A 53,769-nucleotide genomic window follows, 5' to 3' on the forward strand; every position below is an offset into this window, starting at 1 on the left:
TCGGCTTCCTTGCGGGTTTCGAGGTTGCGCGCTTCGAGCTGGGCTTTCTGCGTTTCGAAGGAGGCGATGTTCTCTTTCGAAGCGGTCAGCGCCTTGCCCTGAAGCAGCAGGTAGTTGCGGGCATAGCCGGGCTTGACGTCGACGACATCGCCCATCTGGCCGAGCTTGGCCACGCGTTCCAGAAGAATGACTTGCATGGGACTCTCTCCTTACTTCACGACATAGGGGAGCAGGGCGAGGAAGCGGGCGCGCTTGATGGCGCGGGCCAGTTCACGCTGCTTCTTTGCCGAGACGGCAGTGATGCGCGAGGGGACGATCTTGCCACGCTCGGAAATGTAGCGCTGCAGGAGCTTGGTGTCCTTGTAGTCGATCTTGGGGGCATTGTCGCCCGAGAAGGGGCAGACTTTCCGACGACGGAAAAACGGTTTGGTAGCCATGGTTTAACTCCTCAGTCCCGGGATCAGTTGCGACGTTCGCGGCGGTCGCCGCGGTCACCACGGTCGCCGCGATCACCACGGTCGCCGCGCTCGTCACGCTTCTGCATCTGGACGGAGGGGCCTTCCTCGTGGTCGTCCACCTTGATGGTCAGCACGCGCATCACGTCGTCGTGCAGGCGCATCAGGCGCTCCATTTCCTGCACGGCCGTCGCGGGGGCGTCGGTCTTGAGGAAGGCATAGTGGCCCTTGCGGTTCTTGTTGATCTTGAACGCCATGGTCTTGACGCCCCAGTACTCGGATTCGACGACCTTGCCGCCGTTGTCCGACAGGACGGTGCCGAAATGTTCGACGAGACCTTCGGCCTGCGCGTTGGACAGGTCCTGACGCGAGATAAAGACATGCTCGTAAAGCGGCATGTGCACTCCATTTCTGTCATGGCGCATTTCAAAGGGCAGGGGCCTTGGCCTCTCGCACCCTGCCCACGAGAGACTGCGCGGGATGAATACGTCTTGCGAGAGGAAGGCCCCATATACACGGATAGGCGGGTTTCGCAAGGGTTCGCTGCGGCGCCGCAGCAATTCCCGGAAGGCGCCGCAATGCTGTCCACTTGTGCCGGGACACTGCGGGCACGACCGCCAGGACCCTGCAGGAGAGATCATGACCGCAACCGCACCCCAGACAGACCGGGCGCCCCGGGCCGAATCCCCCCGTGCCCCGAATTTTCTGGCGCGTGTCCTGCTGACGGTGCTGGGCGGCGCCCTGACGCTGGCGGCCTTCGGGCTTTGGCTTGTGCCGGTCTCGGGCGGGATGCCGATGCTGTTCCTGATGAAACTGGGCATCTCGCTGGTCATGCTGATTGCCGGGATGTGCTGCCTGGTCGTCACACGCGGACAGAGGGGCTGAGCGGGCCCCGGCCTCTCGCCGGGAAAGGACCGTTGCGCCCCTTGCGATGGGCTGTCTGCCCCGGTGCGCTCTGCGGCGTTCCCGGGCGGGCGCCCGAGCCGCCTTCCGTGCCGTGACGGGCGCAACGCGCGCAGGCGCGTGACCCCTCGTACCGCGCCCTGACGGGCGGCGCGCCGGGCGCGTTGCGCGCAGGGATCACGTGACCGTCCGACTCAGGCGGAGATTGCGGAAGCCTCGTCCGCCTTGTAAGGGCTTGTCTTCAACAAGATCGGCATCACGCAAGGAGAGGGTCATGAGCCGCGCATTCATCTTCCCGGGACAGGGGGCACAGGCCATCGGCATGGGCCGCGATCTGGCCGAGGCCTACCCCGCCGCGCGTGCGGTCTTTGACGAGGTCGACGAGGCATTGGGCGAAAGCCTCTCTGCCCTGATCTGGGAAGGCGACGCCGAGACCCTGACCCTGACGCAGAACGCGCAGCCCGCGCTGATGGCGACCTCGCTGGCGGCGATGCGCGCGCTCGAGGCCGAGGGCGTGACGATCGGGGCGGCTGCCTTCGTGGCGGGACACTCGCTGGGCGAATACTCGGCGCTGACGGCGGCGGGCAGCCTGACCCTGGCGGATGCGGCCCGGCTTCTGCGGCTGCGCGGCAAGGCCATGCAAGAGGCGGTGCCGGTGGGCGAGGGCGCCATGGCGGCGGTTCTGGGGCTCGACCTGGCGGCGGTGCGCAAACTGGTGGCCGAGGCCGCAGCGGGCGAGGTGCTTGCGGCGGCCAATGACAACGACCCGGCGCAGGTGGTGATTTCCGGCGCGAAGGCGGCGGTGGAACGCGCCGCGGCGCTGGCCAAGGAGGCCGGGGCCAAGCGGGCGCTGATGCTGCCGGTCAGCGCGCCCTTCCACTGTGCGCTGATGGCCCCGGCGGCCCGCGTCATGGCCGAAGCGCTGGACGACGTGCATATCTCGGCGCCCGCGGTGCCCCTGGTGGCCAATGTGACCGCCGACCGGGTGACGGACGAGGCGACGATCCGCTCACTGCTGGTCGAGCAGGTCTGCGGCGCGGTGCGCTGGCGCGAGTCGGTGGCCTTCATGGTCGGGCAGGGGGTGACCGAATTCTGGGAAATCGGCGCCGGCAAGGCGCTGTCGGGCATGGTGCGCCGCATCCACAAGGAGGCCTCGGTGCAGGCGGTGGGCACCGCCGCCGACGTGAGCGCCGCGGCCCGGAGCCTGACGGCATGACACAGGACAGCGGCCCCGCGGGGCCGTTTTCTTGGAAAGAAAACGGTGCGAATTCCGTGACGGAATTCGCACCGCGCGAATGGAGAGCGAAATGTTTGATCTGACAGGGAAGGCTGCGCTGATCACCGGCGCGTCCGGCGGCATCGGCGGAGAGATCGCCAAGGCGCTGCACGGTGCAGGAGCCACCGTGGGTCTGTCCGGAACCCGCACCGAGCCGCTGGAGGCGCTGGCCGCCGAGCTGGGTTCGCGGGCCCATGTGCTGCCCTGCAACCTTGGCGATGCCGAGGCGGTGACCGCGCTGCCCAAGCAGGCCGCCGAGGCCATGGGCGCCGTCGATATCCTGGTGAACAACGCCGGAATCACCCGCGACAACCTGTTCATGCGCATGTCCGAGGAGGAATGGGCGCAGGTGCTCGAGGTCAACCTCACCGCCTCGTTCCGGCTGTGCAAGGGGGTCCTGCGCGGCATGATGAAGGCGCGCTGGGGCCGGATCGTCAATATCACCTCGGTGGTTGGCACCACGGGCAATCCCGGGCAGGGCAATTATGCCGCTGCCAAGGCGGGGCTGGTGGGCATGTCGAAGTCGCTGGCCTACGAGGTGGCGACGCGCGGGGTCACGGTGAACGCCGTCGCGCCGGGCTTTGTCCGCACCGCGATGACCGACAAGCTCAACGACGAGCAGAAGGCGGCGATCCTGACGCAGATCCCCGCCGGGCGCATGGGCGAAGCGGAGGAGATCGCTGCCGCGGTTCTCTATCTTTCCAGCCCCGAAGCGGCCTATGTCACCGGTTCGACATTGCATGTGAACGGCGGCATGGCCATGGTGTAGACGGCACCGGAAAGCCGGGCAGGGGCCGCGCGGGAAAGCATTTGCCATCCCAGCAGCCTGTGCTATAGGCGCCCGAGGTTTACGGGCGGGGCCGCCATGCGCCGGCCCTGTCAGCCCCCGGCACGCCGGGAGATCGAGCCGCCCGGGAACGGGCAATGAAAGCCAAGCCGCGGGGCAGGGCGAACCGGACCGAAGGTCCGAATGAACTGTGAGGGAAAGACATGAGCGATATCGCAGATCGCGTGAAGAAGATTGTGGTCGAGCACCTGAGCGTCGAAGAAGAGAAGGTTACCGAGAACGCTTCGTTCATCGACGACCTCGGCGCCGACTCGCTCGACACCGTCGAGCTGGTCATGGCCTTCGAGGAAGAGTTCGGCATCGAGATCCCGGACGACGCGGCCGAGACCATCCAGACCTTCGGCGACGCGGTGAAGTTCATCTCGGAAGCCCAGTAAGCCCATCAGTCGGCTGAATGTTGAGGACGGCGCCCATCGGGCGCCGTTTCCTTTTGCGGGGTGGTGGCGGAACGCCCGCTGCGCGGCCCTGCGAGAGGCGCTGCCTCTCGCGCTCTCCGAGGTATTTCCGGACCGAAGAAGGGCAGGGCGCGGGCGGTTCCCCGGGCCCTGCAACGCAAAACGCCCCCGCAGGGTCATGCGGGGGCGTTTCCTCTGTCGGCGGCTGCGCGGCTGCGATCAGCCGTCGAAATCGACCTCTTCGATCAGCCGCAGCGCCTGGCCGCGCAGCTCTGCCAGGGTCATCAGGTTGGTCTCGTCAGCCTCGAAGCTGCCCCAGCCCTTCACCAGGTCGATGGCCTCGGAGCCGGGCGCGATCGGGTATTCGTAGTTCGCTTCGGCGTAGATCTCCTGTGCCTCGGGCGAGGACAGGAATTCCATCATCTTCAGCGCGTTCTCGCGGTTCGGCGCATTCGCCGTCATCGCCACACCCGAGATGTTCACATGGGTGCCGCCCTCTTCGAAGGTCGGGAACAGGACGTTGACGCTGTCGGCCCATGCCTTCTGCTCCTCGTCCTCCAGCATCTTGCCCATGTAGTAGGTGTTGCCGAGCGAGATATCGCATTCGCCGGCCCAGATCGCCTTGACCTGCGCGCGGTCGTTGCCCTGCGGTTTGCGGGCGAGGTTGGACTTCACGCCCTCCAGCCATGCCTTGGTGGCTTCTTCGCCGTGGTGGTGCAGAACCGCCGAGACCAGTGCGACATTGTAGGGATGCGTGCCCGAGCGGGTGCAGATGCGGCCCTGCCACTTCGGATCGGCGAGATCCTCGTAGGAGGTCACCTCGGCCGGGTCGACGCGCTCTTTCGAGGCATAGACGATGCGCGCGCGGGTGGTCAGGCCCCACCAGTGACCGTCGGGGTCGTGGTACTGCGCGGGCACGTTTTCGCTGAGGGTTTCGCTTTCGACCGACTGGGTCAGCCCGGCGTCGACCACGGCGAAGAGGCGCGAGATATCGACGGTAAAGACCAGGTCGGCCGGCGAGCGGCTGCCCTCGGCCTGAAGCCGCTCGACCATGCCGTCGTCGAGGTGGGCAACATTGACCGCGATGCCGGTCGCCTCGGTGAAGGCGTCGGTCAGCGGTGCCAGCAGCTCGGGCTGGCGGTAGGAGTACAGGTTGACCTCTCCTTCGGCCAGCGCCGGGGCGGCCAGGGCCGTCAGGGTAAGGGCGGTGGTAGCGCGCAGGAACATGGGATCTCCTCTCGTGTCCATGTGACTTCGCGCGCAATTAATCCGAGTAAAACACTCTGGTCAATGGCTGAGTAATTCTATCGGAAAAGGGGTGCCGCGCGGCCCGAAGATCAACTGTCCCTAGCGGCGCTTCTCCAGGGCCTTGGCGGCGTCCCAAAGCGCATCCATCTCTGCCAGGGAACTGTCCTTCGGATGCTTGCCTACGGCATTGAGGGCGTCTTCTATATATCTGAACCGGCGCGTGAATTTTGCGTTCGCGGCGCGCAGTGCGGCCTCGGGGTCGATCTTCAGGTGACGGGCGAGGTTGGCCATGACAAAGAGCAGGTCGCCGAATTCCTCGAAGCGCTCATCCGCATCCGGAGCCTGCCGCAGCTCGTCCATTTCCTCGCGCAGCTTGTCCATGACCTCGTCGGTGCCGGGCCAGTCAAAGCCCACCCGCGCGGCGCGATTCTGCAGCTTGACGGCGCGCAGCAGCGCCGGCAGCCCCAGCGCCACGCCGTCCAGCACGCCGGTCTCGGCCTTGCGGGCGCGCTCGGCGGCCTTGATCGTTTCCCAGTCGCGGGTCTGCTGCTCCGGGGACTTGTCGCGGCTTTCCTCGCCGAAGACATGCGGGTGCCGCGCCACCATCTTGTCGGACATGGTGTCGGCAACATCCGCGATGTCGAAGAGCCCCCGTTCCGCCGCCATCTGCGCGTGAAAGACCGACTGGAACAGCAGGTCGCCCAATTCGCCTTTCAACTCGTCCCAGGCCTGCCGGTCGATGGCGTCGGCGACCTCGTAGGCCTCCTCGATGGTATAGGGGGCGACAGAGGCGAAATCCTGCTCGATGTCCCAGGGACAGCCGGTCTCGGGATCGCGCAGGCGGCGCATGATCTCGACCAGACGGGGCAGGCCGCCCCTGGGGTCGTGAACCAGTCGATCGGATTCGGTCATGGACATGTCCTCCTGCTTGGCGGTGCCACGGTCCTCTCCGATCCCGCGAGCGGAGTCCAGCAAAGGACCGGCCCGGCCTGACGAAGGCTGGCACCGGAAAGACCGTTCGAGCGCCACTGCCCCTTTTTCTCTGGTCCAAAAATACCTCGGGGTTTGGGGCAGAGCCCCATCCGGGGGGCGTCATTGTCGCGCCATTGGTCCGAGAGACAATGGCGACGGGCCTTGCCCCCAAGAGCTAATGCGCGCCGAAGGCGCTCTGCCGGCTCGGGCAGAGCGTGCGCCGGGGCTTGCGCAGGGGCGCTTATCCGCAGAGGCTGTACGCGACAAAGGAGATCCCCATGGCCATCGTGAATTCCATTGCCGCCAGCGCCGAAGAGATGACCGGCTGGCGCCACCACCTGCACCGCAATCCGGAACTGGGTCTCGACTGCTTCAAGACCGCGGCCTTTGTCGTCGACAGGCTGACGGACTTCGGCATCACCGAGATCCATCAGGGCATCGCGCGCTCGGGAGTGGTGGCGATCATCGAGGGGCGCGAGCCGGGGCGGACCATCGGCCTGCGCGCCGACATGGACGCGCTGCCGATGGAGGATCTTTCGGGCACCGACCATGCCTCGACCGTGCCCGGACTGGCCCATACCTGCGGGCACGACGGCCATACCACGATGCTGCTGGGTGCTGCGAAATACCTGGCCGAGACGCGCAACTTCAAGGGTCGCGTGGCGCTGATCTTCCAGCCCGCCGAGGAAAACGAGGGCGGCGGGCGGATCATGGTCGAAGAGGGCATCATGGACCGTTTCGCCATCGAGGAGGTCTATGGCATCCACAATTCCCCGGGCCTGCCCGAGGGCACGCTGAACACCAACCCCGGCCCGCTGCTGGCGGGGGTGGACGAGTTCACCGTCACCATCACCGGCGTCGGCGGACACGGGGCGCAGCCCCATGCGACCCGCGATCCGGTCGTGGCCGCGGCCTCGACCGTCATGGCGCTGCAAACGATCCTGTCGCGCAACGTCGATGCGCTCGACCGGGTGATCCTGAGCGTGACGCAGATCCACACCGGCAGCGCCATGAACATCGTGCCCGAGAGCGCCGTCCTGAACGGGACGGTGCGGTATTACGACAAGGCCGCGCAGCAGGGGGTCAAGGCCCGCATGGCCGAGGTCGTCGAGTTCCAGGCCAAAAGCTTCGGCCAGAGTGCGGTGCTGGACTATGTCGAAGGCTATCCGCCGACGATCAACCATCCCGAACAGGCGGCCTTTGCCTGCGCGGTCGCGCGCGAGGTGCTGGGCGCCGACAAGGTGGATGCCGATACGCCGCCGATCATGCCGGGCGAGGATTTCGCCTATATGCTGCAGGCGCGCCCCGGCGCCTACCTGTTCCTCGGGCAGGGCGACACGCCGTCCTGCCATCATCCGCAATACGACTTCAACGACCGCATCGCGCCCATCGGCGCCAGCTTCTTCGCGCGGCTTGTCGAGAAGGCCCTGCCTTTGTAACGCTTGCGCCAGAGCACTGCCGGGCGGGGCCTTTTCCGGGCGCCGCCCGCCCACCCACCCCGGCACCCGGAAAAGGCCCCGCCCGCATGTCCCTCGAAGATGCCAAGCGCCAGATCGACCACGCCTTCACCCGCGACGACCTGAAGGGGCCGTCGTTCGAGAATGTCTTCGCCGGGGCCGCCTCTTTCCTCCGGCGCAGATACACCAAGGACCTGACCGGCGTGGATATCGCCGTGACCGGGCTGCCATTCGACCAGGCGGTGACCAACCGGCCCGGCACGCGGCTGGGGCCGCGGGCGATCCGCGAGGCCTCGCTGTTGCAGACCATGGACAAGCCCTATGGCTGGGACTTCGACGTGCTCTCGGACTTCGCCATCGCCGACTACGGCGACATGGCCTTCGACTATGCCATGCCCGCAGAGGTGCCGGCGCGGATCGAGGCGCATGTGCGCGGCATTCTCGACGCGGGCGCGGCCTGCGTGGCGCTGGGGGGCGATCACTCGGTGACGCTCGGGGCGCTGAGGGCTCATGCCGCGGTCCACGGGCCGCTTTCGGTGATCCAGTTCGATGCCCATACCGACACATGGGCGGACGACGACCCGGGCCGCGTGGATCACGGCACCTTCCTGTACACGGCGGCGAAAGAGGGCATCGTGGTGCCCGAACGGTCGGTTCAGATCGGCATCCGCACCGACAACCCCGATACCATGGGCTTTCATATCCTCGACGCGCGGGAGGTCCATGCCGCCGGGCCCGAGCGGATCGCCGAGCAGGTGCATCGGATCGTCGGGCGCGCCGCCTGCTACATCACCTTCGACATCGACGCGCTGGACCCGGCCTTCGCGCCCGGCACCGGCACGCCGGTCTGGGGCGGGCTGACCAGCCATCAGGCGGCGGTGATGCTGCGGCGTCTGGCGGGGGTGAACATGGTCGGCGGCGACGTGGTCGAGGTCTCGCCGCCCTTCGACACCAGTGGCGCCACGGCCATCGCGGCGGCCCATGTCGCGACCGAGCTGCTGAGCATCTGGGCCTCGACCCGGCGCTGAGGCAGCCGCCGCAGGCCCGGGGGTGCGCGGTGGCCTGCGCGGCGCGGATCGGCGAAATCCCGCCCGTCTGCCCGGGGTCCGGCGTCTCTGGCTCCGGCCCTTCCGGGATATGTCTTGAATAACCGGCTGATACCGCTCACCTCTCTGGGCATGCGCCTGCGGGGCGGGGCGGGACTCCCGCGCCCGCCTGCAACGGTGCCTTTCACAATCGCGGCGATTCGTGGCATTCCTGCCCCGGAACCGCAGTCAGCCAGACAGGATATTCCGTGCGCATGGTCTTCTTCCTCATCCTCGCGATCGTCCTCGGCGGCCTGGCCTGGATCCGGCTTGCGCCCTCGGACCCCGCGGTCTGGAACGTCGATCCGCAGGTGACGGCGGATCAGGATCTGTCCAACGGCGTGCGGCGCCGGATCCCGGGCGGGGCGGAGACGCTGCAGGCGCTGAACGCGATCATCCTTGCCACGCCGCGGACCGACGTGCTGGTGGGCACACCGGAGGATGCGCAGATCACCTATGTCACGCGGTCGAAGTGGATGGGCTTCCCCGACTACACGACCGTCAAGGCCGAGGATGGGGTCATCGAGCTTTATGCCCGGGCGCGCTTTGGCCAGTCGGACATGGGCGTGAACCACGAACGTGTCGAAAGCTGGCTGAAGGCCCTGCGCGCGCGCGAGGCTGCCGCCGAGGACGCTTGACGGCCCCGCGCCCATGCGCGATTGAACCTCATGATCCCGACAGACCGTTTGCAACAGATCAAGGAGCGCCTCGGATATGTCGAGGCGCGCATGTCCACAGGCGAGGGCGACATTGCCGCGCTGGGGCGTGAATACGCCGAGCTGAAGCCCGTGGTGGCGCAGATCTCCGAGTGGGAGCGCCTGCGGGAGGATATCGCCGAGGCCGAGGCGATGCTGGCCGACCCCGAGATGAAGGCGCTGGCCGAGGAAGAGCTGCCGCAGCTGCGCGCCCGTCTGCCCGAGGCCGAACACGCGGTGCAGCTGGCGCTTCTGCCGAAGGACGCCGCCGACGCGCGCCCCGCGATGCTGGAGATCCGGCCCGGCACCGGCGGCGACGAGGCGGCGCTGTTCGCGTCGGATCTGGCGCGGATGTACCAGCGCTACGCCGAGGCGCGCGGCTGGCGCTGGGAGGTCGTGGAAGAGCAGCTGTCGGAACTGGGCGGCGTGCGCGACCTTGTGGTGCGGATCGTCGGAGAGAACGTCTTTGCCCGTCTGAAGTTCGAAAGCGGGGTGCACCGGGTCCAGCGGGTGCCCGAGACCGAAAGCGGCGGGCGCATCCACACCTCTGCCGCCACCGTGGCCGTGCTGCCCGAGGCCGAAGAACTCGATATCCGCATCGACCCGAACGATATCCGCATCGACACCATGCGCTCCAGCGGCGCGGGCGGGCAGCATGTCAACACCACCGATTCCGCGGTGCGGATCACCCATATCCCCTCGGGGATCGTGGTGACCTCTTCCGAGAAGTCGCAGCACCGCAACCGCGAGATTGCCATGCAGGTGCTGCGCGCGCGTCTCTTCGACATGGAGCGGCAGAAGGCCGAGAGCGCGCGCTCTGCCGACCGCAAGGCGCAGGTCGGGTCCGGCGACCGGTCCGAGCGCATCCGCACCTATAACTTTCCGCAGGGGCGCATGACAGATCACCGCATCGGACTGACGCTCTACCGGCTGGAGCAGATCCTTCAGGGCGACCTCGACGAGATCGTCGATGCGCTGACGGCCGAACATCAGGCGGCACAGCTGGCGGAAATGCAGCTGTGACCCGGGCGGCGAAAATTTCTTCGAAGAAATTTGCCAAATTCCATGGATGGAATTTGCGCGGGGCAGGTGGCAATGCGGGGCTCTGACCTTCTGGCGCAGGGCACGGCGCGGCTGGCGGGCGAGGACATCCCCGATCCGGGCCGCGATGCCCGGCGGCTGCTGTCGCATGTGCTGAAGGTCCCGCCGGGACGCCTGACGCTGGTCCTTCCGGAACCGGTCGATCCCGAGCAGGAGCTTGTCTACCTGACCCTGATCGAGCGGCGCGCTGACCATGTGCCGGTCAGCCATCTGGTCGGACGGCGGATGTTCTACGGGCGCGACTTCCTCGTCACGCCCGAGGTTCTGGACCCGCGCCCCGAGACCGAGACGCTGATCGAGGTGGCACTGGCGCAACCCTTTTCCACGGTGCTGGACCTGGGCACCGGGTCGGGCTGCATCCTGCTGACGCTTTTGTCCGAGCGCGAGACGGCGGTGGGCATCGGCACGGACCTCAGCGCCGAGGCGCTGAACGTGGCCATGTGGAACCGCAACGCGCTGGGGCTGGAGTCGCGGGCCGCTCTGGAAGAGGGCAGCTGGTACGAGCCGCTGCGGGGCTCGACCGAGAGCTTCGACCTGATCGTGTCGAACCCGCCCTATATCGCGGTGAACGAGATGCCCTTCCTGACGCCGGAGGTGCGCGATCACGAGCCCCGGCTGGCCCTGACGGACGAGGCGGACGGGCTGACCGCCTATCACGCCATCCTCGAAGGCTATTCGTCCTGGCTGGCGCCGGGGGGCCGTCTGGTGGTCGAAATCGGCGCGGCGCAGGGCATGGCGGTGTCGCAGCTGTTTGCGCAGGCGGGCCTGCGCAAGGTGCGGGTGGTGCCCGATATCGACGGGCGCGATCGGGTTGTCACCGGGGTCGCGCCGCGCTGAGACCGTGCGCCGGGGCGAAAAAAAACTGTGGGAAACTGGCGATTTCCCGCGTTAAATCGCCGGTTTCAACGGTTTCGACACGGATTTGGGCTTGTCTGAGGCATGTCCGTGTGCATATTCACTGTCAGTCGGGCAGTCGATGGGCAACACGCCGATCCGGCCGACGCCAAGCCATACATCACGGTGACGGAACGAAATTTGGCGCCCCTGTGGCGCAGCCGCTCACCAAGCCGAAGAAAAAAGGCTGGATACCAGAAAACATGCGTTCATCCAAATCCCGCTCGCGGAACAAGAACAACCGTAACCGCAACTCACTGGGCAATGTCGTCAACCGCGTGTTCGACAGCAGCGGCCCCGAGGGCAAGGTGCGCGGTACGCCGCAGCAGATTATCGACAAGTACAACCAATTGGCCCGCGACGCCTCGCTGGGCAATGACAGGGTCGCGACCGAGAACTTCCAGCAGCATGCGGAGCATTACCTGCGCATGTTGAGCGAAGCACAGCGTGAGCAGGATCAGCGGCGCGAGCAGCAGGAGCGCGAGAACCGCGAGCGTCAGGCCCAGCGTGACCGCGATCGCAACCAGCGCGACCAGAACGACGGTGACCAGCGCCCGGACGAGGGTGATCAGCCCGAGGTCGGCACCAGCGCCCCCGAGGCGAAGGAAAAGGGCGAGCGCCAGCCTTCGCGCCGCCGCCAGCAACCCGCCGTGGACCCCTCGGATGCGCCGCAGCCGGACATCTTCGACATGGTTGGCGGGGACGACGACGGCTCTGGCCTTGTCGAAACGCCGGAGTCGCGGGCCGAGACCAAGCCCGCCGAAGAGACGAAGGACGAGGCGCCCAAGCCCGCGCCCAAGCCGCGCAAGCCGCGCGCCCCGCGCAAGCCGCGCCAGCCCAAGGCCGAGGCTTCGGAGGCGCCCGCCACCGAGACTCCGCAGAGCCCGGACGCCGCGGCAGAGTAACACCGCAGACCGAATCGAAAGGCGCCGCCCGGGAAACCGTGGCGGCGCTTTGCGTTCTGCGGAGCGGTCTATGGCGCTATTCGAAGGTCCGGGCGAGGGCGCAGAAGGCCTCCAGCGGGACGCGCTCGGCGCGCTCGGTGGGGGCGATGCCCGCCGTATGCAGCCGGTCCTCGATGTCGGGGGCGAGGCCCTTCAGCGCCGCCCGCAGCATCTTGCGCCGCTGGTTGAAGGCGGCGGCGACCACACGCTCCAGCAGCTTCGGCTGGGCGGGGAAGCGCGGCTCGGGCAGGGCGGTCAGGTGGACCACTGCCGAGGACACCTTCGGCGGCGGGGTAAAGGCGCCGGGCGGCAGGGTCAGCGCGATGCGCGGGGTCGCGCGCCACTGCGACAGGATCGCGAGGCGGCCATAGGCCTTCGACCCCGGCTCTGCGGTGATGCGCTCTGCCACCTCTTTCTGGAACATCAGCGTGAGCGAGGACCAGAAGGGCGGCCATTCGGGCGGCGTCAGCCAGCGGATCAAGAGTTCGGTGCCGACGTTGTAGGGCAGGTTGGCGCAGATCGCGATGGGCGGCGTCAGATGTGCCAGCGCGTCGACCTCGAGCGCGTCGCCCTCGATGACCTGAAGGCGGCCCGGGGCGGCCTCGGCGATCTCGGCCAGCGCGGGCAGGCAGCGCGGGTCTTTCTCGATGGCCAGCACGCGGCGCGCGCCTTCCGACAGCAGCCCGCGCGTCAGGCCGCCGGGGCCGGGGCCGACTTCCAGCACGTCCATGCCCGAGAGGTCGCCGGGAATGCGGGCGATGCGGGCGGTCAGGGTCAGATCCAAGAGGAAGTTCTGCCCCAGCGCCTTGCGCGCGGACAGCTGGTGCTTGGCGATGACCTCGCGCAGGGGCGGCAGGGTCTCGACGCTCATGACAGGCGCGCCGCCAGCCGCAGGGCGGCGATGGTCGAAGAGGGATTCGCCAGACCCTTGCCCGCGATGTCGAAGGCGGTGCCGTGGTCGGGCGAGGTGCGCACGAAAGGAAGGCCCAGCGTCACGTTCACCCCCTCGTCGAAATCCAGCGTCTTGATCGGGATCAGGGCCTGATCGTGGTACATGCAGACCGCCGCGTCGTATCCGGCGCGGGCGCGGTCGTGGAACATGGTGTCGGCGGGCAGGGGGCCGCGCAGGTCCATGCCCTCGGCGCGCAGGCGGTCGAGAACCGGGGCGATCACCGTCTCGTCCTCGTGGCCCATGCGCCCGCCTTCACCGGCGTGCGGGTTCAGCCCGGCCACCGCGATGCGGGGTGCTGCGATGCCGAACTGCTCTTGCAGGGCGCGGTGGGTGATGCGCAGGCGCTTTTCCAGCAGGGCGGGCGTCAGCGCGGCGGGGACGACCGACAGCGGGATATGGATCGTGGCAGGCACCACCCGCAGCCGGTCGGAGGCCAGCATCATCACCACCTCCTCGGCGCCCGCGAGATGGGCGAGGTATTCCGTATGGCCCGGGTAGGCGAAGCCGCAGCCGTCCGCCAGCGCCTTCTTGTGGATCGGCAGGGTGCAGAGCGCCGCCGCCCGTCCCCCGGTCACCAGAGAGACGCCGCGCGCGATGGCCTCTACCACGCCCGCCGCATGGCTGGCGACCGGCGCGCCGGGCACGCGGGCGCCGGGCATGTCCAGCGGCAGGACGGGCAGGGCAGAGGCGGCCACCGTGACGGCCTCGTCCGGGTCGGTCAGGACCACATGCGGGACGGTGCCCGGCAGATGCGCCGGGTCGCCGATCCAGAAGAATGGGACCGAGGCGCCCAGTCCCTGCCATGCGGCCTCGGCCAGTTCGGGGCCGATGCCTGCCGGTTCGCCGCAGCTGAGCGCGATGGCGCGGCGCGCGCCGGATGCCGTCATTGGTCGAGGATGCGGGCGTCGGCGCGCAGCTGCGCGAGGTAGCCGTCCGCCAGCGCGGTCAGGCGCTGGTTGCGCAGGCCCACGGTGATCCGCTCGCGGTCGGCTTCTTCGGCAATGGCGCTGGTGCGCCCGCAGAGCATCAGGAAGACCAGTGTCTGGCCGTTCGCCCGTGTCAGCGCCGTGGAAACCTCGCCGGGGTCGAGCTTGGACAGTTCGTAGGCGATATCCGTGGGGATCTGGTCGATGGGCAGGGTGCCCCGGTCCAGAACGCTGGCCGGCTGGCCCTTGGCCACGCCATAGAGGTCGTCGCAGCGGTCGACCTTGCCCGCAAGCACCCGCGCCCTGGCCAGTGTCTCTGCCGAACGCCCGCCCGCCATGTAGTAGGCGGCATATTCGATGGCCGAGACCTCGGGCGCAGTATAGGCGCCCTCCTCGATGTCGCGCAGCTGGAACAGCGCGATGGCGCCCTGCAGCGGGATCGGGTCGGTGACCTCTCCGGGGGCGAGACCCAGAACCAGCGGCTGCAGCGGCGGCGGCAGCTCTGTCAGGTCCTGCCAGGGCAGGCGCCCGCCGTTCCCGCGCGAGGCGGTGGCCGAGAAGCGCCGCGCCTGTTCCGAGAAGGCCGAGGTCGAACGCAGCTGCGCGATGCGGTTGGCGCGGTCGCGCACGGTGGTTTCCTGCTGCGGGGGCATCGGCATGATGATCTCGGACAGCAGAACGCGCACGCTGCTGCCGCCGCCCTGCCGGGAGATGGCGCGGTCGATCTCTGCCTCGTCGATGGAAGCCCGCGAGGCAAAGCGGGCGCGCACGACCTCGCGCCATGCCACGCCGGCGCTGACGAAGTCACGGAAGGTTTCCTCGGCGACCCCGGAGGCGGCCAGCGCCTTCGTGAACTCGGCGCGTGTCAGGTTGGCGCGGCCTGCGAATTCCTCCATCCCGGCGGCGACGGCCTCTTCGTCGACGACCACGCCGTTGGCGCGGGCGGCCTGCATCCGCAGGCGGTCGTCGATCAACTGCTCGCGGGCCAGCTTGGTGACGTCGCCCGGCGCCCGCAGCACCGACAGCATGCGCTGCCGCTGCTCCAGTTCATAGCCTGTGATGACCTGATCGTTGACGATGATCGCGGGCGCGAAGAGGCCCTGCGCGGGCGCCGCCTGCGGCTGGGCGAGGACGGCGGCCATGGCCAGCGCGGCCGGGGCGAGGAGACGGGTCAGAAGGCGCATGTGCGTCGGTACTCCTTGGCACTGCCGCCGGTGCTGAAGCCTTTCAGCGCGACGGTCAGATCGAAATCGGTCGAGGGTTCGAGGTTCGAGGCGGACGCATAGTTGCGCCGCGCCGCGAACCCGACCTCGATGCATTCATTGCGGTATTGCAGGCCAAGGCCAAGGCGGTCAAGCCGCCGGTCGGCAAGGTCGTAGCGCGCCTCGGTCGAGGCCGCCCAGTGGCGGCTGACCTGATAGGTGCTGTCGAAGGTCCATTCCGACTGTCCGCTGGCGCGGTCCTCGTCGTTGTCGCGGACCAGAAGCAGGTAGGAGGCGTTCAGGTCGAGGCGGCTGTTGGACCAGCTGGCCAGCGCCTCTGCCTTGTTGAACCGGGCATCCTTGTCCAGCAGGCCCCGGGCACTGATGGTCAGCCCGAAGGGCGCCGAAAAGCGCCCGGCGATCAGCAGGTCCGACACGGTTTCGCGGCTGAGACCGGAGGACAGCGAGAATTCGGAGTCCTCTTCCGTGCGCCAGACCTGACCGAAGGTCAGGGCCGCGGTCCATCCCGCCGGGGCCTGATGCATCCAGCGCAGGCCCGCCGCCAGGGTGGTGCCGCGCTCTCTGCGGTCGGGCGCCGGGAAGCGCGACAGCGACAGCAGGTTGGCCTCGTCGAAGTCGACGCGGGTGCTTTCGTCGTTGGGGTTGGCCTTGCGCTCGCCGCCGACCCAGCCAAGCTGGACCACCGGCTCCAGCAGGGTCCGACCGCCGTCGAAGCCGCGCCGTTGCAGCGGCCAGCGCAGTTCCACCGCGGCGCCCGGCGTCAGGCTGGCGACATCGCGGTCCGAGGTCGCGTCCTGTTCGGTGATGAAACGGTCGGCCCAGAGATGCCCGGTGACCCCCATGCGCAGACCCGGCCCGACGGTCCAGCGGTCGCGCCAGCTGAGTTCGGCGTTCAGCCGCGCCACATCGCGACCGTCGACCTCGTCGTCGTCATCCGGTCCGTCGACGTCCAGCTTCGACCGGCGCAGGTGGCCGTGGGTCTCTGCGGAGAGCCGCAGCTCGCCGCCGATGGCGGCGGGGAAGAAACGCCGCTCGACGTAGTAGTCCAGCATGATCCGCGGCTGCGTGTCGTTGCTTTCGGAGTCGCGCAGCGTCTGGTAGTTGACGATGCTGGCCTGCATGAAGACGTCCCGTTTGACCCGCGTCACGGCGACCGAGCTGGCCAGCCGGTCCTTGGAGCTGATGCCGTAGTCGTTGAGGTAGGATTCGTCGCTGACCGAGGCGAGGTCGAATTCCAGCTTGAAGTCGTCCGGCAGGTCGAAGCGCCCCTCGGCGAAGAGGTAGCCACGCAGCGCCTCGGGCTGCAGCGTGTCCCGCGACAGCCCGCCGGTCAGCGTCAGGTCGCCGTAGCGGAAGGCGCGGCGGTAGCGGAATTCCATCGTGCGGGTCTTGGGCGACAGGTAGGGGATCAGGGTCACGTCCTGATGGTCGCCGATGGGGATGAAATAGGGCACCTTCACGCCAAGCCCCAGCAGGGTGGTCGAGCGGAAGGTCGGGATCAGCAGGCCGCGCGCGCGCGCCAGCGTCGGGTCGGGCAGGCGGATGCGCGGGAAGTAGAAGACCGGCACCCGCCCGATGTGGAAGGTGGCATTGTCGAAGTAAAGCTGCTGCGCCTGCTGGTCGTGCACGACCCGGGCGGCGCGGATCTGCCAGAGCGGCACGCCGTTCGGCCCGCAGACCTGGCACGAGGTGGCGACGACGCGGCTGAGCTGCGTGTAGCGGCCTTCGACCCGGCGGGCCTCGACCGAGGCCAGCTGAAGCTGCTGGTCCAGCACCATGCGCGCGCCCGTCAGGATGCCGTTTTCCAGCGCCTGATCCATTTCGGCGCGGTCGGCGGTCACCAGGTTGCCCGCCTCGTCCAGCACGCGGATCGGGCCTTCGATGACCAGCTGGTCGGCGCTGCCATCATAGGTGATCCGGGTGGCGATCAGGCGATACCCGCCTTGCAGGGCCTCGACGTTTCCGGTGGCCACCAGCCTGTCCTCGCCCTCGACGAAGAGGTCGTCGGCGACCAGAAGGGCGGGGCCGTCACCGGCGTCGTCGGTCGGCTGGGCCATGGCAGGCGCGGTGGCCAGTGCGAGGCAAAACGACAAAAGAGTCGCAAGGCGGCGGGTCAGACGCGTCATCCGTCCTCCATGTGCAGTACAAGCCCCAGCGCGAGCAGGACAGAGGCCACCGGTGGCACCCAGGCCGCGATTTGTGGTGCCAACTGGCCGTTCTCCCCCATGATCTGGGCGAAGTTTCGCACGTAATAAAGACCGAAGCCAAGCAGAACCGCCGACAGTACGGCCAGCCCCGTGCGCCCCAGCCGGGTGGGTCTCATGGTGAAGGCGGCGCCGATCAGCGTCATCGCCACAAGGAACAGCGGGCGGGCCATTTCCATGTTCAGCCAGACGATGTGCCGCCGCGCGGAAAAGCCGGAAGCGTCGAGGTCGGCGATGAAGGCGGGCAGGTCCCAGATGGCCACCGCGGAGGGCTTGCCGAAGCGGTCGCGAATGCTTTCCTGCGTCAGGGTCGAGGAAATCGCGAGGGTTTCGTGTTCCTGCGCCCCCAGTTCGGGGTTGAGGCCCGCCGCCAGCGGCCAGGCCTTGGCATTGGTCAGGATCCATTCGCCGCCCTGAAGCTCTGCCTCTTCCGCGAGGATGCGGGTCCTGGGGCCGCCTGCCGGGGCATAGGCGACAATCGAGACATCGAAGAGCCGCGTGGCCTCGGGGTTGGTGCGGGCGGCATGGATCACCGCCTGACCCTCTGGCCCGCCCTGCCGCAGCCAGAGCCCTTCCGGGCCGATCGACAGCGCCGCGGCATTGCCGGTCTGATAGGCCTCGCGCAGGTCGACATAGTGCTTGGAGGTCGCGGCCACGATGGGGTTCATCACCGCCACGACCAGCAGGCCCAGAAGGAAGGACACCAGCGCGGGCGAGGCCAGGGCCACCAGCCCCGACCGCCCCGCCGCCCGGGTCACGACCAGTTCCGAGGACCGCGCGAGGCCAAGGAACATCGCGATGGTCGCGAGGATCATCACCAGCGGGACGATCTCGTACAGGCCTTCGGGCAGTTTCAGCAGCACCAGGTGCAGCACCTGTCCGAAGCCCACGTTGTCGTAGCGGCCGACCTCTTCGATCAGGTCCAGCAGGCCCTGGAACAGGGCGAAGACGGTAAGGATGCCGAGGAACAGCAGCAGGAAGCGCCGCGCGAAATAGAGATGCAGGGTCATGCGGCGGTGCCCTCTGCCGGGGCGTGGCGCCGCGCCGGTCTGCCGCTGCGGCCCGCGTGCCACAGAAAGGCCGTGGCGATGGCGGCCCCGAAGAGGCTGGGCAGGTAGATCAGCGGCCAGAGCGCGCCATTGTCCTTCACCTGTCCCGTCACGCCGCTTTCCACCAGTTTCACCAGCACCAGCAGGAAGATGGCGAGAACGATCTGCTTCGTCACCCCGAAGCGCGAGAACCCGCCCGCGATCAGCGTGGAAAAGCCGATCAGCGGCGCGATCAGCGCCAGCAGCGGCAGCTGGAAGCGCATATGCGCCTCTTCGAGGACTTCGCCGGGGGTGTCGCCGATCTCTTCGGCGACCTGATGCGTGCGCATCAAAAGCTCTGGCGTGCCAATGTACTCGACCCGGCGGCGCTTGGCTGGGCCGGTCGTGATCAGCCCCGAGATGTCATAGGTCAGGTCGGCGAAATTCGTCGTCGACAGGCTGCCGGTCTCGCGGTCGACGGTCTGCGCCATGCCCGAGAGCATCACCAGTTTCGGTCCGTCGTCGTCGCGCAGCAGGTAGGCGCGTTCCGCCGTATAGGTGGTCTCGCGATCCGCCTGCCGGGCGTCGGTGAGGAAGACGTCCTGCAGCTCGCCCTCGGTGGTGATGGCGCGGATGTAGAAGGTGACGCCGCGCGTCGGGTGCAGGAAGACGCCTTCGCGCAGCAGCCGTGCCGAGATCGACCCGGCGATTTCCTGCTCGCGCAGGCGCAGCTGCTCGATGCTCTTGGGGACCAGCACATGGGTCAGGATCGACAGGATCAGCCCGAGGATCAGCCCGAAGGCCAGAACCGGACGGGCCAGCCGCCAGGGCGAGAAGCCGGTGGCCTTGACCACGGTCAGCTCTGAATCGCCGGACAGGCGGTTGGTGACGTAGACCGCCGCGGCAAAGCCCGCCATGGGCAGCACCAGCGCGATGACGGCGGGCAGCGACAGCGCCGTGAATTCCAGCACGACGCCTGCGGTATGGCCGTCGGACACCAGACGGTCGAACAGGATCACCGCCCGGTTCACCCAGTAGACGGAGACCAGGACCAGGGCGAAGAAGCCGAACAACACCATCAGTTGCGACAGGACGTATCTGTCGAATCTCTGCAAAACGGCGGTCCCCCCAGACCATGCGGATCGGGGCGAGACTAGCGGATCGCACCGGGGGGATAAAGATGTGGCGGCGGCGCATCTTGTCCGGCGGGCAGGGGGGCTCTGCCCCCGGCCCTTGCGGACCTCCCCCCGGGATATTTCCGGACAGAAGAAAACCCGGGGGAGCGTCCGGCGGGGCCGGGTGGTCCTGGCGGCTCTGGCCATTGTCCGGGGGGCGCGTTACCTCTTGGCACGAACAAGCATATGGAGAGCCCCCATGACCGACCTGCGTGAGATCACCTTTGCCGATGTGGATATCGAGGCGCTGGCCGGGGCCACGGGCCGCGTGGCGGTGCTGATCCCGGCGGAGGGCACGCTGAGCCCCGCGGCGCGGCGTCTGAGCCGCCTGACCAAGGGCGCCCTGGCCCGCGCGGTCGAGAGCGAGGCCTGGGAGAAGCTCGAGGTCGGCGCGGTGCTGTCGCTGGCATGGCCCGCGGGCATGGCGGCCGAGGGTGTCGATATCGTGAAGCTGCCGCGCAGGCCTTCGGTCGCGGAGGCGCGCAGGGCGGGCGCGGCGCTCGCCAAGGCCGCCGGCAAGGCGGGCGTGACGCTGCTGGCGGAAGGCACGCGGCGGCCCGCGCAGATCGCGCTGGGGCTGGCGCTGAAGGGCTATGCCTTCACCGCGCGCAAGTCCGAACCTGCCGAGGGTCCGGCGGCTTCCGTCGTCATGTGCAAGGGCGCGGAGGAAGCGGGCGAGGCCTATGCCACCGCGCGGGCCGTGGCCGAGGGGGTCTTCTTCACCCGCGACCTGGTGTCCGAGCCGACCAACGTGCTGGGCACCGAGGAGTTCGCCGCGCGGCTGGAGGCGCTGCGCGAGACCGGGCTTGAGGTCGAGGTGCTGGAAGAGGACCGGCTGGAAGAGATGGGCATGGGCGCTTTGCTGGGTGTCGGCATGGGCTCGGCCATGCCCTCCAAGGTCGTGGTGATGCGCTGGAAGGGCGCCGAGGGGGCGCCTCTGGCGCTGATCGGCAAGGGCGTGGTCTTCGACACCGGCGGCATCTCGCTGAAGCCCGCCGCGGGCATGGAGGACATGACCATGGACATGGGCGGCGCGGGCGTGGTCTCGGGTGTGATGAAGACGCTGGCGCTGCGCAAGGCCAAGGCGCATGTGGTCGGCATGGTCGGCCTTGTCGAGAACATGCCCAGCGACCGCGCGCAGCGGCCCGGCGACATCGTGACCTCGATGAAGGGCGACACCATCGAGGTGATCAACACCGATGCCGAGGGGCGTTTGGTGCTGGCGGACGTGATGTGGCACGCGCAGCTTTCCGAGAAACCGGCGGCGATGATCGACCTCGCCACCCTGACCGGCGCCTGCATCATCGCGCTGGGGCACGAGAACGCGGCGGTGTTTTCCAACGACGACGGGCTGGCCGCGGATTTCCTGGCCGCCGCCGAGGCCGAGGGTGAGGGCGCGTGGCGTCTGCCGCTGGGCAAGGCCTATGACGACCAGCTGAAGTCGCAGAAGGCGGACGTGAAGAACGTCGGCGGGCGGCCCGCGGGAGCGATCACTGCGGCGCAGTTCCTGCAGCGTTTCGTCAAGGACGGCACGCCGTGGATCCACCTGGATATCGCGGGTGTGGCCCAGGTCTCTGCCGAGACCACCCTGTCACCCAAGGGCGCCACGGGCTGGGGCGTGATGGCGCTGGACCGGCTGGTGCGCGACCGCTTCGAGCAGGACTGAGGCCCTTGGGCGCGGCCTACTTCTATCACCTGACGCGGCGTCCCATGCAGGAGACGCTGCGCGTGCTGCTGGAGCGCTCGGCACAGGCCGGCTGGCGGGTGGCGGTGCGCGGCACCGAGCCGGGGCGGATGGCCTGGCTGGACGAGGCGCTTTGGCAGGGCCCCGAGGAGGGGTTCCTGCCGCACGGGCTGGCGGGTGGGCCGCATGACGCCGATCAGCCGGTGCTTCTGTGCACCGAGGGGCAGGAGGCCGCGAACGATCCGGCCTGCCTGATGACCGTCGACGGCGCGCGGCTGCTGTCCGAGGAGGTCGACCGGCTGGAGCGGGTCTGCGTGCTGTTCGACGGCCACGACGAAAGCGCTCTGCAGGTGGCGCGCGGTCAGTGGACGGCGCTGAAGAAGGCGGGTTGTGCGGCGCAATACTGGTCGGAAGAATCGGGGCGCTGGGAAAAGAAGGCCGAGACCTGATCGGGACCCGGAAACTTCCAAAGTTTCCGGGCCGTTTTCTTTGCAAGAAAACGGCGCTGGTGTCAGCGTTGCAGGATCATCCGGCCGTTGGCGATCTCCACCCGGGCGAAGCGGTCTAGGTAGGTCATGCCCAGCAGCGAGGTCTCCATCTCGCCGCCGTTCACATAGGCGGGCATCCGTCTGTCGACGATGGGTCCGAGCGCCAGGCTGTCCAGCGTGACCGGCGCAGTCCGGACCGATCCGTTCGCGGTCATGGCGCTGGAGAGGAACACGAGGTCCCCGGTTGCCAGCCCGGCCCGCTGCGCGTCCCGCGCCGTCAGCACCACGGCGGAGGCGCCGGTGTCCACGACGAAGCGGGTCGGCGTGCCATTGACCTCCAGGCTGATGTAGTAATGGCCGTCCTCGGCGCGGGGCAGTTCGATGCGGCCCTCTTCTCCGAAGACCGATTGCCGTGGCAGGACGGTGCTGCGCACATCCTCCCACAGCCCAATGGCGGCAATGGTGCCGAAGAAGATCAGCACCCAGGCCGCCATGTGCTGGGCCATCTTGTTGAGGTTCAGCCTGCCCCTGACCAGCAGCCAGGTCAGAAGTGCCGCCCCCAGCACGCTGAGGTAGATCAGGTTGCCGATCTGGTCTCCGGACATGGGCGGTCTCCTCGCAGGTCCCTTCAGATATAGGCCCCGGGCGGTGGAATGTCAGGGGCGGCGGGCCGCTCAGGCGCCGCTGGCCAACCCGAAGTCGCGCAACCCGTCCAGAACGAACTGGACCGACAGCGCGGCGAGCAGCATGCCCAGAAGGCGCGTGACGACATTGATGCCGGTCCGCCCGAGGCCGCGTTCGATCACGCCGGCGGAGAGGAACAGCAGCAGGGCCAGCATGAGGACGGCGGCCATGACGCCAAGCACGGCGGCCATGCCGAGCGCGCCCTCGGCCCGGCCCGCCAGCAGGATCATCGTGGCGATGGCGCCGGGTCCGGCGATCAGCGGGATCGCGATGGGAAAGACAGAGGGGTCGGGGAAGTCCTCTTCGTCGGCCTGATCCTCGCGGCGCTTGGTGCGGCGCTCGAACAGCATGTCGAGCGCGGTGAGGAACAGCAGGATGCCGCCTGCGATGCGGAAGGCGGGCATCGAGATGCCGATGAACCCCAGCACCGCTTCTCCGAAGAAGGCGAAGAGTGTCAGCAGGCTGCCCGCGATCAGCACCGCCCGCAGCGCCACCGCCCGGCGGTGCCGATCATCGGTGTCGGCGGTCAGCGCGATGAAGATGGGCGCGAGGCCTACCGGGTCGATCACCACGAAGAGCGTCGCGAAGGCGCCGATGAGGAAGGTCTGATCCATCCTGAATGGCTAGAACAGGTTTGACGCCCGCGCAATGCTTCCGGCGCCCTGGCCATGCCGGGGCAGGGTGCGGGGGCCGCTGAGTTGAGGCGCAGGCCGGTCCGGCGGCATCGGGGCTGACGCCCGCGCGTCGAAGGGGCAGGGCGGGGGAGCTGCCGGGCGAAGGGGGGGCCGGGCTGCGTGCCTTTTTCGACCGGGTCGACTGGCGGCGCTGCCCCTTGTCCTGCCCGTCGGCTTCAGGCCGTTTCGGCCTTGTCGAGGTGTTCCTGTGCCGCCATCCAGAGGCCTTCGGCCTTGTGCAGCCCGTCCATGACCTCGGCGTATTTCTTGTTCCAGGTCGCGAGTTCGTTGGCCCGCCCGTCTTCGTAGAGTGCCGGATCGGCCAGTTTCTGCGCCAGCTTCTCGCGCATCTCTTCGAGCTTTTCGACGCGGCCCTCGCATTTGCGCACCTCGGCGCGCAGCTCGAGGATGCGGTCGCGGGAGGGGCGCTTGGGCTTTTCCACGGGCTTGGCCGGTTTCGCGGGCGCGTCGGGAGAGAGAAGCAGGGCGCGATAGGCGTCGAGGTCGTCCTCGTAGGGCTTGACCGTGCCGTTGGAGACCAGCCAGAGCCGGTCGGCCACCATGGACAGCAGGTGCATGTCGTGGCTGACGAGGATCACCGCGCCGTTGTAGGCGGTCAGCGCCTCCATCAGCGCCTCGCGGCTTTCGATATCGAGGTGGTTGGTCGGCTCGTCGAGGATCAGCAGATGCGGCGCGTCCAGCGTGGCCAGAAGCAGCGAGAGGCGCGCCTTCTGCCCACCAGAAAGGCGCGCCACCTCGGTGTCGGCCTGCGCGGCCTGAAGGCCGAAGCCCGCGAGGCGGGCGCGCAGCTTGGCGGGCGGCGTGTCGGGGCGTTCGCGCTGCAGGTGCTGAAGCGGCGTCTCGTCCAGGTGCAGCTCGTCGACCTGATGCTGGGCGAAATAGCCGATGCGCAGCTTGGACGAGCGGCTCATCTGGCCGTCGAGCAGCGGCAGCCGGTCGGCCAGCAGCTTGGAGAGGGTGGATTTGCCCTGACCGTTCTTGCCCAGAAGCGCGATGCGGTCGTCCTGGTCGATGCGCAGGTTCAGGCGGTGCAGGACCGCCTTGCCGTCATAGCCCGTGGCGCCGCCGTCGATATTGATGATCGGCGGGGAAAGCTCGTCGGGCTGCGGGAAGGTGAAGACGCGCTTGGCCGCCTCTTCTGGGGCGGTGACCATGTCCATGCGCTCGATCATCTTCAGGCGTGCCTGCGCCTGCTTGGCCTTGGTGGCCTTGGCGCGGAAGCGGTCGACGAAGCTTTGCAGGTGATCGCGGCGGTCCTGCTGCTTTTTCGCCGTGGCGGCCTGCTGGGCGCGCTTTTCGGCGCGCAGCTTGACGAAGCCGTCGTAGGGCGTGCCGTAATAGGTCAGCTTGCGGTCCTCGAGGTGCAGGATGCTGCCCACGGCGCGGTTGAGAAGGCCGCGGTCGTGGCTGATGACGATCACCGTATGCGGGTATTTCGCAAGATAGGATTCCAGCCAGAGCGCGCCTTCGAGGTCGAGGTAGTTGGTCGGTTCGTCCAGAAGCAGCAGGTCGGGCTGGGCGAAGAGCACACCTGCCAGCGCCACGCGCATCCGCCAGCCGCCGGAATAGGCGGAGCAGGGATTCCTGTGTTCCTCGGGTTCAAAGCCCAGGCCGCGCAGGATGGTGGAGGCGCGAGCCTCGGCGGACCATGCGTCGATGTCGGCCAGCCGTGTCTGGACCTCGGCCATGCGGTGGCCCTCGGCGGTTTCCGCCTCGGCCATCAGGGCAGCGCGTTCCGCGTCGGCGGCGAGCACCGTGTCGAGGATGGTGGTCTCGGAGGAGGGCACCTCCTGGCTGACGCCGCCGATGCGGGCGCGCGACGGCAGGTCGATCGAGCCGGTGTCGAGGGTGAGTTCGCCCCGGATGATCCGGAAGAGCGTGGTCTTGCCCGCGCCGTTGGGCCCCACGAGGCCGACCTTGTGGCCGGTGGGGATGGTGGCGGAGGCCTCTTCGAAGAGAGGGCGGCCCTCGACCGAGTAGCCTATGGACTGGATGCGCAACATGGAGGCGCTTTAGCAGAGGGTTTCGGGAGGGGCCAGTGGGGGTGCGCGACCGGAGCGTTGCCTGGGGCCACGATTGCGCGGGACAGGGCCGGTGGAGCCGGGATTGCGGGACCGGGGCGGGACTGTTTGCTGGCGCAAAGGCGCCCGCCCGCCGGCCCCGGGTCACGCCGTATCGGTGTTTCGGGGCCGGCGACGGAGAGGGGGCTCTGCCCCCGCGCGCGGAGCGCGCCCCCCGAGGTATTGGCAAGACCAGAGAAGTTGGTCGGGGGGATTGTTCCGGTCGGGCGCTGCGCGGGGAATGGCGTTGCGGGCTTTTCTTGAGCGCCGACCCGTGCTAGGCGGCGGCGCAGAATTCGGCCGGGGTGTTCCGGCCCCCATATTGGAGACTATCATGGCCCTCGAGCGCACCTTTTCGATCATCAAGCCCGATGCAACCCGCCGCAACCTGACCGGCAAGATCAATGCCAAGTTCGAGGAGGCGGGCCTGCGCATCATCGCGCAGAAGCGGATCCACCTGACCAAGGCCCAGGCTGGCGAGTTCTACAAGGTGCACGCGTCGCGTCCCTTCTATGACGAACTGTGCGAGTTCATGGCCTCGGCCCCGATCGTGGCACAGGTCCTGGAAGGCGAGGGCGCCATCCTGAAGAACCGCGAAGTCATGGGCGCGACCAACCCCGCCGATGCGGCGCCGGGCACGATCCGCGCAGAGTTCGCGGAATCGGTTGGCGAGAACTCGGTCCACGGATCGGACGCGCCGGATACCGCCAAGGAAGAGATCGCCTATTTCTTCTCGGGTCTCGAACTGGTCGGCTGAGGCCGGTCATGCGGGCCGTTCGGCCCATCCGGACGTGACAGACGCCGCCCCCCGCCGGGGGCGGCGTTTTTCGTCGCCGGATGGCGCAGTGGGGCCTTGCGGCGCGCCCGGCGGGTGGGATGCGGCTTTGGCGAGGGTCCAAGGCCCTGCGGTGCGGCCCGGGTGTCGGGCAGGATATGCGCGTTGCAGCGAAGCACGGGGCGGTTTCCGGCCGGTTGGTGCGGGGGGGCGCAGATCGGGGCCGCCCGGACAGGGGCCGCGGAGAGGATGGTCCGGGCATGAGCGCGCGGGGCGGGGACCTCACGCGGCGTCGGCGTATTCCCGCGCGAAGGTGCAGAGGCAGCGGATCGCCCGGACAAGGCTGTCATCGTCGACGGTCAGGGCGACGCGGATATGCCCCGCGGCGGATTGGCCGAAGCTTTCGCCGGGCATCACCGCGATGCGGCGCGCGTCCAGAAGCGCCTCGGCGAAGGCACGGCCCGAGAGGCCAGTGCGGCGGATGTCCAGCATCAGGTACATGGCGCCCTGCGAGGGGATCGCGGTCACGGACTCGTGCCGGGCCAGTTCCTCGAGCACGCGGGCCCGGCGGTGCAGGAAGGGCGCGGAGACCGCCGCCTCGGGGCCTTCTCCGGCGCGCAGGGCGAAGAGCGCCGCGTCCTGGATGAAGCCGGGGACGCCGTAGGTGGTGTTTGTCGCGAGGTCGGTCAGGCGCTCGATCGCCGGTTCCGGCGCGACGATCCAGCCAATGCGCGAGCCGGTCATGGCGTGGCTTTTGGACATGGACCCCACGACCAGCGTGCGCTCCGCCATGCCCGGCAGGGCACGCGGCGAGAGATGCGCGCCTTCCCAGACCTGTGTGTCGTAGACCTCGTCCGAGATCAGCCAGAGGTCGCGGTGCTGGCAGGCGGCGGCGATGGCCTGCAGGCAGTCGGCGGGATAGACCGTGCCGGTCGGGTTGTTGGGCGTGTTGATCAGCAGGCTGCGGGCTTCGTGTTCGAAGGCCAGTTCCTCGATGGCCTGCGCCGAGGGCAGGAAGGCGTTTGCGGCCCGGGTTCGGACCGGCACCGCCACACCCGAGGCCGCGCGGATGGTGCCTGGATAGGTCGCATAGAAGGGATCGATGTAGAGCGCCGTGTCGCCGGGGTCGAGAACCGCCAGATGCGCGGCAAAGAGCGCGGCCTGTCCGCCGGGGGTGATGAGCACATTGGCGGCGCCGGTGGGCACGCCGGTGCGGGCGGTGACGCGGGAGGCGATTTCCGCGCGCAGGGGCGCGATGCCCGGCACCATGGCATAGCCCGTATGGCCGCCCTGCGCGGAGGCATTCATCGCATCCAGAACGGCGCTGTCGGTGCGGATGTCGTGTTCCCCGATGGTCAGCTCTGTCACCTGCTCGCCTGCGGCGACAAGGGCCCGTGCGCGGTAGAAGACCTCCCACCCGTCGGAGCCGCCTTCGTTGAGCGAGGTGATGCGGGTCGACAGTTGCGGCATGGGCGGGCTCCTTTTCGCGCCAAGATGTGCCAGAGCCCTGAGGGAGCGGCAAGGCACCTTCCGCAGGGCTTAACGCGACGGACGCGGCGGTTAACGGCGTCGGGCCGCTGCGCGCGCGGGGATCAGGGCTCGTAAGGATTGCCCGGCCATTGTCCTGATCGTGCTGGAAAGGACGGGTCCGGCGGCGCAGAGGGGCGGCAGGCCCCCGTCACAGGACCGCGCCCCGTCCGGGCAGACCGGCACGTCATACAGGCAACAAAGGTATCGAGACATGAGCAGCACGATGGAACGGCGGCAGGTTCTTCTGACCGCCGAGCAGCAGATCGACCGTCTGGAAGAGAAGCGCGCCGAGATCGAAGAGACCCTGCGCGACCTGACGGAGGACATCCGGGACATCCAGGCCCGGCTGCGCAGCGGAGAGGTGGACCGTAAGGCAGAGGCCAGCAAGCCCCTGTCGGAACTGAAGTACTGGCTGAAGGCCATTCGCGAAACGGAGGCGGAGATCGATGCGATCCGAAGAAAAGACCTTGCAATCACAGATGCCTACGGGCTCGACCTTGACGCGGCACGCTTTGAGATCGGGTGCCGCCTTGCTCGCATCCGCCCCTGCTGCGGAGCAGAGGAGGTTCCTGAGTGAGCTGTCCCCGGGGGAGCGCATCGCGCTTCCCTACCTCTTCGAGTTCTGGGCGCATGACCACCAGTTGCCCCCCGAGGGAGACTGGCGGACCTGGGTGATCCTTGGCGGGCGCGGCGCGGGCAAGACCCGGGCCGGGGCCGAGTGGGTGCGGTCGATGGTCGAGGGCGCGCGGCCGCTTGACCCCGGCCTCTGCAGGCGGCTGGCGATCATCGGCGAGACCTTCGATCAGGCGCGCGAGGTCATGGTCTTCGGCGACAGCGGCATCATGGCCTGTTCGCCACCCGACCGGCGCCCGGTCTGGCAGGCCACGCGGCGCTGCCTTGTCTGGCCGAACGGCGCCGAAGCGATGCTGCATTCCGCCAGCGATCCCGAGGCGCTGCGCGGGCCGCAGTTCGACGGCGCCTGGGTGGACGAGCTGGCCAAGTGGAAGAAGGCCGGGGATACCTGGGACATGCTGCAGTTCGGGTTGCGGCTGGGCACCCATCCGCGCGTCTGCGTGACCACGACGCCGCGCACCGTGAAGATCCTCGTGGACCTGCTGGCGCTGCCTTCGACGGTGGTGACGCGGGCCGCGACAGAGGTGAACGCCGCCAATCTGGCGCCGTCGTTTCTTGACGAGGTGCGGGCGCGATACGCCGGGACCTCGCTGGGGTTGCAGGAGCTGGACGGGGTGCTGCTGGAGCAGGTCGACGGTGCGCTCTGGCGGCGCGAGACCTTCGACGACCATCGCTTTGGCCGGGCGCCGGCTTTGTCGCGGATTGTCGTGGCGGTCGATCCTCCGGCGGGTGCGGGCAAGACCTCGGACGAATGCGGGATCGTCGTCGTGGGTGTCGTGACCGAGGGCAAGCCGCACGAGTGGCGCGGCTACGTGCTGGAGGATGCCAGTGTGCAGGGCGCTTCGCCCATGGGCTGGGCCGAGGCGGTGGTGCAGGCCGCGCGGCGCTGGGAGGCTGAACGTGTGGTTGCCGAGGTCAACCAGGGCGGGGCCATGGTCGAAACGGTGCTGCGGCAGGTCGACCCGATGCTGCCGGTGCGCAAGGTCCATGCCACGCGGTCCAAAAGCGCGCGGGCAGAGCCGGTGGCGGCTTTGTACGAGCAGGGACGGGTCAGTCACGGGCCGGGGCTGGAGGCGCTGGAGGCGCAGATGTGCCTGATGACACAGGCGGGTTTCGAGGGCGCGGGCAGTCCGGACCGGGTCGATGCGCTGGTCTGGGGGCTGACCGAGGCGATGCTGGAGCGCGGTCGCACCGAGCAGTTGCCAAAGCTGCGCACGGTCGGGTGAAGGGCCGTTAACCAGGCCGGCCTAGGGTGCCTTTCAGACGCGGAGGCCAGCCTTCGCAAGCAGGCGATCAAGGACGAGGGACCGGCGGACCGGGGGCGCGCAGGCGCTTTTCCGGGGGGCGGTCTGCGACCCGGTGTTCCCGGGCGCGAAGGCAAAGGAGCGCAACGGATGGTATTCGACTTTCTGCGACGGACCGGCCCTGTCGAGGGTGCGCAGACCGGGGCTCCGCAGGTCAAGGCCTCGGCCACCGGGCGTGTGGTCGCGCATATGACCGGTGGTCGCGTCGCCTGGAGCCCGCGCGATACGGTTTCACTGACTAGGCAGGCCTTTGCGAGCAATCCGGTGGGGTTTCGCGCGGTCAAGCTGATCGCCGAGGCTGCGGCGGCGCTGCCGCTGGTGCTGCAGGACAAGGCGATGCGCTACGAGGCGCATCCGGTGCTGGCCCTGCTGGCGGCGCCGAACCCGGCGCAGGGGCGGGCCGACCTGTTGGAGGCGCTCTTCGGGCAGATCCTGCTGTCGGGCGACGGCTATATCGAGGCGGTCGCGGGCGATGCGGGCCTGCCGCTTGAGCTGCATGTGCTGCGGTCGGATCGCATGTCGGTGGTGCCCGGCGCGGACGGCTGGCCGGTGGCCTACGAATACGCCGTGGGGACGCGCAGGCATCGGTTCAGCGTGACCGGGCCGGTCTCGCCGATCTGCCACGTCAAGGCGTTCCACCCGCAGGACGACCATTACGGGCTGTCGCCGCTGCAGGCCGCCGCGCAGGCGGTGGACGTGCACAACAGCGCCTCGCGCTGGTCGAAGGGCCTGCTGGACAATGCTGCGCGGCCTTCGGGGGCAATCGTCTGGACCGGGGCCGAGGGGCAGGGCCACCTGAGCCCCGCGCAATACGAGCGGCTGACCGCCGAGATGGAGGCTCATCATCAGGGCGCGCGCAATGCCGGGCGGCCGATGTTGCTGGAAGGTGGGCTGGACTGGAAGCCCATGGGGTTCTCGCCCTCGGACATGGAGTTCCAGAAGACCAAGGAGGCGGCGGCGCGCGAGATCGCGGTGGCCTTCGGGGTGCCGCCGATGCTGCTGGGGATCCCCGGTGAGGCGACCTACGCCAACTATGCCGAGGCGCACCGGGCCTTCTACCGCCAGACGGTGCTGCCGCTGGCCTCCAAGGTCACGGCAAGCATCGGGCGCTGGCTGTCGCAGTTCAGCGGCGACGCGGTTGTGCTGAAGCCCGACCTCGATCAGGTGCCGGCGCTGGCCGCGGAACGGGACGCGCAGTGGACCCGGGTCGTGGGTGCGGATTTCCTGACCGCCGCCGAGAAGCGCCGGATGCTGGGCCTGCCCGCGCTGGCTGAGGAGGGTGAGTGAGATGCGCCCCAGGTCCGAGGCCTTTGCCTGCGCGCCGGGGCTGCGGCTGGAGGCGCACGAGCGGCTCAGCAAGTTGCAGTTCGATGCGCTGGACCAGCGGTTCCGGCGGCTGGAGATGCTGATGGAACGGCTGGAGCGGCGGCTTTGGCTGACGGTCTACGGGGTTGCCGGGGTGATCCTGGCGGAGGCCTTTCAGGGTTTCCTGAACGCGGCGCCCTGAGCGGGGGCGGAATTTTCCGAAAATTCCGGGCCGGTTTCTTGGGAAGAAACCGGCGCCCGGGACCAGCGAAAGGGACAGACATGGATCTGGAGCACAAGTTCTGCCGGTTCGGCGAGGCGGTCACCGTCCTCGAGGGCACCAAGATCGAGGGCTATGCCTCGCATTTCGGGGCCGCGGATCAGGGCAACGATATCGTGGGCAGGGGGGCCTATGCACGATCCCTGAAGCGCCTCGCGGAAGAGGGGCGCGCGGTCAAGATGCTCTGGCAGCACGACCCGGCCCTGCCCATCGGCGTCTGGGACGAGGTGCGCGAGGATGCGCGCGGGCTCTACGTCAGGGGCCGTATCCTCGACACCGTCGAAAAGGGTCGCGAGGCGGCGGCGCTGATCGCGGCGGGGGCCATCGACGGGCTGTCGATCGGCTATCGCACGGTGAAGGCCACGAAGAACGACAGGGGTCAGAGGCTCTTGGCGGAACTGGAGCTTTGGGAAGTGTCGCTGGTGACCTTCCCGATGCTGCCCAGTGCGCGGGTCGCGGCGAAGCGGGACACCCTCGCCGCGCCCGACCTGCACCGATTGGCGGATGCCCTGGAGGCCATGCGCCGGAACCTGGCGGGCGGCTGACGCACGCCCCTCATGAGGGAAGGAACGACCATGAGCACAGCCGAGACCCAGTCTCGGACCGGGGAAGATGTGTCTCCGGTCTCTCGCGTGAGTGCCGCGATGGCGGGACTGATCGGGGATTTCAAGGCCTTGCAGGCCGATCTTCAAGACAAGCTTCAGAAACAGGAAGAGCGACTGACCATGCTGGATCACAAATCCGCCCTGCGGGGCCGCCCGGCGCTGTCGACCCATGTCGAGGTCGAGGCCCCCCACAAGAAGGCCTTTGAAGCCTATCTGCGCAGCGGCGATGACGACGGGCTGCGCGGGCTGACGCTGGACGGCAAATCGATGAACACCTCCGTCAATTCGGACGGCGGCTACCTCGTCGATCCAGAGACGGCGGAGATGATCAAGTCGACGCTGGCCTCGACCGCGTCGATCCGGGCGGTGGCGAGCGTGGTGAATGTCGAGGCTTCCTCCTTCGACGTGCTGATTGACCAGAACGACACCGGCGCGGGCTGGGCGGACGAGGCTGCGGCCACCGCCGAGACCGGGACGCCGACGATCGAGCGGATCTCGATCCCGCTCTACGAATTGAACGCCATGCCGAAAGTCAGCCAGCGTCTGCTGGACGACAGCGCCTTCGACGTCGAGGGCTGGTTGGCGGGCCGCATCGCGGACAAGTTCCTGCGCGCCGAGGCTGCGGCCTTTGTCGAGGGGGACGGCATCGACAAGCCCCGGGGGTTTCTGGATCACACCACCGTCGCCAATGGCTCCTGGAGCTGGGGCAGCCTTGGCTTTGTGACAACCGGCGCGGCGGCGGATCTGGGTGACGGCGACGCGCTGATCGACCTGGTCTACGCGCTGGGCGCCCAGTACCGGGCCGGGGCGACCTTCGTGATGAACTCGAAGACCGCCGGAGCCCTGCGCAAGCTGAAGGATGCCGACGGGCGGCACCTGTGGGCCGACGGTTTCGCGGCGGGCGAGCCGGCGCGTCTTCTGGGCTACGCGGTGCTGATCGCCGAGGACATGCCGGATGCGGGCGCCGATGCCTTCCCGGTTGCCTTCGGCGACTTCTCGGCCGGGTACACCATCGCCGAGCGGCCCGACGTGCGTGTGCTGCGCGACCCCTTCAGCGCCAAGCCGCATGTGCTGTTCTACGCCACCAAGCGCGTGGGCGGCGATGTCAGCGATTTTGCCGCGATCAAGCTGCTGCGCTGTGCCGTCTGAGCCTGACGGGCCGAACCGAGGGCGGGCCGGAGGGCCCGTTCGTCACCCCGGGCGCGCGGGTCCGGCGCCAGTGACCCCTTTGCCGGTGCAACCACGGGTGTCGCGCCTTCGGCCTGCCGGAGCATGGGTCAGGATTTCGGAGAAAAGACATGATGTTGGTGGAAGAAACCCCGGTGTCCGATGCGGCGCTTCCGGTCGACGCCCTGAAAGAGCACCTTCGGATGGGGACAGGCTTTGCCGGGGGTGACCTTCAGGATGGCGTGATGCTCTCTTTCCTGCGGGCGGCGCTTGCGGCCATCGAGGCGCGGACCGGCAAGGCGTTGATCGTGCGAAGCTTTCTTCTGTCGATGGAAGACTGGCAGAACCGGGCAAGCCAGCGGCTGCCGATTGCGCCGGTCCGTTCGGTCACCGAGGTCGCCCTCGTCGATGTCCACGGGCAGGCCAGGCTGGTCGATCCTGCCGATTACCGCCTGAAGCCCGATGCCTTCGATCCGGCGCTGCGGCCGATGCGCGCCGCTTTGCCCGCTGCGCCGCGTGGTGGCTCCGTCGAGCTGCGTTTCGAGGCGGGCTATGGCGAGGACTTCACTGCGGTTCCAGACGACCTGAAGCAGGCCGTCATGCTGCTGGCCGCGCATTACTATGAATACCGGCACGAAACAGCCCTGAGCGAGGGCTGCATGCCTTTCGGTGTCACCAGCCTGATCTCGCGCTATCGCCCGGTCCGCATGGGGCTGAACGGATGAGCCGGGTCACGCTGAACCGGCGGCTGGAGCTGGAGGCGCAACAGCGCACCGAGGACGGTGCCGGGGGCGCGCGGGTCCAGTGGCAGAGTCTGGGAACGCTTTGGGCGGCGATACGCCCGCGCAGCGCCCGGATGGCCAGCGGAGAGACCGGGGCCGTGTCCCGCGCCGGGTTCAGGATCATCGTTCGGGGCGCGCCGCAGGGGGCTTCGCGGCGCCCGGGCCCCGGGCAGAGGTTCCGCATGGGCCAGCGTCTGTTTCGGATCGAGGCGGTGACGGAAATGGAGCCGGACGGTCTGTATCTGATCTGTGAATGCGAAGAGGAGGTCCTGCCATGAGCTATGCCATGTCGGCTTCGTTGCAGGCGGCGGTCTATGCCGCCTTGCAGGGCGATGCGCCACTTGGGGCACTGGTGGGCGATGCGATCTACGATGCCCTGCCCGGTGGCACGGTGCCGCCGCTGTATGTCGCGCTCGGTCCCGAGAAGGTGACCGAGGCCGGGGACGGAAGCGGGCCGGGCGCGCTGCATGAATTCGTCGTCTCGGTGGTGACCTCGGACAGTGGATTCCACGCGGCCAAGGTGACGGCCGGCGCGGTCAGCGATGCGCTGCACGACGGCGCGCTGACGCTGGGTCGCGGGCGGCTGGTGGGCCTGTGGTTCCGCAAGGCAAGGGCCACGCGCGAGAGTGGCGGCCTGAGGCGCATCGACCTGACCTTCCGGGCTCGCCTTGAGGATACCGACCCGGCGTGACGGCGCCGGGCATCGAAACCGCCCGCCCGAGGCGCGGCGCACTGCAACCCGAACGAGTGGAGTGAGACAATGGGTGCTCAGAACGGCAAGGATCTTCTGGTCAAGGTCGACCTGACCGGCGACGGGATGTTCGAGACGATGGCGGGGCTGCGGGCCACGCGCATCAGCTTCAACGCCGAGCAGGTCGACGTGACCACGCTTGAAAGCCAGGGCGGCTGGCGCGAGTTGCTGGCAGGGGCGGGCGTCAAGTCGGCTGCGATCAGCGGCTCGGGCGTGTTCCGCGATGCGGGCAGCGACGCGCGTGCCCGGCAGGTCTTCTTCGACGGCGAGACGCCGGAGTTCCAGGTGATCATCCCGGATTTCGGCACGGTCGAGGGGCGCTTTCAGGTGACCTCCCTGGACTATGCGGGCTCGCACAATGGCGAGGCGACCTACGAGGTCGCGCTGGCCTCGGCGGGGGCGCTGCAGTTCACGGCGCAGCCGGTCGCGTGATGGCCAATCCGTGGCGCGGGGATGTGGCGCTGACCCTCGACGGTCAGCGCCGGGTGATGCGCCTGACGCTGGGCGCCTTGGCCGAACTGGAAGAGACGCTGGACAGCGGCACTCTGGTCGATCTGGTGCAGCGCTTCGAGGGCGGCGGGTTCGGCACGCGGGATGTGCTGGCGCTGATCGTCGCCGGGCTGCGGGGCGGCGGCTGGCAGGGCACGGCGCGCGATCTTCTGTGCGCCGAGATCGAGGGCGGGCCGATGGTGGCGGCGCGGGCGGCGGCAGAGCTGCTGGCGCGGGCCTTCATGCTGCCGGGTGATGCGGTGGGCGCTGATGGCGGGCTTTGACTGGCCGGTCCTGATGCGGGCCGGGATGCGCGGGCTGGGCCTGAACCCCCGGGAGTTCTGGGACCTGACCCCGGCGGAACTGCGGCTGATGCTGGGAGAGGAACGCGGCGCCGCGCCCATGGGCCGGGCGCGGCTGGATGAGTTGATGGCGGTCTTTCCGGACCGCCGGGACAGAAACGGAGATGAGCCATGAGCGACATCGACACCCTGGACGACCTTGACGCGCAGATCGACGCGCTGGAAAGCTCGCTGGGCGGGGCTGCCGGGATGGCGGCGCAGTTCGACGCCGAGATGCGGCGCATCCACGAGACCTTTTCGGCCACGGGTCGGGGCGCGTCGAAGCTGGAAAGCGTCCTCAGCCGCGGCGTGGCGCGGGCCATCGACGGGGCGGTGCTGGACGGGATGAAACTGTCGGACGCCTTGCAGACCGTGGCCCGGTCGATGATCGACGCGGCGTGGAAGGCGGCGGTGAAGCCGGTGGCGGGCCATGTCGGCGGGATGCTGTCGCAGGGGGTGTCGGCGCTGTTCGGCCAGTTGTCTCCCTTTGCGGATGGCGGGGCCTTCACGCAGGGGCGGGTCATGCCCTTCGCCAATGGCGGTGTGGTCAGCGGGCCCGTGACCTTCCCGATGCGCGGCGGCACCGGGCTGATGGGCGAGGCGGGCCCCGAGGCGATCATGCCCCTGACCCGTGGCGCCGACGGCAAGCTGGGGGTGCGGGCGGCGGGCGGTGGGCAGCCGGTGACCGTGGTGATGAACATCCAGACACCTGACGCGCGGTCGTTCGAGCGCAGCCAGAGCCAGATCGCCGCCCGCATGAGCCAGGCGCTTGGCCGTGGCGCCCGCAACCGCTGACAGGAGGCATCAGATGGCGTTCCATGACGTGAGATTTCCCGCCGACCTGAGCTTTGGCTCCTTCGGCGGGCCCGAGCGGCGCACGGATATCGTGACGCTGACAAGCGGCTTTGAAGAGCGCAACACGCCGTGGCAGCATTCCCGGCGGCGCTACGATGCCGGGTTGGGGCTGCGGTCGCTCGACGATGTCGCCGCGCTGATCGACTTCTTCGAGGCGCGCAGCGGTCAATTGTACGGGTTTCGCTGGAAGGACTGGGCCGACTTCAAGTCGTGCAAACCCTCGGCCAGGATTGATGAGGGGGACCAGGTGATCGCCCGAGGCGATGGCGCCACCCGTGCTTTTCAACTGATCAAGACCTATCGCTCTGGCACCGTCTCATACGCGCGTCCGATCACCAAGCCGGTGTCCGGGACGGTCACGGCGGCGGTGCAGAACACGCCGATGCGCGAGGGCGTCCACTTCGAGATCGACCTGACGACCGGGGTGATCACCTTCAACGAGCCGCCACCCGAAAGTGTGGCGGTCACGGCAGGCTTCGAGTTCGACGTGCCGGTGCGGTTCGACACCGACCGGATCAACGTCTCTGTTGCCAGTTTCCGGGCCGGACAGGTTCCGGACGTGCCGGTGGTGGAGGTGCGGGTCTGATGGGACAGGAGGCATTGCACCGACATCTCGGGACCGGGATCGGGACCGTCGCGCGCGCCTGGTCGGTGACCCGGGTGGATGGTGTCCGCTACGGCTTTACCGATCACGACTGTCCGCTGAGTTTCGGGGGCATGACCTTCCGCGCAAACGCGGGGCTGACGGCCAAGGCGCTTCAGCAGGCCACGGGCCTGTCGGTGGACAATACCGAGGCCATGGGGGCGCTGACCGATGCCGCGATCCGCGAAGAGGATATCGCGGCGGGGCGCTTCGACGACGCCGAGGTGACGGCATGGCTGGTGAACTGGGCCGATGTGGAGGCCCGGCGCGTGATGTTTCGCGGCAGGATCGGCGAGATCCGCCGGGGCGCCGGGGCCTTTCACGCAGAGCTGCGCGGACTGACAGAGGCGCTGAACCGCCCGGTGGGCCGGGTCTACCAGCGCCCCTGTTCGGCGGTGCTGGGGGATGGCGCCTGCGCGGTGGACCTGAGCGCGCCGGGATACCTCTTCGAAGGACCGCTGCTGGGGGTCGAGGACAATCGCGCCTTTCTGGCGGGCCCCCTTGCGGGCTTCGATGCGGGCTGGTTCCAGCGCGGGCGGCTGGAGGTTCTGAGCGGTGCGGCGCAGGGCCTTGCCGCGGCGATCAAACGCGACCGTACCCGCGCGGAGGGCGACCGTGTCATCGAGATCTGGGAGCCGCTGCGCGCAACGCCGACAGCCGGTGACGTGGTCCGCCTCACGGCGGGATGCGACAAGCGGTTCCAGACCTGCCGCTACAAGTTCGGCAATGTGCTGAACTTTCAGGGTTTCCCGGACGTGCCGGAAGAGGACTGGATTGCGGTCCACCCCGCGCAGGCCAAGGCTCTGGGCGGCGGGAGTCGGCGATGAGCGTGGTGGTCGCCGCCGCGCGCGGGTGGATCGGCACGCCCTACGTGCATCAGGCCAGCCTGCGGGGGGCGGGCTGCGATTGTCTGGGGCTGTTGCGCGGTGTCTGGCGCGAGGTACTGGGGCCGGAGCCGGAGGTCACCCCGGCCTACAGCATGGACTGGTCAGAGCCGCAGGGGGACGAGCGTCTGTGGCGCGCCGCGCTGGCGCATCTGGTCGCAAGACCGCTGGAGCGGGCGGCGCCGGGCGACGTCCTGCTGTTCCGCATGCGCGAGGGGTCGGTGGCCAAGCACGTCGGCATTCAGGCGCGCTGCGATGCGGTTCCCAGCTTTGTCCATGCCTATACCGGGCATGGTGTTGTCGAAAGCGCGCTGAGCGCGCCCTGGGCGCGGCGGGTGGTGGCCCGTTTCGCCTTTCCAACCGGAGAATGAGCAATGGCGACGATCCTTCTTTCCGCCGCGGGTGCGGCCCTTGGCAGTTCGCTGGGCGGCTCTGTCCTTGGCCTGTCGATGACGGCGGTCGGACGGTTCATCGGGGCCACCATCGGGCGCAGCCTCGACCAGCGGCTGATGGGGCAGGGCTCTGAGGCGGTCGAGACCGGGCGCATCGAGCGCTTCCGCCTGTCGGGCGCCGGCGAGGGAGCGCCGATCTCGCAGGTCTACGGGCGGATGCGCCTTGGCGGGCATGTCATCTGGGCGTCGGAATTCACCGAGCATGTGGATGAAAGCGGCGGGGGTGGTGGCGGCAAGGGGGCGCCGAAACAGCCCAAGGTGCGGCAGTACAGCTATTCCGTAAGCCTTGCCATTGCCCTGTGCGAGGGCGAGATCACCAGCGTCCAGCGGGTCTGGGCCGACGGTGCAGAGGTCGCGATACGCGACCTGAACATGCGGGTCTACAGGGGCACCCGCGATCAGGCACCCGATCCGACGGTCGAGGCGGTCGAGGGCATTGGCGCCGTGCCCGCCTATCGCGGCACCGCCTATGTGGTCTTCGAGGATCTGAACCTGGAGGTCTTCGGCAACCGCGTGCCGCAGTTCAGCTTCGAGGTCACGCGCCCCGATCTGGGCGACGGCGATCTGCCCGCGATGCTGAAGGGCGTGGCGATGATCCCCGGCACCGGCGAATATGCGCTTGCGACGGAGCCGGTCTACATGAGTTACATGGCCGACCCGGAGGCGCCGCCACCCACGGACAGCCTTTGGACATTTGGCTCGGAGGTTCAGGCGGTCCGACAGACCTCGGGTCCGAAGGTGGCCAATATCAACACGCCCTCGGAAGAGCCGGATTTCAACACCGCGCTCGCGCAGTTGACCGAAGAGGCGCCGCACTGCGGGGCGGCCTCCCTGATCGTCAGCTGGTTCGGCGACGACCTGCGCTGCGGCGATTGCACGATCCGGCCCAAGGTCGAGCAGGCGGAGCACGATGGCGCCACCATGCCGTGGAGCGTCAGCGGGCTTTCCCGCGCAGAGGCCGGGCTTGTGCCGCGCGACGGCGAGCGGCCGGTCTATGGCGGGACGCCCGCCGATGCCTCGGTGATCCAGGCGATCCGGCGGATGCAGGCGCAGGGTCTGGCGGTTCTTTACTATCCCTTCATCCTGATGGACCAGATGGCGGGCAACGGGCTGACGGACCCGTGGAGCGGGGCCACGGATCAGCCGGTTCTGCCGTGGCGCGGTCGCATCTCGCTGAGCGTGGCGCCGGGGCGCGAGGGCTCTCCGGACCGGACCGCGCAGGCGGATGCGGAAGTCGCGGCCTTCTTCGGCACGGCCTCGGCCAGCGACTTCGCGATCGGTTCCGTCAGCGTCGGCTACAGCGGCCCGGACGAGTGGCGCTATCGGCGCTTCATCCTGCATCAGGCGGCCCTTTGCGCGGTCGCGGGCGGGGTGGATTCCTTCTGCATCGGGTCAGAGATGCGCGGTCTGACCCAGATCCGGGGGGCGGGGGGCTTTGCCGCCGTGGCAGCCCTGCGCGACCTTGCGGCGGAGTGCCGGGCGATCCTCGGGCCACAGGTGAAGATCGGTTATGCCGCCGACTGGACCGAGTATTTCGGATATCACCCGCAGGACGGCTCTGGCGACCTGTACTTCCACCTCGATCCGCTCTGGGCCGACGAGACCATCGATTTCGTGGGCATCGACAACTACATGCCGCTGTCCGACTGGCGCGATGGCGACGGCCATGCGGATGCCGGGTGGGGCGCGGTGCACAATATCGACTACCTGCGCGCCAACATCGAGGGCGGCGAAGGCTACGACTGGTATTATCCCTCGCCCGAGGCCTGCGCGGAGCAGCGCCGCGAACCGATCACCGATGGCGCTCATGACGAGCCATGGGTCTGGCGCTACAAGGACATCCGCAACTGGTGGGCGAACCGCCACCACGAACGCATCGGCGGACTCCGGCAGGAGACGCCGACGGATTGGGAGCCGCAGGGCAAGCCGGTCTGGTTCACCGAACTTGGCTGCGCGGCGATCGACAAGGGCACCAATCAGCCGAACAAGTTCCTCGACCCCAAGTCCTCGGAATCCACTTTGCCCCGCTATTCAAACGGGATGCGAGACGAGACCATCCAGCGCCAGTACCTGCGCGCCATGCTGGGCTATTGGGGCGAGCCCGCGCACAACCCGCTGTCCGAGGTCTACGGCGGCCCGATGCTGGACATGAGCCGCGCCTTCGTCTGGGCCTGGGACGCACGGCCCTATCCCTGGTTTCCGGGGCTGGGCGCCCTGTGGTCGGACGGCGGCAACTACCGGCGCGGTCATTGGCTGAACGGGCGGGTGTCGGGGCGGACGCTGGCCTCTGTGGTGACCGAGATATGCCACCGCGTCGGGCTGAGCGATATCGACACGAGCCAGCTGCACGGCTTCGTGCGCGGCTATGTCGTGACCCACGTGCAGGACGCGCGGCGCTCTCTGCAGCCGCTGATGCTGGCGCATGGGTTCGACGCCATCGAGCGCGACGGTGTGCTGGTCTTCCGGATGCGCAGCGGGCGGGGGGCCGTGGACCTCGACCGGGCCGACCTTGCCGTGACCGAGGACATCGAAGGCGACCTGGCCGAGACCCGGGCCGGCGAGGCCGAGATGGCGGGCCGGGTGCGCGTGGGGTTCGTCCTTGCCGACGCGGACCATCAGGTGGTTTCGGAAGAGACCGTCTTGCCGGACGAGCGCACGCACGCGGTATCCGAGACCGGCCTTCAGATGGCGCTGACCCGGGCCGAGGGTCGCCAGACCGCAGAACGCTGGCTGGCCGAGGCGCGGGTGGCGCGCGACACGATGCGCTTTGCCCTGCCGCCGTCGCAGCTGGCGCTGGGGGCGGGGGATATCGTGCGGCTGCCGTCCCGGTCGGGGCCGACGCTGGCCCGGATCGACAAGGTCGAGGTCATGGAGCATCAGGTCGTCGATGCCGTCCGCATCGAGCCGGATGTCTTCCAGCCCTCGCAGGTCGACGAGGCCGACGCCCTGCTTCGGCCCTTCGTGCCGGCGGTGCCGGTGACGCCGGTCTTCCTCGACCTGCCCTTGCTGACCGGCGAGGAAGTCCCGCAGGCCCCGCATCTAGCCCTGACCGCAGAGCCATGGCCGGGCGCTGTCGCGGTCTATGCCTCTGCGGAGGATGCGAATTACGCGCTGAACACCCTTGTGGCGGGGCAATCGGTGGTCGGCGTGACCGAAAACAACCTGTATGCCGCGCCCCCGGGACGGATCGACCGGGGCGAGGCCGTGCATGTCGTCCTGAACGGCGGCGCATTGCAAAGCATCTCGGACGCGGCGCTTCTGGCGGGCGGCAATGTCATGGCCATCGGCGACGGAAGCCCGGGAAACTGGGAGATCTTCCAGTTCCGCGACGCGCAGCTTCTGGCGCCGAACCAGTGGCTTCTGTCGCACCGGTTGCGGGGGCAGGCGGGCAGCGACGGGATCATGCCAGAGGTCTGGCCCGGCGGCTCTATCGTGGTTCTGATGAACGGGATGCCCGGGCAGATTGCCCTGAAGGCGACCGAGCGGCGGCTGAACCGCCACTATCGCATCGGCCCGGCCCGGCGGCCCTATGACGATCCAAGCTACATCCACCGGCAGGGCGCCTTTGACGGCAACGGGCTGCGACCCTACCGGCCCGCCCACCTGCGAGCCGAGGGCACGCCGGGCAGCGACCTTGGCATGAGCTGGGTGCGGCGCACGCGCATCGAGGGCGACAGCTGGGACGGGCTGGAGGTGCCGCTGGGCGAGGAAAGCGAAAGCTACCTGGTGCGCGTTCAGCAGGGGGAGACGGTGATCCGCGAGACCACCACCGCGACGCCGATGTGGACCTATAGCGCTGCGGCGCAGGGGGACGACGCGATCAGCGGCGCCTTCGATATCCATGTCGCGCAGGTCTCGGCCAGCTACGGACCGGGTCCCTTCGCCCGCCTGACGCTGGGTGCATGAGACCAGCGCGGCGATGTCAGCGCCACGGTGCGGGCCTTGCGGGCCGAGGCGCCCGAGGCGCTGGCGCAGCGGCTGCTGACAGAGGCTCGGCGGCGGACAGGGACCGCCGCCACGCCTGCGCAATGCGGGCGGCGGCACGCTGCGGGCGGCGGCGCTTGCCCGCCCGCTTGCCGCCGAGCCCCGGCGTGACGCCCCTGACCACCCAGACCGTCAGTTCCCTGCAATCGAGGCGCCTTCGGCGCGTGCGGTAAGGACCGCCGCGCGGCCCGCACAGGGGGCCTGAACCATCTTCCGCCGCGATCCGGTCTATCACGGATTTGCGTTTCGGCCCGGGGCGACTATCTGCTAGGGTGCCCGGAACAACGGAAGGAAGCCCCCCATGGCCGAAACACGCGCGAAACTGGCCGAAGTCGACCCGGTCTGGGCCCGCATCATGCGGGAAGCCGAGGACGCCGTCAGAGCAGAGCCGCTGCTGGGCGGGATGGTGCATTACTCGATCCTGCACCATCCGACCATCGAGCGGGCGCTCAGCTACCGGATCTCCCTGAAACTCGCCAATGGCGAGATGTCTGAACAGATCATCCGCGAGATCTGCGACGAGGCCTATTCGGCGGAGCCGGAACTGTCCCTGAGCGCGCGCGCCGATATCGCCGCCACCTACGACCGCGACCCGGCCTGCCATCGCTTCCTGCAGCCGCTGCTGTTCTTCAAGGGCTTTCAGGCGGTGCAGGCCTATCGCGTGGCGCATTGGCTGTGGACCGAAGGCCGCCGCGACCTGTCGTATTTCTTCCAGATGCGGTCCTCGGAGGTTTTCGGCATCGACATCCATCCCGCCGCGCGCATCGGTAAGGGCATCATGATCGACCACGCGCACAGCATCGTCATCGGCGAGACGGCGGTGGTGGGCGACAACGTGTCGATGCTGCATTCGGTGACGCTGGGCGGGACCGGCAAGGAAGAGGAAGACCGCCATCCGAAGATCGGCAACGGCGTGCTGATCGGTGCCGGCGCCAAGGTGCTGGGCAATATCCAGATCGGCAGCTGTTCGCGCATCGCCGCCGGGTCCGTGGTGCTGAAGGACGTGCCGCCCTGCAAGACGGTGGCGGGCGTGCCCGCCAAGATCGTCGGCGAGGCGGGATGCGATCAGCCCTCGGTATCGATGGACCAGCTGCTCGGCTTTCAGACCTGACCTGTCACAGGGCGGTCACCCGGTGCGCCGGGGGGCCGTGACGCTGCTTTGTCGGAAGGGTAGAGCCGTGCCATTCCAGAGCCTTGCAAGGCAGACCGCTGCCCTGTGCCTGCTGGCCCTGCCGGTCGTGGCGCAGGAGACGCTGGTGGTGACAACCGTCGCCGATTCCGGCGAGGGATCGCTGCGCGCGGCGCTGGAGCAGGCCTCGGGGCAGGAGGCGCCCGCGACCATCGTGATCTTCGCCGAGGGCGATATCGCCATCGAGGACACGCTGACCTACAGCGGGCAGGCCCCCCTGTCGCTGTTCGGGAACGCGACGCGGATCACCGCGCAGCGCGATGTGACGCTGCTGTCGCTGACCGGCGGCGCCGATCTCTACATGCGCAACATCCGTCTGGAAGGGCCGGGCGGCTGGGATCTGGAGAACCGCAGCGCCGGACCGGCGGGCAAGGGGCTGTTCGTCGCCCTGCGCGCCGAACAGACCGGCAGCCTGAGCGTCGAGCTCGAGAACGTGCAGGTCACCGGCACGGCGGGGCACGGCATCCATGTCACGGACTGCCTTCGGGTCGAGGATTGCGGGGCGGATGCGGGCGGCCAAGACGGTTCTGCCGCCTCGATCCTTCTGCGCTTGAACGGGGCAGAGGTGCTGGGCGCCGGTCGCGGCGCCTTGGGGGCGGACGGCCTGCGGGTGGAGGAGCGCGGCGACGGCGGGATCACGCTGCTGCTGAACAATGTGCGCTTTGCCGAGAATGGCGGCAACGGCATCGCGCTGGACGAGGGGCAGGGCGGCGATGTGGTGCTGCGCTCGTCCGGGTCCGCCTTCGAGACAAACGGCGGCTATTGCGATCCGGACCGGCTGGCGCCCTTCCTGCCCGACCCGCCCGAGGGCAGCTTCGACCCCGGTGCGATGGCACGGGACGCCATCCCCGGCGCGGTCGGCGGCTCGCCGGAGGATGCCTGTTTCGAGCGCAGGGTGGCGTTGCACGGCGACGGGTCGGTGGCGGACTACGCCTTTGCCCTCAAGGCCGGTGACGGCGTCGAGATCCACGAGGCCGGGCCCGGCGCGATCCATGCGCTGATCGAGCGGGCGGGGGTGATCGGAAACTTCGGTGCGGGGCTGGATTTCGCCGAGACGGGCGGGGGCGACATCCGGTCCACCCTGATCGGCACCTTCGCGCGACAATGCGGGCGACGCCTATGGGCACCGCGAAACGGGACCGGGCGCGGTGACCGGCGCTTTGGCGGGCGCGGTGGCGGAGGGCAATGGCGGCCGGGGGTTTGTCTTCGCGGAAGAGGGGGCGGGCGATCTGACCGTGACGGGCTACCGGCTGCGCAGCCAGTACAACAACGGCGAGGGGCCGGGGGTGGAAGCGCTGCAGCTGGGGGCCGGAACCGGGGCCGTCACGCTTGGCCAGAGCCAGATCAGCGACGGCGTCGAGGGGGACGGTGTCGCGGTGACGCTGGACGAGTGACGCCGGGGCGGGCCGGTTTCGGGCTGGCGGGCGCGCTGTCGCCTCAGGCCAGCATGACCAGCGGATTTTCCAGGGCCTCGACGATGGCGGCCAGCAATTCCGCGCCGAGCGCGCCGTCGATGACCCGGTGATCGACGCTGAGCGTGGCGGTCATGACGGTCGCGACTGCCAGGCCGCCGTCCTCTGTCACCACCGGCTTCTTCACCCCGGCGCCCACCGCCAGAATCGCCCCGTGGGGCGGGTTGATCACCGCGTCGAAGCTGTCGATCCCGAACATCCCGAGGTTCGAGATGGCAAAGCTGCCGCCCTGATACTCCTGCGGTGCCAGCTTGCGGTCGCGGGCGCGGGCGGCGAGGTCCTTCATCTCTGCCGAGAGGGCCGAGAGGCTCTTGGCCTGTGCATCGCGCAGAACCGGGGTGAAAAGCCCGCCCTCGACGGCGACCGCCACGGCCACGTCCGAAGGCTCCAGCTGCAGGATGCGGTCCCCCGCCCAGACGGCGTTGGCGGCGGGCACCTGTTGCAGCGCATGGGCGCAGGCCTTGATGATGAAGTCGTTGACGCTGAGCTTCACGCCGCGCGCGGCAAGGCCGGCATTCATCTCCGCCCGCAGGTCGAGCAGCGCGTCGAGACGGATGTCGCGGCGCAGGTAGAAATGCGGGATGGTCTGCTTGGCCTCGCTCAGACGGTCGGCGATGGTGCGGCGCATCCCGTCGAGCGCGATCTCGCGGTGCGGGCGGTCGGCATAGAGCCGCGCCACGTCCCCGGTGGCGGCTGGCCGGGAGGGGACGGGTGTCTGGGTGGAGGGAGTGGTCCGGGCCGGGGCAGGGCGCGTTTCGGCGGTCTCGACATCGGCGCGGACGATGCGGCCGCGCGGGCCCGAGCCAGTCAGCGCCGAGAGATCGATGCCGCGATCCGCGGCGATGCGCCGGGCCAGCGGCGAGGCGAAGACCCGCGCGCCGTCCCGGCCCTGCGGGGCGGGGCGGGCGGCCTTCTCGCCGGCCCCCTGCGGGGCCACCTCGGCGGCCGCGGTTGCCCCGGCGGCGGATGGCGCCGTGTCGGCCCCGGCGGCGGGGGCAACCGGCGCGGCTGCGGCGCTGTCGAGATCCCCGGCGCTCTCGCCCTCGGCCAGAAGCAGGGCGATGGGCGTGTTGACCGCCACGCCCGCCGTGCCCTCGGGTACGAGGATCGCCCCCACCGTGCCCTCGTCCGCGGCCTCGAATTCCATCGTGGCCTTGTCGGTTTCGATCTCGGCGATCACGTCGCCGGAGGCGACGCTGTCGCCTTCCTTCACCAGCCAGCGGGACAGGGTGCCATCCTCCATGGTGGGCGAGAGCGCGGGCATCAGGATCTGGATCGGCATGGGTCGGCTTTCGTGGCGGGGTGGGATGCGAGAGGCGCTGCCTCTCGCGCTCTCCGGGATACTTTCAGACAGAAGAAGGCAGGAGGGCGATGGAAGGCGGGGGCGTGACGTCATGGGGCGCGGGCGGGGGCTTTCCCTGCGCGCGGGGGCTTGCGGCGGGGGCGCGCCGTGCGGCGATGCCTTTGTCGGCCTGCGGTTGGCGGGGGTGGGGGCCGGGGCGCCGGTCGCCGGACATCAGGTCGTCCGGCACGGGTGCGGCGCCATGGGCGGCCTTTCCCCGGCAGGCGTGCTGCGCGATATCGCCACCCCGGACCTGCGGGGTCATGTCGCTGCCCCGGTCAGCTGGATGCGGTCGAAGGGGGCGGGGGGCGTGCGGCCCCGCGACAAGGTTTCGAGGGCCTGCGCGATCTCTGAGGCCTGCGCGGCGATCCATTCCTCGGCATCGGTCTGCGCGGTGCTGCCGGTCTGATCGGCCACCAGTTCGGCGGGGATCAGCCCGTGGGTTTCGCCGCCCCGCAGGGCCACGCGGTAGCCGCCCCTGCCGTCCGGGCCGTCGAGTTCGAGGGGGCTCATCTGTAGGTTACCTTTCTCACCGCCTCGATGACCTCGTCGGTGGTCACCAGCGCGTGTTTCTCGAGGTTGGCCGCATAGGGCATGGGCACGTCCTTGCCGGTCAGGTTGATCACCGGGGCGTCCAGCCAGTCGAAGGCCTGATCCATCAGCACCGCCGAGATGTGGTTGCCGATGGCGCCGACCGGGAAGCCCTCTTCGATGGTGACACAACGGTTGGTCTTTTGCACGGAGGCGATCACCGTCGCGGTATCCATCGGGCGCAGGCTGCGCAGGTCGACGACCTCGGCGCTGATGCCCTCCGCCGCCAGTTTCTCTGCCGCTTCGAGCGCGTAGGTCATGCCGATGCCGAAGCTGACCAGCGTCACATCCGTGCCCCCGCGCCAGATCCGGGCCTTGCCGAAGGGCACGGTGTAATCGTCCAGCCGGGGGACCTCGAAGGAGCGGCCGTAGAGGATCTCGTTCTCGAGGAAGATCACCGGGTTGGGGTCGCGGATCGCCGATTTCAGCAGGCCCTTGGCGTCCGAGGCGGAATAGGGCATCGCCACCTTCAGGCCGGGGATGTGGCTGTACCAGGCGGCGTAGTCCTGGCTGTGCTGGGCGCCGACGCGGGCGGCGGCGCCGTTGGGGCCGCGAAAGACGATGGGACAGCCCATCTGGCCGCCGGACATATACAGCGTCTTGGCGGCAGAATTGATAATCTGGTCAATGGCCTGCATGGCGAAGTTGAAGGTCATGAACTCGACCACGGGCTTCAGCCCGCCGAAGGCCGCGCCGACGCCGATCCCGGCAAAGCCGTGTTCCGTGATCGGCGTGTCGATCACCCGGCGGGCGCCGAATTCGTCCAGCAGGCCCTGGCTGATCTTGTAGGCGCCCTGGTACTCGCCCACCTCTTCACCCATCAGGAAGACATCGCCGTCGGCCCGCATCTCCTCGGCCATGGCATCGCGCAGCGCCTCGCGGACGGTCTGCTTCTTGACCTTGGTGCCCTCGGGCCACTCCGGCTGCATGCGGGCGGGTTCGGGATGCGCCCTGGCCGCCGCCGGTGCGCTTTCCGAGGTCAGAGTCCTGTCGGCGGGCACCGGCTGCTGCGCGGGGCCGGAGGGCGCGGCCTGGGCGCTTTCGCCCTCTTCGACCAGCACGGCAATGGGGGTGTTCACTGCCACATTCGCCGTGCCCTCGGCCACCAGCAGGCGCCCGACGATGCCCTCGTCGACGGCTTCGAACTCCATCGTCGCCTTGTCGGTCTCGATCTCGGCGAGGATATCGCCGGAGGACACGCGGTCGCCCTCTTTCACCAGCCATTTCGCCAGGGTCCCTTCCTCCATCGTCGGAGAAAGTGCGGGCATTAGGATTTCTGTCGCCATATTAGGGGGTTACTCCGTAAAGCTCGCGTGGAACGCTGTCATCGCGGCAATCGGGCGAACGGCGCGTGCGCGCGTGTGGTCGCCCTTCGGGCCCGGGCCGGGCCGGTCGGTCGCCTTGGTGGCCGTGCAGGCCTTGCCCGCATCCTGCGCGGGGGCGGACAAGGGCGGCAGGGCAGGAAGAAGGGGCAGTCGGGTCACGGCAAACCTCCCGTCGGCGTGGGGGAAAGGGCGCTCAGGCCTCTGCGTAGATGTCGGTGTACAGTTCGTCGAGCGGCGGCTCGGGGCTTTCGCGGGCGAAGTCGGCGGCCTCGGACACCACGGCCTTGATTTCCTTGTCGATGGCCTTGAGGTCGTCCTCGGACGCGTGTTTGCCCTGCAAGAGCATTTCGCGGACGTGGTCGATGGGGTCGCGTTCCTCGCGCATCTTCTGCACCTCTTCGCGGGTGCGGTACTTGGCCGGGTCGGACATGGAATGGCCGCGATAGCGGTAGGTCTTGACCTCGAGGATATAGGGACCCTTGCCGGCGCGGCAGTGCTTCACCGCCTTTGCGCCCGCGTCCCGGACCGCGAGCACATCCATGCCGTCGACGATTTCCCCGGGAATGCCAAAGGCCTGGCCCCGGGTGTAGAGGTCGGGCGTCGAGGTCGAGCGGGCCTGCGCCGTGCCCATGGCGTACTGGTTGTTCTCGATCACGAAGATCACCGGCAGCTTCCACAGCGCGGCCATGTTGAAGGTCTCGTAGACCTGACCCTGATTCGCGGCGCCGTCGCCGAAATAGGTGAAGGTCACGCGATCGGTGCCGCGGTACTTGTCGGCAAAGGCCAGGCCCGCGCCCAGCGGCACCTGCGCGCCGACGATGCCATGGCCGCCGTAGAAGTCCTTCTCGCGGCTGAACATATGCATGCTGCCGCCCTTGCCCTTGGAATAGCCGCCCTCGCGTCCCGTCAGTTCGGCCATGACGCCCTTGGGGTCCATGCCGCAGGCCAGCATGTGGCCGTGGTCACGGTACGAGGTGATGCGCTTGTCGCCCGCGTCCGCCGCGGCCTCGAGCCCGACGACAACCGCCTCCTGACCGATGTACAGGTGGCAGAAGCCGCCGATCAGCCCCATGCCGTAGAGCTGCCCGGCCTTCTCTTCGAAGCGGCGGATCAGCAGCATGTCGCGATACCAGGCCCGAAGCGTGTCGGCCGGGACATTGGATGCCTTGCGCGGCGCCATGGCCTCTCCTCCCAAGGAATGGTTTAGCGTTGAACGGTCCGGCAGAGCCTAGCGCGATGACATCGCGCCGTAAAGCGTCCGCAAGATTGTTTCACGCTGCACCTGCGAAGCTGCTTTTTTATTTTTCGCGCGGCGGAAACCCCCGTGATCATCGCGCGTTCCCCGTGGCGAAACGCGCATTTGATGCGCACTTTATGAGTGAGTGATCCCATGGACGACGAGACGATCAAACTGATCCGCACCGACTACAGCGACGATACCGCGTGGGAGGCGCTGACAGAGGTGGCGACCCGCGAAAATGCCATCGGCTTTGCCGGGGAATTCGACCTTGTCGAGGACCCGGAGCTTGACGGGATGGAGCCTGTCGACCTGGCCGAGCGGTTCCCCGACGACGCGATCCTGCTGATCGCCGACGACCATGCCTTCAGCGACCAGACATGGCCGATCCTGTGCTACGATACCGAAAGCGACCGCGAGTTCCGGGTGCCGGCCAAGGACGCATGGGGCGTCGAAAGCAACCTCGGCACCGGCACGATGGATTTCGAGGACATGCTGGGCATGACCGACGAGGACGGCGTCTTCATGGTTCCGGCATAGGCCGGGCAGGGCGCTGCGGGCCGCCCGCGGCGCGTCAGTTCACCACGATCTCGTCGGTCCGCACGAGGCCCAGCACATCGCGGGCCTGCTGGTCCAGCAGGTCGAGGTCGAGGAACTCGTCCGACAGCCGGTGGGTCAGGTTCTCCAGCCGCGCGACCTCCTGGTTCACGGCGGCCAGTTCCGCCGTCAGCCTCTGGCCCTCGGACACGATCTCGGCCCGGCGGAACAGGCCAAAGTCGCCCTGCACGGCGGCGAAGGTGAAATAGGCGGTCAGCGTCAGCGTCAGCGTGAAGAAGACAAGGACGCCAAGGGTCGGGCGGGCTTTGCGGGTGGTCATGTCTCGGGCCTCGGTTGCGCCTCTTGCGTGGGCGCGTGGCGGCGATGGTCGCATGGCCGCAGGGCGGGGAAAAGGGGCCGCGATTCGCCCGGCTCGAATCGGCCGGTCAGCGTTGCATTCCTGCCAGTGCGAAGAGCGCGGCGGGGGAGAATGCCTCTGGTCAACGGGGGGCAGGGTTGTAGCATGCGCGCATGACTCGGCTTGCCCTTCTCCTCTGCTGCCTGATGGTCCTGCCCGGCTGTGCCGCGCGTGGCGTCATGTCGGTCGTGCCGCCGGGCACCGGGACCACCGGTGTGGTGCAGCCGGTTTTCGTCGCCTCGAACCGGCACGCGGCGTCGAACACGCCGAATGCGCTGGAGATGCTCTTCGGGCAGGATTTCGGCGACAGCCGCAATTTCAGGATGCACTACGCGCGGGTCGGGGTGTCGATCCCGCCCACCCATGCCGAGGGCAACATCGAATGGCCCGGCAGCGCCCCCCCGGACCCGGCGCAGCATTTCGTGACCGTCGAGCAGACCCTCTACGATGACGCGCCAAGCTTTCTTGCGGCACTGAAGGCGGCGGAGCCACCGGGCGCGACCGAGGTCGTGGTCTTCGTGCATGGCTTCAACGTCAACAATGCCGAGGCGGTCTACCGGCTGGCGCAGATCGCCCATGATTTCGAGGCGGGGGTGCCGGTGGTGACCTATTCATGGCCCTCCGCAGGCAGCCCGCGCGGCTATGTCTACGATCGCGACAGCGTGATCTTCTCGCGCGACGGGCTCGAATCGCTGCTGCGCATGCTGACCGAGGGCAATCGCCGGGTGCTGCTGGTGGCCCATTCCATGGGCAGCCAGCTGGTGATGGAAACGCTGCGGCAGATCTCGATCTCGGGGCACAGGGCGCCGCTGGAGCGGATTTCGGGCGTGGCGCTGATCAGTCCCGACATCGACGAGGATGTCTTTGTGCAGCAGGCGCACCGGATCCGGCCCTTTCCGCAGCCCTTCGCGCTGATGGTGTCGCGGCAGGACCGGGCGCTGAACCTGTCGTCGTGGATCACCGGCACGCCGTCGCGGCTGGGGTCGATCAGCAACCCGGCGCGGCTGAGGGGTCTGCCAGTGCAGGTCATCGACCTGTCGGGCTATCGCGGCGGTGATCGGACGGGCCACAGCACCGCCTTCACCGCCCCGGCGGCGATCCAGTTGCTGAAGACCCTCGACGTCGGCGGCTAGGGGCCGGAAATCGCGACGATTTCCGGCGCAAATTCCGGGGCGGAATTTGCCCGCCCCGCCGCTGCTTCACAGCTCGTCGTCGGGCTCGGGCGCCTCGCCGGTGTCGAGGGCCGCGACGCCCGGCAGCTCCTTGCCCTCCATCCACTCGAGGAAGGCGCCCCCGGCGGTGGAGATGTAGGAGAAGTCCGAGGCCACCCCGGCCTTGTTCAGCGCCGCCACCGTATCGCCACCGCCGGCGACAGAGACCAGCTTGCCCTGTTCGGTCAGCTCTGCCGCGTGTTTCGCGGCGGCATTGGTGGCGGTGTCGAAGGGCTCGATCTCGAAGGCGCCCAGCGGGCCGTTCCAGATCAGCGTCTTGGCGCGGTCGAAGGCCTGCGCCACATGCGCCACGCTGTCGGGACCGGCGTCGAGGATCATCGCGTCCGCCGGGCAGTCCTCGGCCTTGACCACCTCGCTTTCGGCGCCCGCCTTGAATTCGCGCGCCACCACGACATCGCGGGGCAGCAGCACCTCGCAGCCGGTTTCGGCGGCCTTGGCGGCAATCGCGCGGGCGGTCTCGGCCATGTCGTGCTCGCAGAGTGATTTGCCCACGTCCACGCCCTGTGCGGCGAGGAAGGTGTTCGCCATGCCGCCGCCGATCACCAGGATATCGACCTTCTCGACGAGGTTGCCCAGGAGATCGAGCTTGGTCGAGACCTTGGCCCCGCCCACGACGGCCACCACCGGACGCTCGGGGGTGCCGAGCGCGCTTTCCAGCGCCTCCAGCTCTGCCTGCATCAGCCGCCCGGCACAGGCGGGCAGCAGATGCGCCAGCCCGGTGGTCGAGGCATGGGCGCGGTGCGCCGCCGAGAAGGCGTCGTTGCAGTAGACGTCGCCCAGCTCTGCCATGGCCTGCGCCAGCGCCGGGTCGTTCTTTTCCTCGCCCGCGTGAAAACGGGTGTTTTCCAGCAGCGCGATCTGGTTCTCGCCCAGCCCGTCGATGACCGCCTGCGCGGCGGGACCGATGCAATCGGCGGCAAAGACCACCTCGACGCCCAGCACGGCCTCGAGCGCGGGGATCAGCGGTTGCAGGCTCATGTCGGCGCGGCGCTCGCCCTTGGGGCGGCCGAAATGCGCCAGTAGAACGGGCTTGCCGGACTTGTCCAGAATGGTCTGGATGGTGGCGGCGATGCGCTCGATCCGGGTGGTGTCGGTGACGGTCCCGTTCTCGACGGGTACGTTGATGTCGACCCGGGTCAGCACGCGTTTGCCGTCGAGGTCCATGTCGTCGAGGGTCTTCCAGGCCATTGCGTTCTCCCGTCTGCGGTCCGTTCCCGAGGTCTGCCTTGAAGCGCGGCGCGCGTCAACGCCGTCTTGGCAAGGCGGCCCGCAGGGATTACCTGTGGGCGCGACATCCAATGGGAGAGACAGATGGCCGAGATCAAGGACCCCGAGAACACCATCGTGATGGAGCTGAAAGACGGCACCGTCACGATCGAACTGCTGCCCGACGTGGCGCCCAAACATGCCGAGCGCATGAAGGAGCTGGCCCGCGCCGGAGCCTATGACGGGGTGGTCTTTCACCGCGTGATCGACGGCTTCATGGCGCAGACCGGCGACGTCGAGCACGGCAATGCCGACAAGGAATTCAACATCCGCCGCGCCGGGACCGGCGGGTCGGAGCTGCCGGACCTGCCGGCGGAATTCTCCAAGCTGCCGCACGATCGCGGCACGCTGGGCGCCGCGCGCTCGCAGAACCCGAATTCGGCGAATTCGCAGTTCTTCATCAACTTCAAGGACAACCACTTCCTGAACGGGCAGTACACGGTCTATGGCCGCGTCGTGTCGGGCATGGAGCATGTGGATGCGATCACCCGGGGAGAGCCGCCCGCGAGCCCCGACAAGATGATCAGCGTCAAGGTGGCCGCCGATGCGTAACCTTCTGACCGCAGGCGCGCTTGCGCTGCTGGCCGGGCAGGCCGGGGCGGCGGGGCTGGAGATCACCGTCGCCGGTGAAGGCGGCGAGAAGGGCACCGTGAGCATCGACCTGCTCGAGGACGTGGCGCCCAAGCACGTCGAACAGCTGACCGCGCTGGCCTCGGACGGGGCCTATGACGGTGTGGTCTTCCACCGCGTGATCGAGGGCTTCATGGCCCAGACCGGCGACGTGCAGTATGGCGCGTCGGGCGCCGAGGGCTTCGACATGCGCCGCGCCGGCATGGGCGGTTCCGAGCGGCCCGACCTTCCGGCAGAGTTCTCGGACATCTCCTTCGACCGGGGCGTCGTGGGCATGGCGCGGTCGCAGAACCCGAACTCGGGCAACTCGCAGTTCTTCATCATGTTCGAACCCGGTCCCTTCCTGAACGGCCAGTACA

Annotated in this window: 57 protein-coding genes (1 of these 57 running past the window's edge); 36 read left to right on the forward strand and 21 right to left on the reverse strand. The window is 68.6% G+C overall.

Going from position 1 to position 53,769, the window contains the following annotated elements:
* The 3 genes from rplI to rpsF all read right to left on the reverse strand — a co-directional run.
* A partial coding sequence (gene rplI, locus ACN5KJ_RS10055) for a 50S ribosomal protein L9 (protein WP_418593719.1) occupies nucleotides 1-197 on the reverse strand: 197 nt, incomplete at its 3' end.
* A gap of 12 nt (nucleotides 198-209) precedes the next feature.
* Nucleotides 210-437 carry a 30S ribosomal protein S18 gene (rpsR, locus tag ACN5KJ_RS10060; protein ID WP_417722360.1) on the reverse strand — a complete coding sequence of 76 codons (228 nt, stop codon included), beginning with the start codon at nucleotides 435-437 and terminating at the stop codon, nucleotides 210-212.
* Between the two features lie 23 nt (nucleotides 438-460).
* Nucleotides 461-853, reverse strand: a complete 393-nt coding sequence (gene rpsF / locus ACN5KJ_RS10065; RefSeq protein ID WP_417722359.1) for a 30S ribosomal protein S6 — start codon at nucleotides 851-853, stop codon at nucleotides 461-463.
* Nucleotides 854-1,094: 241 nt separating this feature from the next.
* On the opposite strand from rpsF, the gene ACN5KJ_RS10070 reads away from it, so the two are divergent.
* The 4 genes from ACN5KJ_RS10070 to ACN5KJ_RS10085 all read left to right on the forward strand — a co-directional run bounded on the left by ACN5KJ_RS10070 (nucleotide 1,095) and on the right by ACN5KJ_RS10085 (nucleotide 3,858).
* Nucleotides 1,095-1,340 carry a hypothetical protein gene (locus ACN5KJ_RS10070; RefSeq protein WP_418593721.1) on the forward strand — a complete coding sequence of 82 codons (246 nt, stop codon included), beginning with the start codon at nucleotides 1,095-1,097 and terminating at the stop codon, nucleotides 1,338-1,340.
* Nucleotides 1,341-1,632: 292 nt separating this feature from the next.
* Entirely contained in the window at nucleotides 1,633-2,574 is a 942-nt protein-coding gene (gene fabD / locus ACN5KJ_RS10075) for an ACP S-malonyltransferase (protein ID WP_418593722.1), read from the forward strand.
* A gap of 91 nt (nucleotides 2,575-2,665) precedes the next feature.
* Complete coding sequence (gene fabG / locus ACN5KJ_RS10080; RefSeq protein ID WP_347165084.1) at nucleotides 2,666-3,403, forward strand: 3-oxoacyl-[acyl-carrier-protein] reductase; 738 nt, start codon at nucleotides 2,666-2,668, stop codon at nucleotides 3,401-3,403.
* Between the two features lie 221 nt (nucleotides 3,404-3,624).
* Nucleotides 3,625-3,858, forward strand: a complete 234-nt coding sequence (locus ACN5KJ_RS10085; RefSeq protein WP_023850233.1) for an acyl carrier protein — start codon at nucleotides 3,625-3,627, stop codon at nucleotides 3,856-3,858.
* Nucleotides 3,859-4,095: 237 nt separating this feature from the next.
* Here ACN5KJ_RS10085 and ACN5KJ_RS10090 read toward each other — a convergent pair whose 3' ends face one another.
* Both ACN5KJ_RS10090 and mazG read right to left on the reverse strand, forming a co-directional pair.
* Nucleotides 4,096-5,103, reverse strand: a complete 1,008-nt coding sequence (locus ACN5KJ_RS10090; RefSeq protein WP_418593724.1) for a Fe(3+) ABC transporter substrate-binding protein — start codon at nucleotides 5,101-5,103, stop codon at nucleotides 4,096-4,098.
* Between the two features lie 120 nt (nucleotides 5,104-5,223).
* Nucleotides 5,224-6,036 (reverse strand): nucleoside triphosphate pyrophosphohydrolase, encoded by an 813-nt coding sequence (gene mazG, locus ACN5KJ_RS10095; RefSeq protein WP_418593726.1) that lies wholly within the window; start codon nucleotides 6,034-6,036, stop codon nucleotides 5,224-5,226.
* Between the two features lie 338 nt (nucleotides 6,037-6,374).
* Between mazG and ACN5KJ_RS10100 the strand changes: the two genes are divergently transcribed.
* From ACN5KJ_RS10100 to ACN5KJ_RS10125, 6 genes are all read left to right on the forward strand, one after another.
* The gene (locus ACN5KJ_RS10100) at nucleotides 6,375-7,535 is read left to right on the forward strand and encodes a M20 aminoacylase family protein (protein WP_418593728.1); all 1,161 of its coding nucleotides are present in this window, start codon (nucleotides 6,375-6,377) and stop codon (nucleotides 7,533-7,535) included.
* Nucleotides 7,536-7,621: 86 nt separating this feature from the next.
* Nucleotides 7,622-8,581 carry an agmatinase gene (gene speB / locus ACN5KJ_RS10105; protein ID WP_347165080.1) on the forward strand — a complete coding sequence of 320 codons (960 nt, stop codon included), beginning with the start codon at nucleotides 7,622-7,624 and terminating at the stop codon, nucleotides 8,579-8,581.
* Nucleotides 8,582-8,853: 272 nt separating this feature from the next.
* Nucleotides 8,854-9,276: a DUF1499 domain-containing protein gene (locus tag ACN5KJ_RS10110; protein ID WP_418593730.1), complete on the forward strand. Its 423-nt coding sequence runs from the start codon at nucleotides 8,854-8,856 to the stop codon at nucleotides 9,274-9,276.
* 30 nt (nucleotides 9,277-9,306) lie between these two features.
* Nucleotides 9,307-10,356 carry a peptide chain release factor 1 gene (gene prfA / locus ACN5KJ_RS10115; protein ID WP_418593731.1) on the forward strand — a complete coding sequence of 350 codons (1,050 nt, stop codon included), beginning with the start codon at nucleotides 9,307-9,309 and terminating at the stop codon, nucleotides 10,354-10,356.
* A 72-nt stretch (nucleotides 10,357-10,428) separates the two neighbouring features.
* Nucleotides 10,429-11,271 (forward strand): peptide chain release factor N(5)-glutamine methyltransferase, encoded by an 843-nt coding sequence (gene prmC / locus ACN5KJ_RS10120; RefSeq protein ID WP_418593733.1) that lies wholly within the window; start codon nucleotides 10,429-10,431, stop codon nucleotides 11,269-11,271.
* Between the two features lie 260 nt (nucleotides 11,272-11,531).
* Nucleotides 11,532-12,233, forward strand: a complete 702-nt coding sequence (locus ACN5KJ_RS10125; protein ID WP_347165077.1) for a DUF4167 domain-containing protein — start codon at nucleotides 11,532-11,534, stop codon at nucleotides 12,231-12,233.
* 76 nt (nucleotides 12,234-12,309) lie between these two features.
* Here ACN5KJ_RS10125 and rsmA read toward each other — a convergent pair whose 3' ends face one another.
* The 6 genes from rsmA to lptF are packed head-to-tail and all read right to left on the reverse strand — an operon-like array spanning nucleotide 12,310 to nucleotide 19,720.
* Entirely contained in the window at nucleotides 12,310-13,143 is an 834-nt protein-coding gene (rsmA, locus tag ACN5KJ_RS10130) for a 16S rRNA (adenine(1518)-N(6)/adenine(1519)-N(6))-dimethyltransferase RsmA (RefSeq protein ID WP_023850224.1), read from the reverse strand.
* Nucleotides 13,140-14,111: a 4-hydroxythreonine-4-phosphate dehydrogenase PdxA gene (gene pdxA, locus ACN5KJ_RS10135; RefSeq protein WP_418593735.1), complete on the reverse strand. Its 972-nt coding sequence runs from the start codon at nucleotides 14,109-14,111 to the stop codon at nucleotides 13,140-13,142. Before pdxA ends, rsmA begins: the two co-directional genes overlap by 4 nt.
* Nucleotides 14,108-15,334 (reverse strand): peptidylprolyl isomerase, encoded by a 1,227-nt coding sequence (locus tag ACN5KJ_RS10140; RefSeq protein WP_418593736.1) that lies wholly within the window; start codon nucleotides 15,332-15,334, stop codon nucleotides 14,108-14,110. The genes pdxA and ACN5KJ_RS10140 overlap by 4 nt, the downstream gene beginning before the upstream one ends.
* Nucleotides 15,322-17,499 (reverse strand): LPS-assembly protein LptD, encoded by a 2,178-nt coding sequence (locus ACN5KJ_RS10145; protein WP_418593737.1) that lies wholly within the window; start codon nucleotides 17,497-17,499, stop codon nucleotides 15,322-15,324. Before ACN5KJ_RS10145 ends, ACN5KJ_RS10140 begins: the two co-directional genes overlap by 13 nt.
* A complete protein-coding gene (gene lptG, locus ACN5KJ_RS10150; protein ID WP_418593739.1) occupies nucleotides 17,496-18,587 on the reverse strand; it encodes an LPS export ABC transporter permease LptG in 1,092 nt (363 codons plus the stop codon). The genes ACN5KJ_RS10145 and lptG overlap by 4 nt, the downstream gene beginning before the upstream one ends.
* Nucleotides 18,584-19,720: an LPS export ABC transporter permease LptF gene (gene lptF, locus ACN5KJ_RS10155; RefSeq protein ID WP_418593741.1), complete on the reverse strand. Its 1,137-nt coding sequence runs from the start codon at nucleotides 19,718-19,720 to the stop codon at nucleotides 18,584-18,586. The genes lptG and lptF overlap by 4 nt, the downstream gene beginning before the upstream one ends.
* Nucleotides 19,721-19,979: 259 nt before the next feature.
* On the opposite strand from lptF, the gene ACN5KJ_RS10160 reads away from it, so the two are divergent.
* Entirely contained in the window at nucleotides 19,980-21,446 is a 1,467-nt protein-coding gene (locus tag ACN5KJ_RS10160) for a leucyl aminopeptidase (protein WP_418593743.1), read from the forward strand.
* A gap of 5 nt (nucleotides 21,447-21,451) precedes the next feature.
* On the forward strand, nucleotides 21,452-21,913 hold the full coding sequence (locus ACN5KJ_RS10165) for a DNA polymerase III subunit chi (protein WP_347165068.1): 462 nt from the start codon (nucleotides 21,452-21,454) through the stop codon (nucleotides 21,911-21,913).
* 62 nt (nucleotides 21,914-21,975) lie between these two features.
* Here ACN5KJ_RS10165 and ACN5KJ_RS10170 read toward each other — a convergent pair whose 3' ends face one another.
* The 3 genes from ACN5KJ_RS10170 to ACN5KJ_RS10180 all read right to left on the reverse strand — a co-directional run bounded on the left by ACN5KJ_RS10170 (nucleotide 21,976) and on the right by ACN5KJ_RS10180 (nucleotide 25,334).
* Nucleotides 21,976-22,557: a retropepsin-like aspartic protease family protein gene (locus tag ACN5KJ_RS10170; RefSeq protein WP_418593745.1), complete on the reverse strand. Its 582-nt coding sequence runs from the start codon at nucleotides 22,555-22,557 to the stop codon at nucleotides 21,976-21,978.
* A 69-nt stretch (nucleotides 22,558-22,626) separates the two neighbouring features.
* Nucleotides 22,627-23,250 carry a MarC family protein gene (locus tag ACN5KJ_RS10175; RefSeq protein WP_418593747.1) on the reverse strand — a complete coding sequence of 208 codons (624 nt, stop codon included), beginning with the start codon at nucleotides 23,248-23,250 and terminating at the stop codon, nucleotides 22,627-22,629.
* 236 nt (nucleotides 23,251-23,486) lie between these two features.
* Entirely contained in the window at nucleotides 23,487-25,334 is a 1,848-nt protein-coding gene (locus tag ACN5KJ_RS10180; RefSeq protein ID WP_418593749.1) for an ABC-F family ATP-binding cassette domain-containing protein, read from the reverse strand.
* Between the two features lie 391 nt (nucleotides 25,335-25,725).
* Between ACN5KJ_RS10180 and ndk the strand changes: the two genes are divergently transcribed.
* Complete coding sequence (gene ndk / locus ACN5KJ_RS10185; protein WP_347165064.1) at nucleotides 25,726-26,148, forward strand: nucleoside-diphosphate kinase; 423 nt, start codon at nucleotides 25,726-25,728, stop codon at nucleotides 26,146-26,148.
* A 300-nt stretch (nucleotides 26,149-26,448) separates the two neighbouring features.
* Here the strand turns inward: ndk and ACN5KJ_RS10190 are convergent, their stop codons facing one another.
* Nucleotides 26,449-27,636 (reverse strand): pyridoxal phosphate-dependent aminotransferase, encoded by a 1,188-nt coding sequence (locus tag ACN5KJ_RS10190; protein WP_418593751.1) that lies wholly within the window; start codon nucleotides 27,634-27,636, stop codon nucleotides 26,449-26,451.
* Between the two features lie 271 nt (nucleotides 27,637-27,907).
* Between ACN5KJ_RS10190 and ACN5KJ_RS10195 the strand changes: the two genes are divergently transcribed.
* The 19 genes from ACN5KJ_RS10195 (at nucleotide 27,908) to ACN5KJ_RS10285 (ending at nucleotide 44,885) form a co-directional block, all read left to right on the forward strand.
* Entirely contained in the window at nucleotides 27,908-28,273 is a 366-nt protein-coding gene (locus ACN5KJ_RS10195) for a hypothetical protein (protein WP_206564565.1), read from the forward strand.
* Nucleotides 28,176-29,555 carry a DNA-packaging protein gene (locus ACN5KJ_RS10200; RefSeq protein ID WP_418593753.1) on the forward strand — a complete coding sequence of 460 codons (1,380 nt, stop codon included), beginning with the start codon at nucleotides 28,176-28,178 and terminating at the stop codon, nucleotides 29,553-29,555. Before ACN5KJ_RS10195 ends, ACN5KJ_RS10200 begins: the two co-directional genes overlap by 98 nt.
* Before the next feature lie 168 nt (nucleotides 29,556-29,723).
* Nucleotides 29,724-30,920 (forward strand): phage portal protein, encoded by a 1,197-nt coding sequence (locus tag ACN5KJ_RS10205; RefSeq protein WP_418593755.1) that lies wholly within the window; start codon nucleotides 29,724-29,726, stop codon nucleotides 30,918-30,920.
* 1 nt (nucleotide 30,921) lies between these two features.
* A complete protein-coding gene (locus tag ACN5KJ_RS10210; protein WP_418593756.1) occupies nucleotides 30,922-31,140 on the forward strand; it encodes a GTA head formation protein, RCAP_rcc01685 family in 219 nt (72 codons plus the stop codon).
* A gap of 80 nt (nucleotides 31,141-31,220) precedes the next feature.
* Nucleotides 31,221-31,763, forward strand: a complete 543-nt coding sequence (locus tag ACN5KJ_RS10215) for an HK97 family phage prohead protease (RefSeq protein ID WP_418593758.1) — start codon at nucleotides 31,221-31,223, stop codon at nucleotides 31,761-31,763.
* 30 nt (nucleotides 31,764-31,793) lie between these two features.
* On the forward strand, nucleotides 31,794-32,972 hold the full coding sequence (locus ACN5KJ_RS10220; RefSeq protein WP_418593759.1) for a phage major capsid protein: 1,179 nt from the start codon (nucleotides 31,794-31,796) through the stop codon (nucleotides 32,970-32,972).
* Between the two features lie 149 nt (nucleotides 32,973-33,121).
* The gene (locus ACN5KJ_RS10225; protein ID WP_418593761.1) at nucleotides 33,122-33,715 is read left to right on the forward strand and encodes a head-tail connector protein; all 594 of its coding nucleotides are present in this window, start codon (nucleotides 33,122-33,124) and stop codon (nucleotides 33,713-33,715) included.
* Nucleotides 33,712-34,050, forward strand: coding sequence for a head-tail adaptor protein (locus ACN5KJ_RS10230; protein ID WP_418593762.1), 339 nt, complete (start codon nucleotides 33,712-33,714; stop codon nucleotides 34,048-34,050). The genes ACN5KJ_RS10225 and ACN5KJ_RS10230 overlap by 4 nt, the downstream gene beginning before the upstream one ends.
* Nucleotides 34,047-34,463, forward strand: coding sequence for a DUF3168 domain-containing protein (locus tag ACN5KJ_RS10235; RefSeq protein ID WP_418593764.1), 417 nt, complete (start codon nucleotides 34,047-34,049; stop codon nucleotides 34,461-34,463). Before ACN5KJ_RS10230 ends, ACN5KJ_RS10235 begins: the two co-directional genes overlap by 4 nt.
* Nucleotides 34,464-34,532: 69 nt before the next feature.
* The gene (locus ACN5KJ_RS10240; RefSeq protein WP_418593766.1) at nucleotides 34,533-34,955 is read left to right on the forward strand and encodes a phage major tail protein, TP901-1 family; all 423 of its coding nucleotides are present in this window, start codon (nucleotides 34,533-34,535) and stop codon (nucleotides 34,953-34,955) included.
* A complete protein-coding gene (locus tag ACN5KJ_RS10245) occupies nucleotides 34,955-35,296 on the forward strand; it encodes a gene transfer agent family protein (RefSeq protein WP_347167906.1) in 342 nt (113 codons plus the stop codon). Before ACN5KJ_RS10240 ends, ACN5KJ_RS10245 begins: the two co-directional genes overlap by 1 nt.
* Entirely contained in the window at nucleotides 35,283-35,489 is a 207-nt protein-coding gene (locus ACN5KJ_RS10250) for a rcc01693 family protein (RefSeq protein WP_206564576.1), read from the forward strand. Before ACN5KJ_RS10245 ends, ACN5KJ_RS10250 begins: the two co-directional genes overlap by 14 nt.
* Nucleotides 35,486-36,148, forward strand: coding sequence for a phage tail tape measure protein (locus tag ACN5KJ_RS10255; RefSeq protein WP_418593768.1), 663 nt, complete (start codon nucleotides 35,486-35,488; stop codon nucleotides 36,146-36,148). Before ACN5KJ_RS10250 ends, ACN5KJ_RS10255 begins: the two co-directional genes overlap by 4 nt.
* 13 nt (nucleotides 36,149-36,161) lie before the next feature.
* Entirely contained in the window at nucleotides 36,162-36,794 is a 633-nt protein-coding gene (locus tag ACN5KJ_RS10260; protein WP_347165055.1) for a DUF2460 domain-containing protein, read from the forward strand.
* Nucleotides 36,794-37,678, forward strand: coding sequence for a DUF2163 domain-containing protein (locus tag ACN5KJ_RS10265; RefSeq protein ID WP_418593770.1), 885 nt, complete (start codon nucleotides 36,794-36,796; stop codon nucleotides 37,676-37,678). The genes ACN5KJ_RS10260 and ACN5KJ_RS10265 overlap by 1 nt, the downstream gene beginning before the upstream one ends.
* Nucleotides 37,675-38,106, forward strand: coding sequence for an NlpC/P60 family protein (locus ACN5KJ_RS10270; RefSeq protein WP_418593771.1), 432 nt, complete (start codon nucleotides 37,675-37,677; stop codon nucleotides 38,104-38,106). The genes ACN5KJ_RS10265 and ACN5KJ_RS10270 overlap by 4 nt, the downstream gene beginning before the upstream one ends.
* 3 nt (nucleotides 38,107-38,109) lie before the next feature.
* The gene (locus ACN5KJ_RS10275) at nucleotides 38,110-42,093 is read left to right on the forward strand and encodes a baseplate multidomain protein megatron (protein ID WP_418593772.1); all 3,984 of its coding nucleotides are present in this window, start codon (nucleotides 38,110-38,112) and stop codon (nucleotides 42,091-42,093) included.
* 379 nt (nucleotides 42,094-42,472) lie between these two features.
* Nucleotides 42,473-43,282 (forward strand): serine O-acetyltransferase, encoded by an 810-nt coding sequence (cysE, locus tag ACN5KJ_RS10280; RefSeq protein WP_347165052.1) that lies wholly within the window; start codon nucleotides 42,473-42,475, stop codon nucleotides 43,280-43,282.
* Nucleotides 43,283-43,349: 67 nt separating this feature from the next.
* Nucleotides 43,350-44,885, forward strand: coding sequence for a hypothetical protein (locus tag ACN5KJ_RS10285; protein WP_418593774.1), 1,536 nt, complete (start codon nucleotides 43,350-43,352; stop codon nucleotides 44,883-44,885).
* Here the strand turns inward: ACN5KJ_RS10285 and ACN5KJ_RS10290 are convergent.
* The 4 genes from ACN5KJ_RS10290 to pdhA form a co-directional block, all read right to left on the reverse strand.
* Nucleotides 44,798-46,114: a pyruvate dehydrogenase complex dihydrolipoamide acetyltransferase gene (locus ACN5KJ_RS10290; protein ID WP_418593775.1), complete on the reverse strand. Its 1,317-nt coding sequence runs from the start codon at nucleotides 46,112-46,114 to the stop codon at nucleotides 44,798-44,800. The genes ACN5KJ_RS10285 and ACN5KJ_RS10290 overlap by 88 nt on opposite strands.
* A gap of 321 nt (nucleotides 46,115-46,435) precedes the next feature.
* The gene (locus tag ACN5KJ_RS10295; protein WP_347165050.1) at nucleotides 46,436-46,687 is read right to left on the reverse strand and encodes a hypothetical protein; all 252 of its coding nucleotides are present in this window, start codon (nucleotides 46,685-46,687) and stop codon (nucleotides 46,436-46,438) included.
* Complete coding sequence (locus ACN5KJ_RS10300; RefSeq protein ID WP_418593777.1) at nucleotides 46,684-48,051, reverse strand: pyruvate dehydrogenase complex E1 component subunit beta; 1,368 nt, start codon at nucleotides 48,049-48,051, stop codon at nucleotides 46,684-46,686. The genes ACN5KJ_RS10295 and ACN5KJ_RS10300 overlap by 4 nt, the downstream gene beginning before the upstream one ends.
* Before the next feature lie 232 nt (nucleotides 48,052-48,283).
* A complete protein-coding gene (gene pdhA / locus ACN5KJ_RS10305) occupies nucleotides 48,284-49,270 on the reverse strand; it encodes a pyruvate dehydrogenase (acetyl-transferring) E1 component subunit alpha (protein WP_418593779.1) in 987 nt (328 codons plus the stop codon).
* Between the two features lie 210 nt (nucleotides 49,271-49,480).
* On the opposite strand from pdhA, the gene ACN5KJ_RS10310 reads away from it, so the two are divergent.
* Entirely contained in the window at nucleotides 49,481-49,867 is a 387-nt protein-coding gene (locus tag ACN5KJ_RS10310; RefSeq protein WP_347165048.1) for a DUF6924 domain-containing protein, read from the forward strand.
* Between the two features lie 34 nt (nucleotides 49,868-49,901).
* Here the strand turns inward: ACN5KJ_RS10310 and ACN5KJ_RS10315 are convergent, their stop codons facing one another.
* A complete protein-coding gene (locus ACN5KJ_RS10315; RefSeq protein WP_347165047.1) occupies nucleotides 49,902-50,204 on the reverse strand; it encodes an FtsB family cell division protein in 303 nt (100 codons plus the stop codon).
* Between the two features lie 191 nt (nucleotides 50,205-50,395).
* Between ACN5KJ_RS10315 and ACN5KJ_RS10320 the strand changes: the two genes are divergently transcribed.
* Nucleotides 50,396-51,415, forward strand: a complete 1,020-nt coding sequence (locus tag ACN5KJ_RS10320; RefSeq protein WP_418593781.1) for an alpha/beta hydrolase — start codon at nucleotides 50,396-50,398, stop codon at nucleotides 51,413-51,415.
* 66 nt (nucleotides 51,416-51,481) lie between these two features.
* Here the strand turns inward: ACN5KJ_RS10320 and ACN5KJ_RS10325 are convergent, their stop codons facing one another.
* On the reverse strand, nucleotides 51,482-52,702 hold the full coding sequence (locus ACN5KJ_RS10325; protein ID WP_418593783.1) for a phosphoglycerate kinase: 1,221 nt from the start codon (nucleotides 52,700-52,702) through the stop codon (nucleotides 51,482-51,484).
* A 123-nt stretch (nucleotides 52,703-52,825) separates the two neighbouring features.
* On the opposite strand from ACN5KJ_RS10325, the gene ACN5KJ_RS10330 reads away from it, so the two are divergent.
* Both ACN5KJ_RS10330 and ACN5KJ_RS10335 read left to right on the forward strand, forming a co-directional pair.
* Nucleotides 52,826-53,332 (forward strand): peptidylprolyl isomerase, encoded by a 507-nt coding sequence (locus ACN5KJ_RS10330; protein ID WP_347165044.1) that lies wholly within the window; start codon nucleotides 52,826-52,828, stop codon nucleotides 53,330-53,332.
* Nucleotides 53,325-53,769, forward strand: the 5' portion of a protein-coding gene (locus ACN5KJ_RS10335; RefSeq protein WP_347165043.1) for a peptidylprolyl isomerase. It continues 122 nt past the right edge of the window; the window shows 445 of its 567 coding nt (coding positions 1-445); the start codon lies at nucleotides 53,325-53,327; the stop codon falls past the right edge of the window. The genes ACN5KJ_RS10330 and ACN5KJ_RS10335 overlap by 8 nt, the downstream gene beginning before the upstream one ends.

Source organism: Ponticoccus sp. (in: a-proteobacteria) (assembly GCF_048381735.1).

Bases quoted from the DNA above. Each gene is read 5' to 3' on its own strand.
- ACN5KJ_RS10110 (WP_418593730.1), top strand. From the start codon at position 8,854: ATGGTCTTCTTCCTCATCCTCGCGATCGTCCTCGGCGGCCTGGCCTGG.
- ACN5KJ_RS10265 (WP_418593770.1), top strand. From the start codon at position 36,794: ATGGGACAGGAGGCATTGCACCGACATCTCGGGACCGGGATCGGGACC.
- ACN5KJ_RS10145 (WP_418593737.1), bottom strand. From the start codon at position 17,499: ATGACGCGTCTGACCCGCCGCCTTGCGACTCTTTTGTCGTTTTGCCTC.
- ACN5KJ_RS10320 (WP_418593781.1), top strand. From the start codon at position 50,396: ATGACTCGGCTTGCCCTTCTCCTCTGCTGCCTGATGGTCCTGCCCGGC.
- lptG (WP_418593739.1), bottom strand. From the start codon at position 18,587: ATGACCCTGCATCTCTATTTCGCGCGGCGCTTCCTGCTGCTGTTCCTC.
- pdhA (WP_418593779.1), bottom strand. From the start codon at position 49,270: ATGGCGCCGCGCAAGGCATCCAATGTCCCGGCCGACACGCTTCGGGCC.
- ACN5KJ_RS10275 (WP_418593772.1), top strand. From the start codon at position 38,110: ATGGCGACGATCCTTCTTTCCGCCGCGGGTGCGGCCCTTGGCAGTTCG.
- ACN5KJ_RS10200 (WP_418593753.1), top strand. From the start codon at position 28,176: ATGCCTACGGGCTCGACCTTGACGCGGCACGCTTTGAGATCGGGTGCC.
- ACN5KJ_RS10290 (WP_418593775.1), bottom strand. From the start codon at position 46,114: ATGCCGATCCAGATCCTGATGCCCGCGCTCTCGCCCACCATGGAGGAT.
- rpsF (WP_417722359.1), bottom strand. From the start codon at position 853: ATGCCGCTTTACGAGCATGTCTTTATCTCGCGTCAGGACCTGTCCAAC.
- ACN5KJ_RS10180 (WP_418593749.1), bottom strand. From the start codon at position 25,334: ATGTTGCGCATCCAGTCCATAGGCTACTCGGTCGAGGGCCGCCCTCTC.
- rsmA (WP_023850224.1), bottom strand. From the start codon at position 13,143: ATGAGCGTCGAGACCCTGCCGCCCCTGCGCGAGGTCATCGCCAAGCAC.
- ACN5KJ_RS10170 (WP_418593745.1), bottom strand. From the start codon at position 22,557: ATGTCCGGAGACCAGATCGGCAACCTGATCTACCTCAGCGTGCTGGGG.
- ACN5KJ_RS10235 (WP_418593764.1), top strand. From the start codon at position 34,047: ATGAGCTATGCCATGTCGGCTTCGTTGCAGGCGGCGGTCTATGCCGCC.
- ACN5KJ_RS10330 (WP_347165044.1), top strand. From the start codon at position 52,826: ATGGCCGAGATCAAGGACCCCGAGAACACCATCGTGATGGAGCTGAAA.
- ACN5KJ_RS10230 (WP_418593762.1), top strand. From the start codon at position 33,712: ATGAGCCGGGTCACGCTGAACCGGCGGCTGGAGCTGGAGGCGCAACAG.
- pdxA (WP_418593735.1), bottom strand. From the start codon at position 14,111: ATGACGGCATCCGGCGCGCGCCGCGCCATCGCGCTCAGCTGCGGCGAA.
- ACN5KJ_RS10250 (WP_206564576.1), top strand. From the start codon at position 35,283: ATGGCGGGCTTTGACTGGCCGGTCCTGATGCGGGCCGGGATGCGCGGG.
- ACN5KJ_RS10190 (WP_418593751.1), bottom strand. From the start codon at position 27,636: ATGCCGCAACTGTCGACCCGCATCACCTCGCTCAACGAAGGCGGCTCC.
- ACN5KJ_RS10225 (WP_418593761.1), top strand. From the start codon at position 33,122: ATGATGTTGGTGGAAGAAACCCCGGTGTCCGATGCGGCGCTTCCGGTC.
- ACN5KJ_RS10140 (WP_418593736.1), bottom strand. From the start codon at position 15,334: ATGCGCCTTCTGACCCGTCTCCTCGCCCCGGCCGCGCTGGCCATGGCC.
- ACN5KJ_RS10160 (WP_418593743.1), top strand. From the start codon at position 19,980: ATGACCGACCTGCGTGAGATCACCTTTGCCGATGTGGATATCGAGGCG.
- cysE (WP_347165052.1), top strand. From the start codon at position 42,473: ATGGCCGAAACACGCGCGAAACTGGCCGAAGTCGACCCGGTCTGGGCC.
- ndk (WP_347165064.1), top strand. From the start codon at position 25,726: ATGGCCCTCGAGCGCACCTTTTCGATCATCAAGCCCGATGCAACCCGC.
- prmC (WP_418593733.1), top strand. From the start codon at position 10,429: ATGCGGGGCTCTGACCTTCTGGCGCAGGGCACGGCGCGGCTGGCGGGC.
- fabD (WP_418593722.1), top strand. From the start codon at position 1,633: ATGAGCCGCGCATTCATCTTCCCGGGACAGGGGGCACAGGCCATCGGC.
- ACN5KJ_RS10325 (WP_418593783.1), bottom strand. From the start codon at position 52,702: ATGGCCTGGAAGACCCTCGACGACATGGACCTCGACGGCAAACGCGTG.
- ACN5KJ_RS10215 (WP_418593758.1), top strand. From the start codon at position 31,221: ATGGATCTGGAGCACAAGTTCTGCCGGTTCGGCGAGGCGGTCACCGTC.
- ACN5KJ_RS10070 (WP_418593721.1), top strand. From the start codon at position 1,095: ATGACCGCAACCGCACCCCAGACAGACCGGGCGCCCCGGGCCGAATCC.
- ACN5KJ_RS10260 (WP_347165055.1), top strand. From the start codon at position 36,162: ATGGCGTTCCATGACGTGAGATTTCCCGCCGACCTGAGCTTTGGCTCC.
- rpsR (WP_417722360.1), bottom strand. From the start codon at position 437: ATGGCTACCAAACCGTTTTTCCGTCGTCGGAAAGTCTGCCCCTTCTCG.
- ACN5KJ_RS10255 (WP_418593768.1), top strand. From the start codon at position 35,486: ATGAGCGACATCGACACCCTGGACGACCTTGACGCGCAGATCGACGCG.
- ACN5KJ_RS10220 (WP_418593759.1), top strand. From the start codon at position 31,794: ATGAGCACAGCCGAGACCCAGTCTCGGACCGGGGAAGATGTGTCTCCG.
- prfA (WP_418593731.1), top strand. From the start codon at position 9,307: ATGATCCCGACAGACCGTTTGCAACAGATCAAGGAGCGCCTCGGATAT.
- ACN5KJ_RS10175 (WP_418593747.1), bottom strand. From the start codon at position 23,250: ATGGATCAGACCTTCCTCATCGGCGCCTTCGCGACGCTCTTCGTGGTG.
- ACN5KJ_RS10245 (WP_347167906.1), top strand. From the start codon at position 34,955: ATGGCCAATCCGTGGCGCGGGGATGTGGCGCTGACCCTCGACGGTCAG.
- ACN5KJ_RS10310 (WP_347165048.1), top strand. From the start codon at position 49,481: ATGGACGACGAGACGATCAAACTGATCCGCACCGACTACAGCGACGAT.
- ACN5KJ_RS10295 (WP_347165050.1), bottom strand. From the start codon at position 46,687: ATGAGCCCCCTCGAACTCGACGGCCCGGACGGCAGGGGCGGCTACCGC.
- ACN5KJ_RS10300 (WP_418593777.1), bottom strand. From the start codon at position 48,051: ATGGCGACAGAAATCCTAATGCCCGCACTTTCTCCGACGATGGAGGAA.
- ACN5KJ_RS10315 (WP_347165047.1), bottom strand. From the start codon at position 50,204: ATGACCACCCGCAAAGCCCGCCCGACCCTTGGCGTCCTTGTCTTCTTC.
- ACN5KJ_RS10090 (WP_418593724.1), bottom strand. From the start codon at position 5,103: ATGTTCCTGCGCGCTACCACCGCCCTTACCCTGACGGCCCTGGCCGCC.
- mazG (WP_418593726.1), bottom strand. From the start codon at position 6,036: ATGACCGAATCCGATCGACTGGTTCACGACCCCAGGGGCGGCCTGCCC.
- speB (WP_347165080.1), top strand. From the start codon at position 7,622: ATGTCCCTCGAAGATGCCAAGCGCCAGATCGACCACGCCTTCACCCGC.
- ACN5KJ_RS10205 (WP_418593755.1), top strand. From the start codon at position 29,724: ATGGTATTCGACTTTCTGCGACGGACCGGCCCTGTCGAGGGTGCGCAG.
- ACN5KJ_RS10270 (WP_418593771.1), top strand. From the start codon at position 37,675: ATGAGCGTGGTGGTCGCCGCCGCGCGCGGGTGGATCGGCACGCCCTAC.
- ACN5KJ_RS10210 (WP_418593756.1), top strand. From the start codon at position 30,922: ATGCGCCCCAGGTCCGAGGCCTTTGCCTGCGCGCCGGGGCTGCGGCTG.
- ACN5KJ_RS10085 (WP_023850233.1), top strand. From the start codon at position 3,625: ATGAGCGATATCGCAGATCGCGTGAAGAAGATTGTGGTCGAGCACCTG.
- ACN5KJ_RS10100 (WP_418593728.1), top strand. From the start codon at position 6,375: ATGGCCATCGTGAATTCCATTGCCGCCAGCGCCGAAGAGATGACCGGC.
- ACN5KJ_RS10240 (WP_418593766.1), top strand. From the start codon at position 34,533: ATGGGTGCTCAGAACGGCAAGGATCTTCTGGTCAAGGTCGACCTGACC.
- ACN5KJ_RS10125 (WP_347165077.1), top strand. From the start codon at position 11,532: ATGCGTTCATCCAAATCCCGCTCGCGGAACAAGAACAACCGTAACCGC.
- fabG (WP_347165084.1), top strand. From the start codon at position 2,666: ATGTTTGATCTGACAGGGAAGGCTGCGCTGATCACCGGCGCGTCCGGC.
- ACN5KJ_RS10195 (WP_206564565.1), top strand. From the start codon at position 27,908: ATGAGCAGCACGATGGAACGGCGGCAGGTTCTTCTGACCGCCGAGCAG.